The 54,816-nt window shown below is 64.0% G+C and carries 55 protein-coding genes, 1 tRNA gene and 1 pseudogene (1 of these 57 only partly in view); 24 read left to right on the top strand and 33 right to left on the bottom strand.

The genetic code is table 11. The features are described from left to right. Positions 1 to 245, bottom strand: the beginning of a protein-coding gene (locus JQ627_RS36430) for a CvpA family protein (RefSeq protein ID WP_212489155.1). 268 nt of this gene lie to the left of the window's left edge; 245 of the gene's 513 nt are visible here — the first part of the coding sequence; the start codon lies at positions 243 to 245; its stop codon lies off the left edge, out of view. Between the two features lie 136 nt (positions 246 to 381). On the opposite strand from JQ627_RS36430, the gene JQ627_RS36425 reads away from it, so the two are divergent. Beyond that, a complete protein-coding gene (locus JQ627_RS36425) occupies positions 382 to 1,143 on the top strand; it encodes an SDR family oxidoreductase (protein ID WP_212489154.1) in 762 nt (253 codons plus the stop codon). Positions 1,144 to 1,204: 61 nt separating this feature from the next. Here the strand turns inward: JQ627_RS36425 and JQ627_RS36420 are convergent, their stop codons facing one another. Together JQ627_RS36420 and JQ627_RS36415 are read right to left on the bottom strand one after the other, a co-directional pair. Continuing rightward, a complete protein-coding gene (locus tag JQ627_RS36420; protein WP_212489153.1) occupies positions 1,205 to 2,797 on the bottom strand; it encodes a GMC family oxidoreductase in 1,593 nt (530 codons plus the stop codon). Between the two features lie 129 nt (positions 2,798 to 2,926). Next, positions 2,927 to 4,372, bottom strand: a complete 1,446-nt coding sequence (locus JQ627_RS36415; RefSeq protein WP_212489152.1) for a coniferyl aldehyde dehydrogenase — start codon at positions 4,370 to 4,372, stop codon at positions 2,927 to 2,929. A 310-nt stretch (positions 4,373 to 4,682) separates the two neighbouring features. Between JQ627_RS36415 and JQ627_RS36410 the strand changes: the two genes are divergently transcribed. Both JQ627_RS36410 and JQ627_RS36405 read left to right on the top strand, forming a co-directional pair. Beyond that, a tRNA-Met gene (locus tag JQ627_RS36410) sits at positions 4,683 to 4,759 on the top strand. A 207-nt stretch (positions 4,760 to 4,966) separates the two neighbouring features. Further along, positions 4,967 to 5,875 carry a PhzF family phenazine biosynthesis protein gene (locus JQ627_RS36405; RefSeq protein ID WP_212489151.1) on the top strand — a complete coding sequence of 303 codons (909 nt, stop codon included), beginning with the start codon at positions 4,967 to 4,969 and terminating at the stop codon, positions 5,873 to 5,875. A 140-nt stretch (positions 5,876 to 6,015) separates the two neighbouring features. Here JQ627_RS36405 and JQ627_RS36400 read toward each other — a convergent pair whose 3' ends face one another. After that, positions 6,016 to 7,053 (bottom strand): thermonuclease family protein, encoded by a 1,038-nt coding sequence (locus JQ627_RS36400; RefSeq protein WP_212489150.1) that lies wholly within the window; start codon positions 7,051 to 7,053, stop codon positions 6,016 to 6,018. Between the two features lie 158 nt (positions 7,054 to 7,211). On the opposite strand from JQ627_RS36400, the gene JQ627_RS36395 reads away from it, so the two are divergent. From JQ627_RS36395 to JQ627_RS36385, 3 genes are all read left to right on the top strand, one after another. Further along, positions 7,212 to 7,373 carry a hypothetical protein gene (locus JQ627_RS36395; RefSeq protein WP_212489149.1) on the top strand — a complete coding sequence of 54 codons (162 nt, stop codon included), beginning with the start codon at positions 7,212 to 7,214 and terminating at the stop codon, positions 7,371 to 7,373. A gap of 366 nt (positions 7,374 to 7,739) precedes the next feature. Continuing rightward, complete coding sequence (locus JQ627_RS36390) at positions 7,740 to 8,960, top strand: OpgC domain-containing protein (RefSeq protein WP_212489148.1); 1,221 nt, start codon at positions 7,740 to 7,742, stop codon at positions 8,958 to 8,960. 41 nt (positions 8,961 to 9,001) lie between these two features. Continuing rightward, entirely contained in the window at positions 9,002 to 9,490 is a 489-nt protein-coding gene (locus JQ627_RS36385) for a DUF2059 domain-containing protein (RefSeq protein ID WP_212489147.1), read from the top strand. A gap of 10 nt (positions 9,491 to 9,500) precedes the next feature. Here the strand turns inward: JQ627_RS36385 and JQ627_RS36380 are convergent, their stop codons facing one another. The 6 genes from JQ627_RS36380 to JQ627_RS36355 all read right to left on the bottom strand — a co-directional run bounded on the left by JQ627_RS36380 (position 9,501) and on the right by JQ627_RS36355 (position 18,254). Beyond that, positions 9,501 to 10,997 carry a sugar ABC transporter ATP-binding protein gene (locus JQ627_RS36380; protein ID WP_212489146.1) on the bottom strand — a complete coding sequence of 499 codons (1,497 nt, stop codon included), beginning with the start codon at positions 10,995 to 10,997 and terminating at the stop codon, positions 9,501 to 9,503. Then, entirely contained in the window at positions 10,994 to 12,091 is a 1,098-nt protein-coding gene (locus JQ627_RS36375; protein ID WP_212489145.1) for a hypothetical protein, read from the bottom strand. The genes JQ627_RS36380 and JQ627_RS36375 overlap by 4 nt, the downstream gene beginning before the upstream one ends. Further along, positions 12,088 to 14,205 (bottom strand): ABC transporter permease subunit, encoded by a 2,118-nt coding sequence (locus JQ627_RS36370; protein ID WP_212489144.1) that lies wholly within the window; start codon positions 14,203 to 14,205, stop codon positions 12,088 to 12,090. The genes JQ627_RS36375 and JQ627_RS36370 overlap by 4 nt, the downstream gene beginning before the upstream one ends. 83 nt (positions 14,206 to 14,288) lie before the next feature. After that, a complete protein-coding gene (locus JQ627_RS36365; RefSeq protein ID WP_212489143.1) occupies positions 14,289 to 15,305 on the bottom strand; it encodes a sugar ABC transporter substrate-binding protein in 1,017 nt (338 codons plus the stop codon). A gap of 41 nt (positions 15,306 to 15,346) precedes the next feature. Further along, positions 15,347 to 16,318: an ABC transporter permease gene (locus tag JQ627_RS36360; protein ID WP_014498319.1), complete on the bottom strand. Its 972-nt coding sequence runs from the start codon at positions 16,316 to 16,318 to the stop codon at positions 15,347 to 15,349. A gap of 40 nt (positions 16,319 to 16,358) precedes the next feature. Further along, positions 16,359 to 18,254: an AMP-binding protein gene (locus JQ627_RS36355; RefSeq protein WP_312015852.1), complete on the bottom strand. Its 1,896-nt coding sequence runs from the start codon at positions 18,252 to 18,254 to the stop codon at positions 16,359 to 16,361. On the opposite strand from JQ627_RS36355, the gene JQ627_RS36350 reads away from it, so the two are divergent. Then, the gene (locus tag JQ627_RS36350; RefSeq protein WP_249143685.1) at positions 18,202 to 19,467 is read left to right on the top strand and encodes a helix-turn-helix domain-containing protein; all 1,266 of its coding nucleotides are present in this window, start codon (positions 18,202 to 18,204) and stop codon (positions 19,465 to 19,467) included. The two genes, JQ627_RS36355 and JQ627_RS36350, sit on opposite strands and share 53 nt — an antisense overlap. 45 nt (positions 19,468 to 19,512) lie before the next feature. Here the strand turns inward: JQ627_RS36350 and JQ627_RS36345 are convergent, their stop codons facing one another. Beyond that, positions 19,513 to 20,718, bottom strand: a complete 1,206-nt coding sequence (locus JQ627_RS36345; protein WP_085403529.1) for an ABC transporter substrate-binding protein — start codon at positions 20,716 to 20,718, stop codon at positions 19,513 to 19,515. A gap of 166 nt (positions 20,719 to 20,884) precedes the next feature. Between JQ627_RS36345 and JQ627_RS36340 the strand changes: the two genes are divergently transcribed. From JQ627_RS36340 to JQ627_RS36330, 3 genes are all read left to right on the top strand, one after another. Next, on the top strand, positions 20,885 to 21,652 hold the full coding sequence (locus tag JQ627_RS36340) for an FCD domain-containing protein (RefSeq protein ID WP_212489141.1): 768 nt from the start codon (positions 20,885 to 20,887) through the stop codon (positions 21,650 to 21,652). 68 nt (positions 21,653 to 21,720) lie between these two features. Next, complete coding sequence (locus JQ627_RS36335) at positions 21,721 to 23,334, top strand: acyl-CoA synthetase (protein ID WP_212489140.1); 1,614 nt, start codon at positions 21,721 to 21,723, stop codon at positions 23,332 to 23,334. A gap of 16 nt (positions 23,335 to 23,350) precedes the next feature. Continuing rightward, positions 23,351 to 24,358, top strand: coding sequence for an NAD(P)-dependent alcohol dehydrogenase (locus JQ627_RS36330; protein ID WP_212489139.1), 1,008 nt, complete (start codon positions 23,351 to 23,353; stop codon positions 24,356 to 24,358). Here JQ627_RS36330 and JQ627_RS36325 read toward each other — a convergent pair. After that, entirely contained in the window at positions 24,355 to 25,044 is a 690-nt protein-coding gene (locus JQ627_RS36325) for an AraC family transcriptional regulator (protein WP_249143683.1), read from the bottom strand. The two genes, JQ627_RS36330 and JQ627_RS36325, sit on opposite strands and share 4 nt — an antisense overlap. On the opposite strand from JQ627_RS36325, the gene JQ627_RS39435 reads away from it, so the two are divergent. Continuing rightward, entirely contained in the window at positions 25,043 to 25,183 is a 141-nt protein-coding gene (locus JQ627_RS39435; protein WP_249143682.1) for a hypothetical protein, read from the top strand. The genes JQ627_RS36325 and JQ627_RS39435 overlap by 2 nt on opposite strands. Before the next feature lie 317 nt (positions 25,184 to 25,500). On the opposite strand, the gene JQ627_RS36320 is transcribed toward JQ627_RS39435, so the two are convergent. Further along, the gene (locus JQ627_RS36320; protein ID WP_212489137.1) at positions 25,501 to 26,697 is read right to left on the bottom strand and encodes an MFS transporter; all 1,197 of its coding nucleotides are present in this window, start codon (positions 26,695 to 26,697) and stop codon (positions 25,501 to 25,503) included. 193 nt (positions 26,698 to 26,890) lie between these two features. On the opposite strand from JQ627_RS36320, the gene JQ627_RS36315 reads away from it, so the two are divergent. The 3 genes from JQ627_RS36315 (at position 26,891) to JQ627_RS36305 (ending at position 29,834) form a co-directional block, all read left to right on the top strand. Further along, positions 26,891 to 27,694: an MBL fold metallo-hydrolase gene (locus JQ627_RS36315; RefSeq protein WP_212489136.1), complete on the top strand. Its 804-nt coding sequence runs from the start codon at positions 26,891 to 26,893 to the stop codon at positions 27,692 to 27,694. 157 nt (positions 27,695 to 27,851) lie between these two features. Further along, positions 27,852 to 28,871: an alpha/beta fold hydrolase gene (locus tag JQ627_RS36310; RefSeq protein WP_212489135.1), complete on the top strand. Its 1,020-nt coding sequence runs from the start codon at positions 27,852 to 27,854 to the stop codon at positions 28,869 to 28,871. A gap of 15 nt (positions 28,872 to 28,886) precedes the next feature. Further along, positions 28,887 to 29,834, top strand: a complete 948-nt coding sequence (locus tag JQ627_RS36305; protein ID WP_212489134.1) for a fatty acid desaturase — start codon at positions 28,887 to 28,889, stop codon at positions 29,832 to 29,834. Between the two features lie 55 nt (positions 29,835 to 29,889). Here JQ627_RS36305 and JQ627_RS36300 read toward each other — a convergent pair whose 3' ends face one another. Continuing rightward, positions 29,890 to 30,123, bottom strand: coding sequence for a hypothetical protein (locus JQ627_RS36300; protein ID WP_014498305.1), 234 nt, complete (start codon positions 30,121 to 30,123; stop codon positions 29,890 to 29,892). 138 nt (positions 30,124 to 30,261) lie between these two features. Then, positions 30,262 to 31,245: a YafY family protein gene (locus JQ627_RS36295; protein ID WP_212489133.1), complete on the bottom strand. Its 984-nt coding sequence runs from the start codon at positions 31,243 to 31,245 to the stop codon at positions 30,262 to 30,264. Between the two features lie 84 nt (positions 31,246 to 31,329). Here JQ627_RS36295 and JQ627_RS36290 point away from each other — a divergent pair, with 84 nt between their 5' ends. After that, positions 31,330 to 31,974 (top strand): glutathione S-transferase family protein, encoded by a 645-nt coding sequence (locus JQ627_RS36290; protein WP_212489173.1) that lies wholly within the window; start codon positions 31,330 to 31,332, stop codon positions 31,972 to 31,974. Continuing rightward, a complete protein-coding gene (locus tag JQ627_RS36285) occupies positions 31,975 to 32,424 on the top strand; it encodes a DUF6157 family protein (RefSeq protein ID WP_249143681.1) in 450 nt (149 codons plus the stop codon). On the opposite strand, the gene JQ627_RS36280 is transcribed toward JQ627_RS36285, so the two are convergent. From JQ627_RS36280 to JQ627_RS36265, 4 genes are all read right to left on the bottom strand, one after another. After that, the gene (locus JQ627_RS36280) at positions 32,425 to 33,210 is read right to left on the bottom strand and encodes an enoyl-CoA hydratase/isomerase family protein (protein WP_212489132.1); all 786 of its coding nucleotides are present in this window, start codon (positions 33,208 to 33,210) and stop codon (positions 32,425 to 32,427) included. Between the two features lie 12 nt (positions 33,211 to 33,222). Then, a complete protein-coding gene (locus tag JQ627_RS36275; RefSeq protein ID WP_212489131.1) occupies positions 33,223 to 34,332 on the bottom strand; it encodes a cyclic nucleotide-gated ion channel in 1,110 nt (369 codons plus the stop codon). A 159-nt stretch (positions 34,333 to 34,491) separates the two neighbouring features. After that, positions 34,492 to 34,710: a hypothetical protein gene (locus JQ627_RS36270; RefSeq protein WP_212489130.1), complete on the bottom strand. Its 219-nt coding sequence runs from the start codon at positions 34,708 to 34,710 to the stop codon at positions 34,492 to 34,494. Positions 34,711 to 34,833: 123 nt separating this feature from the next. Next, positions 34,834 to 36,279, bottom strand: coding sequence for a TAXI family TRAP transporter solute-binding subunit (locus JQ627_RS36265; protein WP_212489129.1), 1,446 nt, complete (start codon positions 36,277 to 36,279; stop codon positions 34,834 to 34,836). 404 nt (positions 36,280 to 36,683) lie between these two features. Between JQ627_RS36265 and JQ627_RS36260 the strand changes: the two genes are divergently transcribed. Further along, a complete protein-coding gene (locus JQ627_RS36260; protein WP_212489171.1) occupies positions 36,684 to 37,031 on the top strand; it encodes a DUF3307 domain-containing protein in 348 nt (115 codons plus the stop codon). 367 nt (positions 37,032 to 37,398) lie between these two features. Next, entirely contained in the window at positions 37,399 to 37,797 is a 399-nt protein-coding gene (locus JQ627_RS36255) for a hypothetical protein (RefSeq protein ID WP_212489128.1), read from the top strand. Here the strand turns inward: JQ627_RS36255 and JQ627_RS36250 are convergent. Together JQ627_RS36250 and JQ627_RS36245 are read right to left on the bottom strand one after the other, a co-directional pair. After that, on the bottom strand, positions 37,794 to 38,117 hold the full coding sequence (locus JQ627_RS36250) for a YkgJ family cysteine cluster protein (RefSeq protein WP_212489127.1): 324 nt from the start codon (positions 38,115 to 38,117) through the stop codon (positions 37,794 to 37,796). The two genes, JQ627_RS36255 and JQ627_RS36250, sit on opposite strands and share 4 nt — an antisense overlap. A 5-nt stretch (positions 38,118 to 38,122) precedes the next feature. Further along, positions 38,123 to 38,821, bottom strand: coding sequence for a YafY family protein (locus tag JQ627_RS36245; RefSeq protein WP_212489126.1), 699 nt, complete (start codon positions 38,819 to 38,821; stop codon positions 38,123 to 38,125). Positions 38,822 to 38,934: 113 nt separating this feature from the next. On the opposite strand from JQ627_RS36245, the gene JQ627_RS36240 reads away from it, so the two are divergent. Continuing rightward, positions 38,935 to 39,195 carry a hypothetical protein gene (locus JQ627_RS36240; protein ID WP_212489125.1) on the top strand — a complete coding sequence of 87 codons (261 nt, stop codon included), beginning with the start codon at positions 38,935 to 38,937 and terminating at the stop codon, positions 39,193 to 39,195. Between the two features lie 68 nt (positions 39,196 to 39,263). Further along, complete coding sequence (locus tag JQ627_RS36235; RefSeq protein WP_212489124.1) at positions 39,264 to 39,992, top strand: glutathione S-transferase family protein; 729 nt, start codon at positions 39,264 to 39,266, stop codon at positions 39,990 to 39,992. 132 nt (positions 39,993 to 40,124) lie between these two features. On the opposite strand, the gene JQ627_RS36230 is transcribed toward JQ627_RS36235, so the two are convergent. From JQ627_RS36230 to JQ627_RS36205, 6 genes are all read right to left on the bottom strand, one after another. Beyond that, complete coding sequence (locus JQ627_RS36230; RefSeq protein WP_212489123.1) at positions 40,125 to 41,276, bottom strand: ABC transporter substrate-binding protein; 1,152 nt, start codon at positions 41,274 to 41,276, stop codon at positions 40,125 to 40,127. 90 nt (positions 41,277 to 41,366) lie between these two features. Next, positions 41,367 to 41,786, bottom strand: coding sequence for a thioesterase family protein (locus tag JQ627_RS36225; protein ID WP_212489122.1), 420 nt, complete (start codon positions 41,784 to 41,786; stop codon positions 41,367 to 41,369). Positions 41,787 to 41,811: 25 nt separating this feature from the next. Then, positions 41,812 to 42,573, bottom strand: coding sequence for an SDR family NAD(P)-dependent oxidoreductase (locus JQ627_RS36220; RefSeq protein WP_212489121.1), 762 nt, complete (start codon positions 42,571 to 42,573; stop codon positions 41,812 to 41,814). Positions 42,574 to 42,598: 25 nt separating this feature from the next. Beyond that, positions 42,599 to 44,482: a feruloyl-CoA synthase gene (locus tag JQ627_RS36215; protein WP_212489120.1), complete on the bottom strand. Its 1,884-nt coding sequence runs from the start codon at positions 44,480 to 44,482 to the stop codon at positions 42,599 to 42,601. Beyond that, positions 44,479 to 45,288, bottom strand: coding sequence for a crotonase/enoyl-CoA hydratase family protein (locus JQ627_RS36210; RefSeq protein WP_025575312.1), 810 nt, complete (start codon positions 45,286 to 45,288; stop codon positions 44,479 to 44,481). The genes JQ627_RS36215 and JQ627_RS36210 overlap by 4 nt, the downstream gene beginning before the upstream one ends. Before the next feature lie 130 nt (positions 45,289 to 45,418). Beyond that, positions 45,419 to 46,234 carry a DUF2270 domain-containing protein gene (locus JQ627_RS36205; protein ID WP_312015851.1) on the bottom strand — a complete coding sequence of 272 codons (816 nt, stop codon included), beginning with the start codon at positions 46,232 to 46,234 and terminating at the stop codon, positions 45,419 to 45,421. Positions 46,235 to 46,322: 88 nt separating this feature from the next. Between JQ627_RS36205 and JQ627_RS36200 the strand changes: the two genes are divergently transcribed. After that, positions 46,323 to 46,946 carry a histidine phosphatase family protein gene (locus JQ627_RS36200; RefSeq protein WP_212489119.1) on the top strand — a complete coding sequence of 208 codons (624 nt, stop codon included), beginning with the start codon at positions 46,323 to 46,325 and terminating at the stop codon, positions 46,944 to 46,946. Between the two features lie 38 nt (positions 46,947 to 46,984). Here the strand turns inward: JQ627_RS36200 and JQ627_RS36195 are convergent, their stop codons facing one another. The 4 genes from JQ627_RS36195 to JQ627_RS36180 all read right to left on the bottom strand — a co-directional run bounded on the left by JQ627_RS36195 (position 46,985) and on the right by JQ627_RS36180 (position 50,559). Continuing rightward, complete coding sequence (locus tag JQ627_RS36195; protein WP_212489118.1) at positions 46,985 to 47,446, bottom strand: DUF3237 domain-containing protein; 462 nt, start codon at positions 47,444 to 47,446, stop codon at positions 46,985 to 46,987. Between the two features lie 11 nt (positions 47,447 to 47,457). Then, entirely contained in the window at positions 47,458 to 48,777 is a 1,320-nt protein-coding gene (locus JQ627_RS36190; RefSeq protein WP_212489117.1) for a TRAP transporter large permease, read from the bottom strand. 2 nt (positions 48,778 to 48,779) lie between these two features. Further along, on the bottom strand, positions 48,780 to 49,289 hold the full coding sequence (locus tag JQ627_RS36185) for a TRAP transporter small permease (RefSeq protein ID WP_027565044.1): 510 nt from the start codon (positions 49,287 to 49,289) through the stop codon (positions 48,780 to 48,782). Positions 49,290 to 49,542: 253 nt separating this feature from the next. Beyond that, positions 49,543 to 50,559 carry a TRAP transporter substrate-binding protein gene (locus JQ627_RS36180; protein WP_212489116.1) on the bottom strand — a complete coding sequence of 339 codons (1,017 nt, stop codon included), beginning with the start codon at positions 50,557 to 50,559 and terminating at the stop codon, positions 49,543 to 49,545. 263 nt (positions 50,560 to 50,822) lie between these two features. Between JQ627_RS36180 and pobA the strand changes: the two genes are divergently transcribed. Both pobA and JQ627_RS36170 read left to right on the top strand, forming a co-directional pair. After that, on the top strand, positions 50,823 to 51,992 hold the full coding sequence (gene pobA, locus JQ627_RS36175; RefSeq protein WP_212489115.1) for a 4-hydroxybenzoate 3-monooxygenase: 1,170 nt from the start codon (positions 50,823 to 50,825) through the stop codon (positions 51,990 to 51,992). Between the two features lie 324 nt (positions 51,993 to 52,316). Then, the gene (locus JQ627_RS36170) at positions 52,317 to 52,736 is read left to right on the top strand and encodes a PaaI family thioesterase (RefSeq protein WP_212489114.1); all 420 of its coding nucleotides are present in this window, start codon (positions 52,317 to 52,319) and stop codon (positions 52,734 to 52,736) included. A 146-nt stretch (positions 52,737 to 52,882) separates the two neighbouring features. Here JQ627_RS36170 and JQ627_RS36165 read toward each other — a convergent pair whose 3' ends face one another. After that, positions 52,883 to 53,767: a LysR family transcriptional regulator gene (locus JQ627_RS36165; protein ID WP_212489113.1), complete on the bottom strand. Its 885-nt coding sequence runs from the start codon at positions 53,765 to 53,767 to the stop codon at positions 52,883 to 52,885. A gap of 120 nt (positions 53,768 to 53,887) precedes the next feature. Between JQ627_RS36165 and JQ627_RS36160 the strand changes: the two genes are divergently transcribed. Next, on the top strand, positions 53,888 to 54,514 hold the full coding sequence (locus JQ627_RS36160) for a pyridoxamine 5'-phosphate oxidase family protein (protein WP_212489112.1): 627 nt from the start codon (positions 53,888 to 53,890) through the stop codon (positions 54,512 to 54,514). Positions 54,515 to 54,725: 211 nt separating this feature from the next. Here the strand turns inward: JQ627_RS36160 and JQ627_RS39745 are convergent. Continuing rightward, positions 54,726 to 54,816, bottom strand: a pseudogene (locus tag JQ627_RS39745) (ABC transporter ATP-binding protein); the annotation flags it as partial.

Here is a 54,816-nt window from a genome sequence, read left to right as displayed (position 1 = left end):
CCGATATATCCAAACAGCATGCCGACCACCACGAAGATGCCGAAGAACCAGATCCAGTTCTGAAGCAGCGGCGAATTCGGATTGCCGGCGACCTGCGGGACGATCAGCGGCATCAGGGCGACGGCGATGGGCGCGGCGAGGAGATAGGCGAGGATGGTCATGGCGCTGCCGAGCAGGCCGGTTCTGAAGCCGAAGCCGATCGCAATTGCGAACGCCGCATAGACCGCGAGATCGAAACTGTTCATGAGCGTCGGGCCTGCCTCGATGGAACGCTTGCGTCGATGGAACGAATGAACGCAGAACCGATCATTCCGGTTTCAGATCGTTAAAATCGTCTGTATTGATGCTCCAAAGGCAAGGAAATCGCTCAAGGCAAGCGTCATGTCAGACCTATTCGACGTCAGTAAAGAAACCATCCTCGTGACGGGCGCGAGCCAGGGGCTGGGGCGGCAATTTGCCCGGGTTCTGGCGGCCAATGGTGCGGCCGTCGCTCTCGCCGCGCGGCAGGCCGACAAGCTGAAGAGCCTGGAAGAAGAAATCCGCGGCAAGGGCGGCCGCGCCGCCGCGGTCGCGCTCGACGTCACCGACACCGCTTCGATCGCGAAGGCCGTCGATGCCACGGAAGCCGCGCTCGGTCCGATCACGGTGCTGATCAACAATGCCGGCATCGCCATCGAGAAGCTCGCGACCGAGCAGACCGAATCCGATTGGGACGCCGTGATCGGCGCCAATCTGAAGGGCGCCTATTTCCTCGCGACCGAGGTCGCGCGCCGCATGATCGCGCGCAAGCAGGAGGGCAACATCGTCAACATCGCGTCCGTGCTCGGCACCGGTGTGCTGAAGGCGGTGTCGCCCTACGCGATCTCCAAGGCCGGCATCCTCCAGGCGACCAGGGCGATGGCGCTGGAGCTCGCAGGCCAGAATATCCGCATCAACGCGCTGGCGCCCGGCTATATCGACACCGAGATGAACCATGCGTTCTGGTCGACACCGGCGGGAGAGCGATTGGCAAAACGCATTCCGCAACGTCGTGTCGGCGCCGAGTCCGATCTCGACGGCGCGATCCTGCTGCTGGCGTCAAAGGCGTCGCGGTACATGACGGGGAGTGTCATTACTGTCGACGGCGGCTTCCTGCTGAATTGAATCTCGCTGTCGTCCCCGCGTTCGCGGGGACGACAGCTGAGTGTGGGGCGGCGGCTTCACACTACCTCACCTCCGCCCGGATCATATCCGCCGCCTTCTCTCCGATCATGATGGTCGGCGCATTGGTGTTGCCGCCGATCAGCGTCGGCATGATCGAGGCGTCGACGACGCGCAAGCCCTCGATGCCGTGGACCTTCAGCTTCGGATCGACCACCGCCATCGCATCGGTGCCCATCTTGCAGGTGCCGACGGGGTGATAGACGGTGTCGACGCGATTGCGCAGGATGGCGCGGATGTCGTCGTCCGTTCTCACGTCGGACGTGAACATGTCCTTCTTCTGCAATGCGCGCAGCGCGGGCGTCTCCATCAGCCGCCGCGTGGTCTTGAAGCCCGCGACCATCGACTCGAGATCTTCCGCCTCGCCCAGAAAGTTCGGATCGATCATGGGTGCAGCGAGCGGATCGGCGCTCTTCAGCCATACGCTGCCGCGGCTCTTCGGTCTGAGCAGGCAGACATGGCACGAGAAGCCCGCCTCCTTGTGCTTCTTGCGGCCGTGGTCGTCGAGCATCGCGATGACGAAGTGCAGCTGAATGTCCGGCACATCGAGGTCTGGGCTGGTCTTCAGAAAGCCGCCACACTCCGCGAAATTGGTGGTCATCAGGCCGCGTCGCTCCCTGCGGTACCGCTGGATCGCGCGGAGCAGGGATGGCAACCGGCCGAGCGATGAATGAACGAAGTGCGGATAGTCGGAAGCGTAGACGAAGACGAAGTCCGGATGGTCCTGCAAATTGCGCCCGACGCCCGGCAGATGATGCGTGACGCCGAGGCCGTGCGGTCGAAGCGCCTCGCCATCGCCGACGCCCGACAGCATCAATAGCTGCGGTGACTGGAATGCGCCGCCGGAGAGGATCACCTCGCGGCGGGCACGCAGCTGCTTTGTCTGATTGCCCTGCACATATTCGATGCCGACCGCGCGCCCGCCCTCGAACAGGATTTTCGTGGCCTGCGCTCCTGTCTCGACGCGCAGATTCGCGCGCTTGTCCATGTGGGGCTGCAGATAGGCGCGCGCCGCGCTCCAGCGCTCCCCATGGTGCTGCGTCACCTGGTAGCTGCCGAGCCCCTCATGGTCCTCACCATTGAAGTCCTCGCGGATGCGAAACTGCGCCTCGCGCGCGGCCTGATGGAAGATCTCATGGATCGGATTCTCCGAGCGCAGTCTGTTGACATGCAGCGGGCCGCCCTTGCCATGATGCTCGCCGTCGAAATCGGAATTGTTCTCCGAGCGCTTGAAATAGGGCAGCACGTCCGTATACGACCAGCCGGCATTGCCGAGCGCGGCCCAATGGTCGTAGTCGGCGCGATGGCCGCGGATATAGACCATGGCGTTGATCGCCGAGGACCCGCCGAGGCCCTTGCCGCGCGGTTGATAGCCGATACGGCCGTTCAATCCCTTCTGCGGCACGGTATCGAAGGCCCACTTGGCCGCGCTGTACGGCAGAGCGAGCCCGAATGGCGTGGTGATCCGCCAATTGTCGTTCCGTCCGCCGGCATCGAGCAGCGCTACGGACGTCGCCGCATCCTCCGACAGCCGCCCGGCCACCGCGCAGCCGCCGGAGCCCGCCCCCACGACGACGAAGTCGAATGTGTCAGTCACTGATGTTTCCCCCTCTGCATTTTCTTCTCATCATTGCGAGCGTAGCGAAGCAATCCAGAATCCCGTCGCGGAGACAGTCTGGATTTCTTCGCGGAGCCTGTCATCGGGCCGCGCTTCAATGACTGAAAGCTACGACATGAACCGCATCAACTTCTCCAGCCGCGCGATCTTGCCGCCATAGGGCGGATAGAGGTCGGCGAGGCGGTTGAACTTGGAGCGATAAAACACCGGCTTCAGCTTGCTGAAGGTGCGAAAACCCCATTCGCCGTGATAGGCGCCGGTGCCGGATGCGCCGACTCCACCCATTGGCTGGTTGATTTGCGTGAAGTGGAACAGGCAGTCGTTGACGGTGACGCCGCCGGAGATCGTGCGCGACAGCACCTCGTCGCGCGCGGCGCGATCCTTGCCGAACCAGTAGAGCGCGAGCGGCCGGTCCCGCCGGTTGACGAAAGCGATCGCCTCCGCCGGATCGCGATAGCCCAGCACCGGCAGAACGGGGCCGAAAATCTCCTCCTGCATCGCCGCCATCGCCTCGGTCGCGCCGACGATCAGCGTCGGCGGGAATTTGCGGTGGGCCTTCCAGTTCGGATCGTCCGCCTTCGCCGGTTGCAGGATCTTTGCGCCGCGCTGGGCGGCATCCGCGACGAGATTTTCCAGCCGCGCATAGTGCCGGTCGGAGATGACGGAGGTGTAGTCCTTGTTGGCGGGATCGGTGCCGAACATGCGCCGCATCTGCGCGCGCACTTTTTCGGCGAAGGCCTGCAGCGAGCGCTCGGGCACCAACACATAGTCCGGCGCGATGCAGGTCTGCCCGGCATTGAGCAGCTTTCCGTAGGCGATGCGTTCGGCCGCCTCCTGGAGGTCGGCGGAGGCATCGATGATCGCAGGCGACTTGCCGCCGAGCTCGAGCGTAATAGGTGTCAGATTGCGCCCCGCGGCCTCCGCGACCAGCCGGCCGACCCGGGTCGAGCCGGTGAAGACGAGATGGTCGAACGGCAGGTTTGCGAAGGCTTTTGCCACTTCGTCCTCGATGCCGGTGACGAGCACCTCGGTGGCATCGAACTTTTGTGCGATCGTCTCCCTCAGCAGCGCCGAGAAGTGCGGCGTGAGCTCGCTCGGCTTGATGATGACGCGGTTGCCGGCGGCGAGCGCGCCGATCGCGGGCGCAAGCGTGAGCTGGAGCGGATAATTCCAGGGCGCGATGATGCCGACGACGCCGAGCGGCTGCGGGATCAACCGGTTGCGCGCGGGCAGGAATTGCAGCGCGGTGGCGACGCGCTGCGGCGCCATCCAGCTAATCAGGTGCTTGGTCGCATGCCGGATCTCGGAGAACACCAGCATCGTCTCGGCGATGGTGGTTTCGACCGCCGAGCGGTGGCCGAAATCAGCCGAGATCGCCTGCCGGAAGCGCTCCTCATTGTCCGCGACCACGGCACGCAGGCGCGCCAGCCGGTCGAGCCGCATGGCGAGGTCAGGCGCCGCCTCAGTCCGCGACCGCGCGACCATGGCCTGGAAGGCATCCTTCAGCGCCGGCAGTGGTGCGCTCGCCAAGGGGCGGTCCAAGGTGTGGTCCATGGGCGGTCTCCCTGAAATGGCGTTTGCCCCTGGTTTTGTTGCCCGCAAGCTGGCCCTTTGTGGAACTTCTGGCAAGAGCGCACCAAACGGGCCGGAAATCGGCCCAACTCACTGTCATAAAGTCGAAAAAAACGTCCCCGCGGCCCTTTCCAAAGGCAGCCCGGGTTGGTACATACGCCTCGCACCCGAGGGGCTTTGCCCCGGGGTTGCCTTCCAAGGAAGCCTTTGGGACGCGAGAGCAAGCCACGCGAATAGCGCCGGCCCTCATTCATCGTCCCCGGCATTTCGGCAAAGGCGCGCAACGGTTTAACGCGGGGTGGAGCAGCCCGGTAGCTCGTCAGGCTCATAACCTGAAGGTCATAGGTTCAAATCCTATCCCCGCAACCAAATTCGGACTTTACCGGTTCCGATACGAAAATGGCCCGCATCACGCGGGCCATTTTTGTTTTGCGACCTGCGCGGGCGCCCGCCTCAGCCGCGCAGAGCCCCTCAGCCAAATCGGCTCTCTCAGATGTCACCGCAATGGCTATACCATCGTCGTTGTCACCGCCGTCGCGCCTTCACCGTCCCACCTTCCATGAAGTGAGTTATCCGATGACCGAGGTCGAGCTTGTCAACGTGTTCACCCACATGGGTGCCGGCGGCAACCCTTGTCCGATCGTCGTCGACGCTTCGAACCTGCCCGATGGGGGAATGCAGTCGGTGGCCCGGCACTTCGGGCATGAGTCGGGCTTCGTCCTTCCGGCTCCCAGCGACGACGCCGACTATGCCTTCCGGTTCTGGGTTCCGCGACACGAGATGGAGATGTGCGGTCACGCGACCATCGGCGCACTCTGGGTCCTCGCGACCAAGGGCCTCTTGTCCGGCGAGCAGGTCCGCATCGAGACACGCAGCGGATCGGTGACGGGCTATGTCGATCGTTTGGACTCGGGCGAACCGTCCGTCGAGATCAGCCAGCCTGTCGGCAAGGTCGTTGATCTCTCGCGTGCCGAAGAGGAGGACGTTCTGTCGACGCTCAAGCTGTCGCGCCGCGATCTGCTTGATATGCCGGTGCAGAACGCCGTCACGTCGCGCGTGAAGACGCTCATCCCGATCAAGGGCGTCCGCGAGCTCAACGAACTGGTGCCGGACCCGGCGCAGATCGAGGCGTGCTGCGGGCGGATCGGGTCCACCGGGCTTTACCCCTACGCAATGGACCATCAGGGCGAGCGGCGCTTCGAGGCGCGACAGTTTCCGAAGTCATCGGGCTACCCGGAAGATGCTGCCACCGGCATTGCCGCCGCGGCGCTCGCGTTCGGACTGCTCAAGAACGGCCTGGTCGAGCGCAACAGCGCGCGGATCACCATCATGCAGGGCCGGGCGATGGGGTCGTTGTCCGAGATCCGGGTGCGGCTCGGCTTCGCCGACAGCCGGCCTGTGGGTTGCCTGCTTGGAGGCTCCGTCACGCGCGCGGAGCAACATGTCTTGCAGCCTTGGCAGGTCGGCGCAGAGACGGCGCGCTAGACCCCGGCCTTCAGCGCTGTGTAGGCGGTCGTCCTTGGTCGGTGTTTGCGTAAGCCCGCAACCGGGTACGGAACTAAGCGCTCCGATGGGAAAATGGCCCGCCTTGCGCGGGTCATTTTTGCCTCGTGCCCCGCACGTCCTCAGAATTCCGTAATCGGCTTCCCATCCGCCCCGACCAGGCTCGAAGGCGCTTCCCCAAACACCAGCCCCTCGGGCTGAAACTTGATCGTCTTCCCGCCCTCGACGAACTCGGCAAAATTCCGCGGCGTGGCCGAGTGCACGCCGTTGGTGAGGAAGTCGCCGATCTCGTAGCAGGTGTCGGGCTTGCCACCGGAGCCTTCGCCCAGAAACTTCTGGAAGGTCTGGCTCGTCACCTTCGCCTTCTTGCGCGCCGACCAGTTGGTGTAGCGGCGGTAGAGCTTTGGCATGATCACCGGGCCCTTGTCGGTCGCGAGCACGTCGGTCTCGTTCCTCCTGGGTTCGCGCAGGTCGAAGTCGAAGGCGCCAACGGTCCTGGCGAGATGCTTCCAGACCAGCAGCTTGCTCGCGCGGGCGGTCTTCGTGAGCGCGAGGAAGGCCTTGATCTCGTCGTCGTTCATCGAGGAGTAGAACGTCGGATAGGCAAAGCCCTGTTCGACCAGCCAGTGGTTGATGTCGACGGTCTTGCCGCCGACCGTCACCTCGATGTCGCCGACCAGCCGGCCATAGGTATCGAACACCTCGTTCGGGGCATCAACATGGGTGAACACCCGGCAGGCCAGCGTGGCTTCGCCGGTACTGCCGAGGAAATCATGCAGCGCCTTGCTCGACGTCGCGCCGAGGAATTGCCGGTAGGAATGCGTGACCTCGTGATAGGCCTGCCGCTTGGCATCGCTCAGGCCCTTCTTCTCGGCGGCCGAGAGCGGCGAGGGTTGATAGTGCAGCTCCGGCGCGTCGATGCCCTGGAGGCGAATGGTGAGCTTGCCGTTCTTGATCGGCGCCGTCGCGGTCCGGCCCTTGACCTTGGCGTTGTCGAAGACATGAGTCGGCTGGAACGGCACCGAGTCGTTCTTGCGGAAGCGGATCGCGTCAGGGGCGATATTCACCACGACCTTGGTCGTGTCGGCGTCCGACCGGCCCTCCGGCCAGAACTGGCCGACATCGATGGTGCCTACGACCTCCAGCAGTCCAACGGGCATCGGCCGCTCCTGTCAAACCAGCGCGGCGATCGCCTCATCGAGGCAACTCGCATGCACTCCGAGGGGCAGCGAATCATTTTCGTGCGACAGGCCCATGACGAGAGATCAAGACGGGAGATGGGACAGGCGCGACAGGTTGTGGCGCGCAGCGCGCGTTCATGACCTTTTCCAGCAGGGGTTTTCCGGCCTCGAGCGCCGAGAACAAGGCAGCCGTCCTCGCCGCCCTGAACGCCGCCATCGCGATCGCCTCCGAGAGCGGCGCGCCGCCGCTCCAGCACAAGGCCGCGGCGATGTTGACTGAGATGCTGGCGATGAGCTGACGTGTCCCTTGTCCCTGTCCGGTGTGCAATCGTACCGCCGTGAGGTTTTTTTGCCACACGGGTCGTCTTGGTTTCTCTGGCAAAGCAAGGACTTAAGAGGCCCTATCTACTGTGGATGGGGTTGTCTTCGTCATTTTTAAAGGGAGGCGGTTACCTCCAGCCGGCTGCAGGGGCTCGTGACCTGCCGGGCGCCGCTTGTGCAAGAGACAGTGCGCGTGCCCTGATGACGAAGCCCCTTGCATGGACGCCAAGGTTGGTTTCCAGTCGACACCGGCCGCATGGCCAAGTGACTTTTGATTTACATTTTATAGCATCCCATTTTGCCGGCGCCGCGATGGCGCGACGCCAACCGAGAGAGGCGGGGCCATGAACATACGGGACCAGTCAGCTCTGTTGGCGCCGGTCGAGCGCGATCTGCGGCTCGATCTCTTCCGCGGCGTCGGGTTGTGGATGATCTTCCTCGATCACATCCCGCACGACGTCGTGGCCTGGCTGACCTTGCGCAACTACGGCTTCAGCGACGCCGCCGAGTTCTTCGTCTTCATCTCCGGCTACCTCGTCGGCTGGATCTACGGGCCGATCGTCGCCGGCGGCTGGTTTCTCGCCGCGCTGAAGCGGCTGTGGCGGCGCGCGGGCGAGATGTACGTTGCCCACATCATGCTGTTCCTGTTGTTCACGGCGCAGATCGCCCGCACGGTCAGGAGGTTCGACAACCCGATGTATGCGGACGAGTTCAACGTTCACAATTTTCTCGACCATCCGGACATCCTGATAGGTCAGGCGCTATCGCTGCGCTACAAGCCGGTCAATCTCGACGTGTTGCCGCTCTACATCACGCTGGTGCTCGCCGCGCCCTTCATCGTGTGGGGCCTGGTGCGTCGGCCGAACCTGACGCTGGCCGCCTCCGTCGTGCTGTATGTGTTGGCGCGCCGGTTCGACTGGAACATCGCCTCCTATCCGCCCGGCACGACCTGGTACTTCAACCCGTTCTGCTGGCAGCTGATGTTCGTGTTCGCCGCCTGGTGTGGCGTCGGCCAGATCGACAAGATCGCGACATGGGTGTGGTCGAAGGCGGTGATGGGACTGGCGGCGGCCTGGCTCGCCTTCGCGTTTCTGATCGTGATGACCTGGCACATTCCTGCGCTCGAGGCGCTGATCCCGAAATGGATGATCAAGGCGATCTACCCGATCGACAAGACCGACCTCGACATGCTGCGCTTCACGCACTTTCTGGCGCTGGCGATCTGGATGACCTATTTCATCCCGCGCCACTGGAAAGCGTTGCGTTCGAGATGGGCGCACCCGGTCATCCTCTGCGGCCAGCATTCGCTGCCGATCTTTTGCCTCAGCGTGTTCCTGTCGTTCTCGGCGCACTGGATCCTGATGCAATACACGAGGGGCGTCTGGGAGCAACTCGCCGTCTCGTTCGCCGGCTTCGTCATCATGTTCGGGGCGGCGTGGCTGCTCGACCGCGCCGAGCGGGTGCCCAGCCTCTTCGTCAAGGTGACGGATGTCGACGACGAGCGGGAGGCCGCCGCCGAAGGCGTGCCGGTAACGGTCATCGGCGCGGCTCCGGCTCGCCGCTGACAACACATCGCGTCGCCGGGACGATTTTTCGGGAGAGATGCATGTCGAGATTTTTGTTGACGATTGCCGGCGCCCTCCTGCTCCTCGTCTGCAACGCGTCGGCGCAAGGGCCGTCGCCCGAGGCGATGGATGCTGCGCGAAAACTCGTCGTCACGCTGAAGATCGCAGATCAGTATCGCGCGGCGCTCCCGCAACTCCTGCTCAAGCTGAGACCCGTGGTCGCACAGGACCGGCCTGAGATCGAGCACGATTATGATGCAATGACGGCGCCGGGCTCCGACATCTACGCGCCGTTCTTTGCCTCGATGATCGACCAGATCGCCACTCTCTATGCCAAAAACTTCACCGTCGACGAGCTGCGCCAGATCGAGGCGTTCTATGCCCAGCCTGCTGGCCGGAAGTTTATGGAAAAGTCCGACGCGCTGGCGCAGGCGAGCGCGCAGATCGGCCAGGACGTCAGCCAGAAGGCCGCCGACGAACTAAAGCTGCGTCTCATCGAGGCGCTGCGCCAGAAAGCGCGCAAGCCGTAGATCGTCATGCTCAGTGGATCGCCGCGTACATGATCTTCTCCTCCGTCGCGTCGAGCGCGGAGAATTCCTCCACGACCTTGCCCTGCCGTGAGACCAGGATCCGGTCGGAGAGCGCCATGATCTCGGGCAGGTAGGATGAGATGACCACCACCGCCTTGCCCTCGTCGGCGAGTTGGTTGATCAACTCGTGGATCTCGACGATGGCGCCGACGTCGACGCCGCGGGTCGGCTCGTCGAAGATGATCAAGTCCGGTTCCTGCACCAGCGACTTGGCGATCACGACCTTCTGCTGATTGCCGCCGGAAAGCTCGACCACCTTGCCGTCGTTGCCGATCGCGCGAACCTTGAGCCGTTCGATCCAGGTCCTGCCGATCGCCTCGTTTTCTCGCTGCGACAGCATCATGCGGCCCTTGGGAAATTTCGACAGAAGGCCGAGATAGATGTTGCGTGCGATCGAGGACGTCTCGAAGAAGCCCTCGACCTTGCGGTCCTCGGTGACATAGGCGATGCCCGCCTTGACCGCCGGCGCCGGCACCCGGTAGCGCACCGGCTTGTCGTGCAGCAGGATCTCGCCTCCGTGGAAGAAGTCGCGCTTGAGCACCCCTGAGACGATCTTGAACGTTTCGGTGCGGCCGGCACCGACGAGGCCGAATACGCCGGTGATCTGCCCGGCGAACACCGACAGCGAATTGTTCTTCACCATCGGCGCCATCTTCAGGTTCTGCACGGTGAGCACGCGCGCGCCGGGCGGCCGCACGCTGCTCTTCCGCGCGCCGTAGAGCGTGTTGGAGAGGTCGCGCCCGACCATGGCCTGCACGATCGCCGCGCGGTCGAACTTGGCGGCGTCGTCGGTCACGACATGCTTGCCGTCGCGCAGGACCGTGATGCGGTCGGCGAGCAGCAAAGCTTCTTCCAGGGCGTGCGAAATGAAGACGATCGAGACCCCGCGCTTCTTGAGATCGCGGACAAGGTCAAAGAAGTATTTCTTCTCTTCCGGCGTCAGCGACGCCGTCGGCTCGTCGAAGATGATGACCTTGGCGCGGTGCAAAACCGCGCGCGCGATCTCCACCATCTGCTTCTTGGCGGCGCCGAGGCCGCCGACGGTGGCGGTTGGCGTGACGTCGAAATTGAGCGATTGCAGGAACTGCTGCGCAGCGATGTAGATGCCGCGCAGGCGGTTATAGAATTTCTCCTGCCCGAGAAACAGATTCTGCGCGACAGTCATGGTCGGCACCAGGCTGTTTTCCTGGAACACCATGGCGATGCCGAGATTGCGCGCCTCCAGCGGTGTCCGTGGTGCGACGTCGGCGCCGTCGATCGTCATGGTCCCCGAGGTCAGTGTCACCACGCCGGCCATCACCTTGGTCAGTGTCGATTTGCCGGCGCCGTTCTCGCCGACCAGCGCGTGGATCTCGCCGCGGCGTAGATCGAAGTCGACCCCGTCGATGGCGGGCACGCCGGCGTAAAGTTTTGTGGCCTTGCGCAGCGAGAGTGCGATGTCGCTCATGAGCGGAACTCCTCGGCAAGACCGGACAGCGGCAGTCGCAGCACGCGGCCCGGTCCTTTGGCGATCAGGACGAGATCGCCGCCCATCTCGATCGCCGCAACGATACCGTGATTGGCGCCGTCGACCCGGCTGTGCAGCGAATAGAGCGGTTGGCCATCTGCATCGAGTCGGATGACGAGGCCATAGGAGCGCGGCGGCGCCCAGGGCTTGATCACGCCCATGGTCTTGATGTGCGCGCCCTGCATCGGCTCCTTGAACGAGAAGCCCGAGCGCAGCCGTGGGGCCACCCAATATGCCGGATCGATCTCTGCCATCATGCGGCGGCGGTAAGCAGGCTCGCGCAACACGAACTCGATCAGCTGGGTGCGCGCAGTGAAGGCGGTGAGCCAGTAGCCGCCGCTCGAGGCTTTTGACAGCCGCGACGGATAGACGGGTAAGTGAGCAAGGACGGTTCGCGCCGATGTACCCGGTGCCACGAGCACGAGGCGGTGACGCCAGCTCTCGCTGACCAGCACGCCGTTGCCATGCGCGCAGGCACCGAAGGCATGGCCCAGTCCCTGGGCCAGCGGTGTCACGGTCTTGCTGGCGGGATCGAGCCTGAACACCCGGCCGCTCCGGTTGAGCTCCATCAGGTCGCGTGCCCAGTCATCGACGCCGCATGTCGCCGAGCCGTCCGTCGCGATCAGCGTGTTGTCGCCCGCGAGCGTCAGTGCGTTGACGGCATTGAAGGCGCTATCTGCAAACGTAGCGTTCGGCTGCTCTGCAGAGGGATTTGCGTAGAGACGCACCTCGCGCCCCCCGAGCGCGACCGCAAGGCCGCCGCCGGGCAGGGCACACAGCGCCGAGATCGGCCGCTCGAAGCTGCGGACCTCCGATGCCGTGCCGTCATTCAGAGACATCAGCCGCTGGCCGGCCGCGATGAAGAGATTGCGGCCATCGGTGGCGAGATCCTCCGGCGCCTCGCATATCAGCAGGGTCTCGGCCGCTTCCAGCTTCTGGTTGGGCTTCAATGCGCCGTCGAAGGACGGCACGGTGATGGTGGCGTCGCCGCGCCCGAGAAAGCGGTTGGCGAACTCCCTGACGGCCGCGATCACGATTGCTTCCCCCACCGCTTGTCGTACTGGACGAAGTTCGGATCGGAGTTATCGAGCTTGTAGCGGCCGATCCGGTTGTTGAGGATGCCGCCGAGATAGAGATAGCCGCGATGCTCGCGCATCGAGGTGATCATCGGATGGTTCTCGCCGCGCAGGTCCCAGAACGATTCGACGATCTTGCCCTGCTCGTTGAACTTGACCACGCAGCCGGTGTTGATGTTGGGGAACAGCCATTCGTCCACCGGCACGCGCTTGCCCATGCGGCGGCGGAAGCCAGGCATCTTCCAGGCGAGGTCGAGCGAGGGGCTACGCATGCCGACTAGCGCCAGCCAGTAATTGCCGTCGGAGGCGAGGTTGATGTTATCGGGGTAGCCAGGCAGATTGTCCATGACGACCTCGACCTTGCCCTTCTTTGGTCCTGCGAAGTAGTAGCGCTTGATCGAGCAGCCGAAGGTTTCGGCGAATAGAATCGACTGGCCGTCGCTGGCGACGCAGATGCCGTTGGGGAATTTGAGGCCGCGCAACTCGGTGCGCGTCACGCCGGTCTTGGTGTCGTAGCAGATGATGCGGCCATTGCCGCGCGCCTCGAGGCCGTCGATCGGCCACTCGTCCATCTCGTAACGCACGGTGGCCTCGGAGAAGAAGATCAGCCCGTCGTCGGTAATGTCGAGATCGTCGGCGAGCCGCAGGCGGCTGTCGTCGTTGACCGAGCGCATGCTGCGATTGGTCTCATCGGTGGCTTTTTCCACCGTGCCGTCAGGCTTGATCCGGTAGAGCCCCATGCCGCCGATGCAGACGTAGAGATTGTCCTCGCGGTCGAAGGCCATGCCGAGCGGCTGGCCGCCGATATGGGCGAACACCTCCATCTTCTGATAGTCGGGCGCGAGGAAGCGCATGATGTCGCCGTGGCGCGATCCCGCGTAGAGATTGTCGTGGCGGTCGAGGATGACGTCCTCCGGCGCCTCGATGCGGCCGAGGCCGATCGACTCGACGTTGCGCAGCTTGTCGTTCTGCTCGAACGGGCCGCCTTGCCCGATCTCGGTCGGCGGAGGCGGAGGTAGCGCGTGATAGGTTGGCGCAACGTAGACCTTGCTGATGATGCGGGTTCGGTTCTTCTGCCAGCGGATGTCGACCATGGCAGCAACGAGCAAGATGCCGGCAAGCGCCATCCGGTTGACGCCGCCACGTGCATTCATGGTCGTCAGGCCATTGGTGATCAGGAGCACGATCAGCACCCCGACTGCCGATTTGGCGACCGAGCCCTTGCCGCCACCGAGCGTGATGCCGCCGAGCACTGTCGCCGTCAGCACGATCACCTCCAGTCCGACGCCGATGTCGCCACCGACGGTGCCGAGCCGCGACGCGAAGAACAGCGCGCCGATGCTGGTCAGCACACCGCTTGCGACGTAGCAGAGCGCGATGGTGCGGCGGACGGGAATGCCGGAATTGTACGCCGAACGACGCGAACCGCCGATCGCGGTGATGTGCCAGCCCGGGCGCAGCCGGGTCATGAAGATATGGCCGAAGATGGCGATGACGATATAGACGAGCGCCACGGTCGGAATGCCGAAGATGCTGCCGCCGCCGATGAAATCCCAGGACGGAATGTCGGGGAAGGCCGACGCGATCGCGTTGGAGTAGCGCTGGATCAGGAGATCGTAGGCCGAGCGGTAGATGATCAGGGTGATCAGCGTGGTGATGAAGGCCCGAAGTCGCAAATATCCGATCAGGATGCCGTTGACGGCGCCGAGCAGCGCACCGCAAAGCAGGGTGGCCGCCACCACCGCCGGGACCGGCCAGCCCAGCACGTCGAGAAGATAGAGGGCACAGAAATCGGTCAGTGCGAAGATCGAACCGACGGAGAGGTCGATGCCGCCGACGATGACGACCAGCGCTAGCCCGAGCGCGATGAAGCCGATCTCTCCGGCCTGGCGCGCGGTGTCGGCAAGGCTCGCCGGCGACAGGAAATTGTCGATGGACCGGCTGAGCGCGAGGCCGACGATCAGGAGGAGGATGACCGGGATAGCTGTCTCGGTCCATCGCTTGGACAGGATTTCACCGAGGAGATGATCGGGCCAGTAGCGGTAACGCAGGCTTGTCAGAGTGTCGCGCATCGGAATTCCGGGACCTTGCAAGTTTCGAGACCACGTCCCGGACGTGAGATCGTCCGGGACGCCAGGGTCTTGCGTCGCGACAATTATTTCTTGAGGTCGCTGAGATTCCAGCAGGCCATCTGGCTATCGGCGTTCTCCTTGGTGATCGGAATCAGCGTGGTGTATTCCGAGCCCTTGACGGAGCCGGGCTTGATACCCGACGACAGCAGCCATTTGATAGTGCCGGCCATCTGCGCGGCCTGGGTCGGCACGTCGTAGCTCATGTTGAGATCGAACGCGCCGGACTTGACCAGTTCGCACGCGCCCTTGCGCTCGCCGCCGCCGGAAGTTGCCACGAACACCTTGCCGATGAGGCCGGCCTCCTTGACGGCCGCTGCCGTGCCGATGTCCATGCCATCCCAGAAGCCGACGATGCCGCAGAGATCGGGATTCTGCTTCAGCACCGTTTGGGTGATCGCCTTGGCCTTGGCGGCGTCCCAATCGGCGGCCTGGCTCGACACCACCTTGATTTCAGGATGCTTGGCGAGCACGTTCTCGACGCCCTTCAGCGTATAGGCGCTCGCGGCGGCCGACAGCGCACCCTGGATGATCGCGATCTTGTTGGACTTGCCCTCGCAGGCCTTGACCACGCCTTCGGTCTGGCGTTCGCCGATCTCGACCCAATTGGCACCGACGAAGGCCGAGCTGCGATAGGCAGAGCCCATGTTGATCTGGATGACGTAGATGCCTTCGTTCTCGGCGCGCTGCAGCAGCTTGGCGTAGGTCTGCACGTCCGGATTATGAACCACCATCACTGCCGGCTTCTCCGAGATCAGCGAGGTGACGGCCTGCGCGCCGGCGTTGGTGTTCCAGTTGGCGTCGCGGATCACGAACTTGACGCCGAACGGTTCGAGCTCCTTCTTCAGTCCGGCATACCAGCCCTCGGTGAGGTCGAAATTCATGGCGACCGGCACATAGGCCACGGTCTTGCCGGCCAGTGCCTCCTTGAACGGCTTCTGGAACGGCTCGTCCAGACCCTGCTGGGCGAGGGCCGGCGCGGTCATTGCCGCAAGACCCAGTGCGGCAACAATTGCCTTTGTCGGGTTGCCGAAATGCTTCATTGCTTCCTCCTTGGTTGTGGTTGTCGTTATTGTTGGATCGCTCAGATGTCGCCCTGTTGTGCCGTTTCCTCGTTGCGCGGATTCAGGAAGGAATCCGTGATGACGGCGAGCAGCAGCACCACGCCCTTGATGAGATTCTGCCCGGCGTAGGAGATGTCCATGATGGTCATGCCGTTGAGCATCGTTCCGATAACGAGCGTGCCGATGACGACGTTGAGCACGCCGCCACGGCCGCCGGATAGCCCGATGCCGCCAAGCACGACGACTAGGATGACGTCATAGATGAGCGTCGAGTTGAAGATGCGGGTCGGCATCGAGTTGACGGATGCCGCCATCACGAGGCCGGCAAAGCAGCCGATCAGGGCGGTGATCACATATTGCAGGACGATGATCGGGCGAGAGGGAATGCCGGTGACACGCGCGGCGTAGGGGTTGTCGCCGATCGCATAGATATAGGCGCCCCAGCGGGTCTGCCGCAGCAGGAACGCGACCACGATGCAGGCGATTGCGAACATCCAGATCGACGTCGGAATGCCGAGAATGGTGCCTTGTCCGAGCCGCTCGAAGCCGTCCATGCCCGGGCTCCATTGCACGACGTCGAGCTGGAACAGCGCGGTCTGCCCGAGCCCGGCCAGCAACAGGCCCGTTGCCAGCGTCGCAAACAGCGAAGGGACTTCGGCATAGGCGATCAGCCAGCCGTTGACGAGGCCGAACGCGATCGTGAGCAGCACGGCGGTCAGCAGCGAGGCCGGCAGCGAGTGACCGTTCTGCACCATCTGGAGCACCAGTCCCGGCGGCACCGCAAGGGCTGCGATCAGCGAGATGTCGATGCCGCGTCCGATCACAACGATTGCCATGGCAAGGCCGAGGATGCCGAGCACTGCCACGTTCTGGAGCAGCGTCAGCATGTTGTCCGGCGTCAGAAAGCCGCGCAGGAAGATCGAAAACACAAGGAACAGCAGCGCGAAGACTGCGAAGACGATCTCTTGCTGATTGAAACGAAAGCGCTTCATCCCCGTCTTGCCTTTCTTCGACCCGGCTGTTGCGCGACCGTCAGGACGATCGGTTCTCAATGCGATAGGTTTGTGGAAGCGTTGCAAGGCTTTCGACGAGCATCTTTGTTCGATCCAGATCACCGGAATGGACCGAGACGCTGACGACTGTGTTGAGCTTCTCGTCTTTCTCGACGAGGATATCTGCCGCGGTGTCGGGGCCGAAGATGCGATCGATCTCGGTCCTGACCTTTTCCCGGACGGCGAGATCGCGAAGCGTGGGCTTGAAGATCTTGCCGACGGCGGTAACCGGAAGAGCGTCGAGCAGGACGACGCGCTTTGGCCTCGCAGGAGGCTCATTGACGTTGTGTTCGAGATGCTCGCGCAATTGCGCCAGATCGATTGTCTGTCCGGGGGAGGGCACCACGAAGAGAACTGGGACCTCTCCCGCGTAGGCGTCGGGCATGCCGACGGCCGAGCTCATCTGGACACCGGGGAAGGCGTTTGCGACGTCCTCGATTGCGGCAGGGTCGATGTTGTGGCCGCTTCGTACGATGAGGTCCTTCTCGCGCCCCGTCAGCACGAGGCGTTGATCCGGGGTGAGATAGCCGACGTCGCCGGTGACGATCCAGTGGTCGTCGGTGAGCACGCCCTTGTCGTGTTGGGGATCGACGTATCCGGGAAACACCTGCGGTCCCCTCACGAGGACAAGACCGCTCGTGAGAGGCGGACACTCTGTCTTCAGTTCGGCATCAGCCAGAGCGACGATTTTGGTCTTTGCGAACGGTGCCCTGAAGCCGACGCTGCCTTGCACGGGAATGCCACGGCCGGGATTGAAAGCGATCGCGGCCGCGGTTTCTGTCATCCCGTAGGTCTCGAACAAAGTAATCCCGGTCCGCGCCTGAAACCTGTCGCTGACAGCCTTGGGAGCCACGGCCCCGCCGGTGAGCGCCATGCGAACGGTGCTGACATCGGAGGACACGATCGGCACCTCGGCAAGAGCGGCAATCGAAGTCGGCACTCCGCTCACGATGGTCGCGCGAAACCGTTCCACCGTGTACCAATAGTCGCGAATAGCTTCGGGACTTCTGAGGCTGTACGGTGAGGGAATGATCACATGACCGCCGGCAGCGAGAATCGACAGGCCGAGCGTCATGGTGCCGCCGACGTGAAACAGCGGAAAACCGTTCACGGCGGCGTCCAGCTCATCCAGTCCGTGGACCTGCGCAAAGCTCCAGGCCGCATGGATCTGGTTGCCGTGTGTCAGCCGAACCAGCTTTGGCCGCCCGGTGGTCCCGCCGGTGTGGAAGAGGGCGCAGATCGCATTGCGATCGGTCGAAGGTGGGAAATCCAGCGTGCCGCGCGTGCTCCCGACCGCCTCATTGAAGTTTAGAAAACTTCCAGGCAGCGGACCGTTCGCGCCTATCACAAAAACGGTCTTCAGCGACGGCACGCGTTGCGCGACGTTGTTTGCCTTGATCCAGATCGCGGGATCGGCCGCTTCGGAGGCCACGACCAGAACAGTTGCATTCTGCGCCTGGAGCAGGTCGGCGATCGCGTCTTCGTTCAGGAGATAGTTGATCGAACTGGCCACTCCCGCGACCTGGGCACCAAGCAATGCGGGGAACAGCGACGGCAGGATCGGGCAGAGAAACGCAGCTGTTCCGCCGCTCTCGCCGATCCCGTGCGATCTGAACAGATTGGCCGCGCGCGTGATCTCCGCCAGCAATTGCCGATGCGTCAGCGTCGCGTCATCAGGCTCGCGCGAGCCCTTGGTCAGAACCGTCAGCGCGGGACGATCGGGATGCAGATGCGCCGTGGCTTCGAAGAGATGAACGAGATTGCGGGCGGGGATGAGCGAGTCGTAAGGCCGCTGCTCCAGCGCCTCGATATCGGCGATGGTCTTGACCGGCTGCGTGAACCGCGTCGTGATGGGCGATGGCAATGCGCTGCTCACGGGCACCGCCATTCGGGCGGCACGGCAGATCGTGCTGCGGCTGATCCGAGCTGATGCAAGCGAACGTTTCCCGCCTATCTCATTGACCGTTTTTTTGTTCTTCATAGGCCACATGCCGGAACGCGGCTTGCTCCGGAGCGCAAAGCTTTTGCTTCTCCGCGCAAACGGTCTTGCGTGTAGGCGGCGGCCCTCTAGAATCTCGATGCGTGGCCAGCTTGTGCGATGCACAAACGACGTTCATCATGGCGGCGCAACGGATGGGCGGACGATGAACCTGGTGTTTTCGACAGACGATCTGGAGCCGTCCAAACGCTACGCCGCGTGGCAAGGCGCGATCTGCGACGTCTACGTCCATGTCGACGTGAACGCCGAGGAGCGATCCGACTATCACGGCTTCATTCGCGAGGCACGGTTCGGCGCGGTGACGATGACCGACGTCCTGCTGTCGGAGCAGCGCATCTCGCGCCGCGAACGGCATATCGCAAAGCTCGACAAGGATTGCTACTACGTCGAATTCGTCCAGCAGGGCCGGGTCAACGTGCTTCAGGCCGGTCAGACCCTGCTGTCGAATCCCGGCGTGAGCGCGATCTTCTCGGCCTCCGAGGCCTATGATCTCGAATGCGTCGGCAAGGTACGATCGCTCTATCTCGAGATTCCGCGCGCGGAATTCTCGGCGCGCTTCAGCGAGGGGCGGCTGCCGGTGGTGACGACGATGGCGACGAGCCGCGGACTTGGCCGGATCGCCGCCGAGTTCTGCGCGACGCTCGCCGCGGAAGGCGCGCCGCTCGACGAGACCGCGCGCACGCGATTGGGCGGTGAGCTGATGGACGTGCTGGCGCTCGCGCTCGACATGGGCGAGCGGGACGAATTCTCGGAGGATGCGAGCGCGCAGCAGGCCCGCCTGCGCTCGGTCAAGGCCTGGATCGAGGCGCACCTCACCGATGCGGATCTGTCGCTGGAGAAGATCGCGAAGAGCAATGGCGTCTCGCTCAGGCATCTGCATTATCTCTTCCGGCTCACCGATGTCTCGGTGTCCGAATGGATTTTGGATCGCCGGCTGCAGCGCTGCTACGACGTGCTGACGCGCCCAGAGCTACGGTCGCTGTCGATCACCGAGGTCGCCTATCAGCTGGGCTTCAGCAGTTCGTCCTATTTCAGCACGGTGTTCCGCAGGAAGTTCGGCCACAGCCCGTCCGACCTGCGACGGCGCTAAAGAACCTGCACCGCGCGCGGCGATGCAGGCCCGTCGTTGTCGGCGTTACTTCACCAGCGGGCAGCCGCCGTCCTTCAGCGGCCGGAAGGCCTGGTCGGCCGGCACTTCGGCGAGCAGCTTGTAATAGTCCCACGGGCCCTTGGATTCCTCGGGCTTCTTCACCTGGAACAGGAACATGCTGTGCACCATGCGGCCGTCCTCGCGCAGGATGCCGTTGTCGGTGAAGGCATCCTTCACCGGCAGCTCGCGCATCTTGGCCATCACGGTCTTGGTGTCCTTGGTGCCGGCGGCCTGCACGGCCTTGAGGTAGTGCAGCGTGGCGCTGTAGGTCGCGGCCTGGTTCATGGTCGGCATGCGCTTGATGCGCTCCTGGAAACGCTTGCCGAAGGCGCGGGTCTTGTCGTTGAGGTCCCAGTAATAGGCCTCGGTGATGATCAGGCCCTGCGCGAGCTTGAGCCCCAGGCTGTGCACGTCGGAGATGAACATCACGATCGCAGCCAGGTTCTGGCCGCCGGCGACGATGCCGAACTCGCCGGCCTGCTTGATCGCGTTGATGGTGTCGCCGCCGCCATTGGCGAGTCCGATGATCTTGGCCTTGGAGGCCTGGGCCTGAAGCAGGAATGACGAGAAGTCCGCCGTATTGAGCGGATGCTTGACGCTGCCGAGCACCTTGCCGCCGGCTGCCTTTACCACGTCGCCGGTGTCGCGCTCGATCGAATGACCGAACACGTAGTCGGCGGTGAGGAAGAACCAGCTGTCGCCGCCGTTCTTGACGATGGCGCTGCCGACGGTGTGGGCGTTGGAATAGGTGTCATAGGTCCAGTGCGCCGTGTAGGGCGAGCAGGATTTTCCGGTGATGTCGGAGCTTGCCGCATCGGTCACGATCATCACCTTCTCGTACTGCTTCGACAGCTCCATCACCGCGAGCGCGGTGGCCGAGGTCGGCAGGTCGATGATCATGTCGACGCCTTCGGTCTCCCACCACTTTCGCGCGATGGTGGAGGCGACGTCGGGCTTGTTCAGCACGTCGGCTGCGACCATCTCGATTGGCTTGCCGAACATCTGGCCGCCAAAATCCTCGATCGCCATCTTGGTGGCTTCGACATTCCCCTGGCCGCCGATGTCGGAATAGACCGAGGAGAAGTCGGAGAGCACCCCGATCTTGAGCGGGGTCTGCTGGGCGGAGGCGGGGACGATCAGGGCAGCCGACAGCAAGCCGGCCGCAGACACGAGTGCTGCGATAGGTCTCATGGACACGTTTCCTCTTGTGCGGGACTATTCTGTCCCTTTGTCCGACAAAGTTAGAGTGAGGTTTCTCAGGAGTCAATTTGCTGCATCTGCGACATGAATGACGCAGTTTGACGCGTCTTCGGGGTGATCCTATAGTTTGTCGGACAATCGCCATTGGGGAGCTATCGTGCCGATTTCGCCGCTCTTCCGTCCGATCGATGTCGCGCCGGCCTATCAGAAAGTCGCCGACGCCATCGAGCGCGAGATCGTCAATGGGCGCATCAAGCCCGGCGATCCCATCGGCACCGAGCATGATCTGGTGCGCCAGTTCGGTGTCAACCGCTCGACCATTCGCGAAGGCATCCGCGTGCTGGAGGAGGGCGGCTTGATCAGCCGCGATTCCTCGCGCCGTCTGCACGCCTGCCTGCCGCGCTACACCAAGCTCGCAAGCCGCCTCAGCCGCGCACTGGTGCTGCATGAGGTGACGTTCCGGGAGCTCTACGAGGCCTCGATGACGCTGGAGGTGGCGAGCATCGAAGGCGCGGTGGAGCGCGCGACCGAAGAGAACCTCGCCGAGCTCACCAACAATCTCGTGCGGAGCGAGGCCGTGGTCGGCGATCCCGCCGCGCTTGCCGAATGCGATGCCGAATTCCACGTGCTGGTCGCCAAGGCCTCGCAGAACCGCGTGCTCCAGCTCGCACGCGAGCCGGCGGCGCAGCTGTTCTATCCGACCACCGAGATGATCGTGACCGGCGTTGCCGAAGGCGGCCCACGCCTCGTCGCCGCGCACGGTCATCTGATCGACGCGATCCGCCGTCGCGACCGCGAGGCGGGCGTGCTCTGGACGCGCCGGCACTTGCAGGACTGGCGGCGCGGTTTCGAGAAAATCGCCTCGCTCGATCGGTCGGTCGAGCACATGTACATGGAGCACGCCCAGGCGGCCCGGCGCAGATAGGCGCCTGATGAAGACGCAAGATTTCAGCCAAGAAATCCAACAAATAAAGACATCACACGGAGGAACACATGACCGGCGATATCGCGGCCACCATCTCGAAAGCGCGCGAGCACTCCATCGGCGATCTCTTGCGCCGCGCAGGCAGCCGCGAACCGCACAAGCTTGCGGTGAGCTGCGGCCATGTCAGCTGGACGTTTGCCGAGATGGACGCGATCTGCAACCGGCTCGGCCGCGGTCTGCTCGGGCTCGGCGTCAACAAGGGCGATCGCGTCGCCGTGCTCTCGCGCAATTCGCACGCGTTTGCGGCATTGCGCTTCGCGCTGGCGCGGATCGGTGCGGTGCTGGTGCCGATCAACTTCATGCTCAATCCGGACGAGATCAATTTCATCCTGAAGAGTTCCGGCGCAAAGCTGCTCGCAGCCGGCCCCGATTTCGTCGAACCCGCGCGTGCCGCCAGCGCAAAGGATTGCGCGGTCGAGAAGATGATCTGGCTGCCGGGCGAAGATCCGGCCACGGCGCCCGCGGGCCTGACTACCTTCGACGATCTCCTCCATGCCGACAGCTCGTTCCTGGAGGCGTCCGTCGACAGTCGTGATCTCGCCCAGATCGTCTATACCAGCGGCACGGAATCGCTGCCCAAGGGCGCGATGCTGACCCATGAAGCGGTGATGTGGCAGTATGTCAGCTGCATCATCGACGGCGGCATGAGCGTGGGCGACAAGTTCCTGCACGCGCTGCCGCTCTATCACTGCGCCCAGCTCGACGTCTTCCTCGGGCCGCAGATCTATCTTGGCGCCTCCGGCGTGATCACGGGCAAGCCGACCGCTGACAACATCCTGGCGCTGATCCAGGCACACAAGATCACGTCCTTCTTCGCGCCGCCGACGATCTGGATCGCGATGCTGCGCTCGCTGAATTTCGACAAGACCGATTTGTCCACGCTTCAGAAGGGCTATTACGGCGCCTCGATCATGCCGGTGGAGGTGCTGCTTGAGCTGCAGCGCCGCCTGCCCAACGTCAAGTTCTGGAATTTCTACGGCCAGACCGAGATCGCGCCGCTCGCGACCGTGCTGCGGCCCGAGGATCAGCTGCGCAAGGCCGGCTCGGCCGGCAAGCCCGTGCTCAATGTCGAAACGCGCGTCGTCAACACGGCGATGGAAGATGTGAAAGTCGGCGAAGTCGGCGAGATCGTGCACCGCTCGCCGCATCTTCTTTCCGGCTACTACAACGATCCCGTCAAGACGGCAGCGGCGTTCACCGGCGGCTGGTTTCACTCCGGCGATCTCGCCACCGTCGATGACGAGGGCCACATCACCGTGGTCGATCGCGTCAAGGACATGATCAAGACCGGCGGCGAGAACGTTGCCAGCCGCGAAGTCGAGGAGATGGTCTACCGCATTCCTGCGGTCTCCGAGGTCGCAGTCGTCGGCCTGCCCGATCCGCGCTGGATCGAGGCGGTGACCGCGATCGTCGTGGTCAAGAGCGGCGAGACGCTCGACGAGGACGCCGTGGTGAAACATTGCGCCGGCCAGATGGCGCATTTCAAGGTGCCGAAGCGCGTGATCTTCGTCGACAGCCTGCCGAAGAACCCGAGCGGCAAGCTGCTCAAGCGCGAATTGCGCCAACGCTTCGTCGGCGGCGAGACGCTCGACAAGGCGATCCAGAAGAATTTTGGGACGTAAGCACGGAGCGGTCGCCATGAAAGCCTGGCAAGTCGTGCGCGACTGGTCGATCGAGGGGTTGGAGCTGGTCGATCTGCCGGAACCGACGCCTGGCCCCGGCCACGTCGCGGTGCGGATGAAGGCGGCATCGCTCAACTACCGTGATCTGCTCACGGTGCAGGGCAAGGGCGGCGTCTCCCGATTGCCGCTGATCCCGTTCTCGGACGGTGCCGGCGAAGTCATCGCGGTCGGCGACGGCGTTGTCCGCGTCGCGGTCGGCGATCGCGTCTGTCCGATGTTCTTCCAGTCCTGGATCGACGGGAAGGTGTCGGCGACCAGCCGCCGCTATGCGCTCGGCGGCACGCGGCCGGGCGTGTTGCAGGAGGTGATGCTGCTCGATGCCGAGGGCGTCAGCCGTATTCCATCGCACCTTTCATTCCTGGAAGCGGCGACGCTGCCCTGCGCCGGCCTCACGGCGTGGCGTGCGCTGTTCGAAGAGGCCAGGGTGAAACCCGGTGACACCGTGCTGGTGCAGGGCACCGGCGGTGTCTCGATCTTTGCGCTGCAATTCGCAAAGCTCGCCGGCGCGAGCGTGATCGTGACGTCGTCGAGCGACGAAAAGCTTGAACGTGCCAAGGCGCTTGGAGCCGACCACACCTTCAATTATCGTTCGGTGCCGGAATGGGGCAAGGCCGCGGCCGGTTGGACCGGCGGCGGCGTCGATCACGTCGTTGAGGTCGGCGGCAAGGATACCTTTGCACAGTCGCTCGAGGCTATCAGGATCGGTGGCAACATTCTGGTGATCGGCGTGCTCACCGGCTTCTCGCAGCAGATCGCGATTCCGAGCCTGTTCTCCAAGAACCTGCACGTCATCGGCTTGTCGGTGGGTAGCCGTCGGATGTTCGAGGACCTCACGGCCGCGATAGGCCGCAACGGCATGCGGCCGGTCATCGACCGTGCGTTTGGCTTCGATGCCGTGCCGGACGCGTTACGGCTGATGCAGGAGGGCGGTCACTTCGGCAAGATCGTGGTTGAGTTTGCCTAGTCCATCTCGCCGGAAAGCTTTCTGACATCATCGGGCGTCCGTCCGAAGCGGCGGCGGAACGCGCGATGGAAGTAGGAGACGTCGTGAAATCCGGCGCGATGCGCGATCTCGATGATCTTGCGCGTACGCAGGTTCGGATTTCGAAGCAGCCGCTCGGCGCGCAGCAACCGCTGCTCCAGCACAAAGCCGCTATAGGTAATTCCGGCCTGCTCGAACATCAACTGAATCGTGCGCGGGCTGACCCGGTGTGCGGCCGAAAGGACAGCGAGCGACAGCCCGGGGCTATCCAGTTGCGCCATGATGTCGGATTTGAGGGTTTCGAGACGCGCCGCCGCAAGGCCGCGCATGCGAGCTTCCTCGGCAACATCGCCGCGCGCTCCGATCATCAGCACGGAGAGGTCGAACAGATGCTGCGAGACCGCATCGAGCTCCGCGGGTGCGAGCTTGTCGGCATAGGTATGCGCGAGGTCATAATATCGCAGGAACATCGACGTGATCGGATTGGTGCCGGGGATCGATTGCGCAATCAGGTCCTCGGCATTCGGGCACGCTCGCAGCAGCGCCTTGCGCGGCAGCAGCGCGGTCTGGAAGTTGCCGTGCGTCGTCTGCGTGATGTGGGCGCCCTTGATCGAGGGATCGCCGATCGTGACGTCGCCTGCGGCGACCTCCAGCGGACGTCGTCCCATGGCCCCGCTCAGCGCCGAATTCGGCGACATCGTGATCACCAATTCGTCGTTCGTCCCCAGGGACACGAAGGACATCGGCGTGCCGAACGAGGCCGAGAGTCTGAGGCGCGGAAGAATGGCCGGCGAAATGGTCCGGTGAACGTGCCCTTCTCCGATCGGCACGAAATCGACGTCCGCGACCTGACGGCAAAACTGCTCGCGCCATCTTTCATAGGCCTGGCCATTCGGGTCGCCATCGAATGAGAGTTGAGGCTGGATCATCGATCGTGAGGGAAACGTTCGTTGGCCATTTGCTGCAGGTTGTATCCGCGGGTTGGTGCGCCGCAACGGCAGAAGCGCAGAGTTGCGCGATAAGTCACTCGCAATGACGCGCTGAGACCGCGACCAGGTGCCGCAGCCCGGTGCGCCCGGATCGCAAAACCCATTCGCGCCGTGACGTTCGCGCGGCGGCTCGCTTCAGTACTTCTTCACCGCGGCGCCGAAGGCGAGCCACAGCGCCATCGAGGCGAGGCCGAAGCCGCCGAGCAGCAGGAAGGTCGGGCCGTAGCCGATCCATTGCGCGATCCAGCCGCCAAGCGCCGGGCTCAGGCTCGCGCCGACGCCTTGCACCGTGATCACGGCGCCCTGGCCGAGATTGATGCGGCCTGTGCCGTTGAGCGAGCGCGCGACCATGCCGGGGACGGCAACGGTCTGGAGCCCGGTGCCGATGCCGTCGAGCACCTGCATCGGCACGACGCCCCACCATCCCGTGACGAAGAAGGCGAGCACGCCGCGGATGGGCAGGAACATGAAGGAGACCAGGATCACCGGCCAGTAGTTGCGCTTGCTTGCCGCCTTCATCGCGATCAGCGAGGTCACGATCATCACGCCTTGCGCGATCACGACGGTGGTCGCGACGAAGGTCGGGCCGTTGGCCTGGCCTTCGGCCACCGCCGCAAGTCCATAGAGCGGCACGATTGCGGCGTTGCCGAGATGAAACAGCGCGAGCGCCAGCGCCAGCACGAGCAGCGCCCGGTGCTTGAGCAGCATGGTGAACGCATCCGGCGCGCTGTCGGGATCATCCTCCTTGGAGCCGCGCGCGGCGCGATCGTCGATCGCCTTTGCGGGGATCATCAGCACGCAGGCGATCGCGATGGCGCCGAACGCGGCCGCCAGCACGAACACGGCGACATAGCCGAACTTGTAGCCGAGATAGCCCGACAGCGCTGCGCCGACCATGTTGCCGGCATGGTTGAAGGCCTGGTTGCGGCCGTTCAGCGCATTGAAGCCCTTCTGCCTGGCGATGCCGAGGGTAATGCCTGTGACCGCCGGCACGATCGCGGCGCTCGCCAGCGATTGCGCGACTTGCGACAACGTGACCGCCCAGAAATTCTGCGAGATCAGGATGATTGCGGACGCGAGCACCACGCAGATGCCGGGAATGACGACCCACAGGCGCTTGTTGCGGCTGGAATCGATGAAACCGCCGATCGGCGTCGTGGCGAGCATGCCGGCGACATTGCCGATCGTCAGCGCGGTGCCGATCAATCCGGTCGCCCAGCCGCGCTCCTGGAGAAACACGCCGACGAACGGCCCGATGCCCGACTGCATGTCGGCCATGAAGAAGTTGACTGCGTACAGGGGCCAGATTCGGGAAGGGGAGCGCGATGTCATCGAGACGCTGAACGACTGCCGACTGAAAGTGGTCTCGTGCAAGCAGGGCTGACACGACGGGCTGACATGACCGGCGAACTGGCGCCGGGGCGGACTGCAAAGTAACATGTGCTGATCGTGTTGGTTCCTCCGCATTTGCGACGGGAGGGCGCTCACCCCATGGGTGTTCTGCTCTTCCTTCTGGATCACTGCCATGCCCCTCTGGACCTGCGAAACCTGCGGCGCTCAATTTCCGCATGCCGAAAGGCCGCCCGCGTCGTGTCCGATCTGCGAGGACGAACGACAGTTTGTGAACTGGAGGGGGCAAACCTTCCTCACGCGGGAAACGCTCGCGGAACGCCACCGCCTTGTCTGGCGAGATGATCTCGGTCTGACAGGCATAGGGCTCGAGCCGAGCTTTGCGATCGGCCAACGCGCGCTGCTGGTGCCGTTCAGCGATGGCTGCTTGATGTGGGATTGCGTACCGCTGGCAACGCCGGATGCGATCGCGCATGTGCGCTCGCTTGGCGGGCTGAAGGCGATCGCGATCTCGCATCCGCATTACTACGGCGCGCTCGCCGACTGGACCGAGGCGTTCGGAGGCATTCCGGTCTATCTGCATGCGGACGACCGCCAATGGGTGACGCGACCGCACGCGTCGATCGTGCACTGGACCGGCGATAGCCATGCTCTCGGGGATGACCTGGTACTGCTGCGCACCGGCGGCCATTTCGCCGGTGCCACCATGCTGCACTGGCGGCAGGGTGCGGATGGCAAGGGCGCGCTGCTCACCGGCGACATCGCGCAGGTGACGATGGACCGCCGTTTCGTCAGCTTCATGTACTCCTACCCCAACTACATGCCGCTCAATGCTGCAGCCGTGCGGCGGATCGCGGCTGCGGTCGAGCCGCTCGCTTTCGACCGCATCTACGGCGCCTGGTGGGATCGCGATATCGCTACCGGGGCCAAGGCCGCGTTCTCCGCGTCGGTGCAGCGATATATTGCTGCCATCGCCTGACGCGTCACGATCAAAATCCCCGTTGCCGCGATCTAATAATTGTACTATACGTACACTATTAGATGTGGCGGAATGATGCGTTTGCTGGTCCGGCACGAACGATGCATCGTTGTCTCGGCGGCCGCATTCCGCGGCCGCATGAGCTGGAGTACGACGCATGACCGGGCAGCGCGACTACGAGATATTCGAGGCCGGCGACGTCACGCTTCAGGCCGGCGCCGTCTTCCCCGCGATGAAGCTCGCCTACAAGACCTACGGCACCCTCAGTCCCGCCAGGGACAACGTTATCCTCTACCCAACCTCGTTCAGCGCGCAGCATTTCGATACCGAGTGGCTGATCGGGCCAGATGGCGTGCTCGACCCTACGCGTTACTTCATCATCATCCCGAACCTGTTCGGCAACGGCCTGTCGTCCTCGCCGTCAAACTCCGGCGACGCGCCATTTCCCGAGATCACTTATCATGACGCCATCGCGATCCAGCATCGGCTCCTTACCGAACGCTTCGGCATTACAAAGTTGGCGCTGGTCTATGGCTGGTCGATGGGCGGCATGCAGACCTATCACTGGGCGGCGCTGCATCCTGACATGGTCACGCGTGCCGCAGTCGTATGCGGCAGTGCGCGCTGCGCACCCTACAATCATGTCTTCCTCGAAAGCGTGAAGGCCGCGCTGACCGGCGATCCCGCCTTCCGCGACGGTCGCTTCGTCGAGAAGCCCGTTGCCGGCTATCGCGCCATGGGACGCGTCTATGCCGGCTGGGCGATGTCGCACGGTTTCTATCGCGACGAGCTCTGGCGGGAGGCGGGCTTCACCTCGCTCGAGGATTATCTCGTCCGGAACTGGGACACGACCTTTGCCCGGCGCGACGCCAATGATTTGCTGGCACAGGCCGGCATCTGGCAGCGCGGCGACATCAGCCGATGCGATGCCTTCGGCGGTGACCTCAATCGCGCGCTCGCGGCGATCAAGGCGCATGTGCTGCTGATGCCGGGCGCGACCGATCGCTATTTCGACGTTCGCGACAACGAGGACGAGCTCGGCCTGCTCGTCAACGCGAAATCGGCGGTGCTGCATCCGATCCCGTCGCTGCACGGCCATCGCGCCGGCAATCCCGTCAACAACCCGCGCGACCAGGCCTTCCTCAAGGCCGAAGTCGCGGCGCTTCTCAGCAAGTAGAACAGGCATCCGATCATGACTGACGCGATCGTTTCAGAGCCCGGCCATCGCCTGAAGCCGTTGAGCCCGGCCATGCTGCGCGAATTGTCGGTGCGCTCGAACCTCAGGGGCGCGGCGCAGAGTTTTGGCCATTACGGCATGATCTTGCTGGTCGGCGCGCTGATCTGGATGGTTGCCTCGCGCCATGGCGTGCTCTGGGCGCTGCCGCTGATGGCGGTGCAGGGTTATCTCGTGGCTTTCCTGTTCATGGCGGTGCACGAAACGGCGCACAAGACGGCTTTCAAGAGCCGTGGCCTCAACCTCGCGGTCGGATATCTCTCGGCCTTCATCATCGGATTGCCGTACGAATATTATTGCCTGTTCCACTGGGATCATCACCGCTACACCCAGGATCCCGACAAGGACCCCGAGCTGATCGTCGGCGTGAAGCCGATATCCGACACGCAGCTTGCGATCGCCTATAGCGGCTTGCTTCAAGTCGCCGGCCGTCTCTGGCTGATGCTCGGCCATGCCGTCACCGGCAAGGTCGTCGTGCCCTGGATCCCCGAGGCCAAGCGCGCCACCATCGTGACCGAGGCGCGCGCCTATGTCGCGCTTTATGTGCTGCTGCTCGCACTCTCGCTGTGGTTCGCCTCAGCGCTGCTGCTCTGGGTCTGGATCGTCCCGCTTGTGATCGGGCAGTTCTTCCTGCGGCCCTATCTCTATGCCGAGCACACCGGGTGCGATCGCACCCGCAGCGCTTTCGAGAATACCCGCACGACTTACACCGGTGCGATCGTCAAATGGTTCGCGTGGAACATGCCCTACCATGTCGAGCACCACGCCTATCCCTCGATCCCCTTTCACGCGTTGCCGAAGCTGAACGGGATCGTCGATGGCGAGATCGTTTATCGCGGTCGTGGCTACATCAGGACGACGCGCGAGACCTGGGCCTGGTTTCGCCGACATCGGCAGATTGGTTAACCCAACGCAAAGCTCCGGTCGCGGCGCGACCGGAGCTTTGTCGTGGATGCGGATATCAGTAGATCCCGTAGGCGCAGACATTCACGACGCGAACGCGCAAGCCGTGGCGGGTCCGAACGACGCGCTCCTGGTAGCAATTGCTGACGCCGGTGTTGACGTAGACGCCGCCAAAGCCCCAGCCAGGACCCCAGTGATGATGGAAGCCGTGGGCCGAAGCCGCGGTGGGCGCGAGAGCGGCAGCGCCGAGCGAACCAGCGGCGATCAGACCAAGAGCAAGCTTACGAAACATTTTCATTCTCCAGTGTGGCGCTAAGGCCGTTGTTGTGTCCCTGCTTCTCCGTCGAGCTGAGATGCGAACGCGTTCATGGCGCGCGGCAGGAATCGTGTTTCAGGAATGTTTCGTGGGCTCCGGCGATGTGCGCCGTCTTCAGGCTTTCCGCGCCGCTACGCGATAGCGCGCGGCCATCGCTCGCGTCATCTCCGCCATCTTCTCGCGGAGATCGGCGGGCTCCAGCACTTCGGCTTCGGGCCCCAGCCGCAACAACTCGGCGGCGGCATGCCATGACGTCTTGCCGGTTGGCACCCTTGCGATGCGCCAGCCATCTGCATCGATGGTCTCTTCAAGTTGCGTGCGTGCCTTGACGTAAGGCTGGCTCAGCGCGTCGAGCAGTTTGACGCCGAACGGCGACAGCCGCACGATCGCGACATTGGGGTGCATCTCCGCTTCGAGACGAAGCGTCGCAGCCTGCCAATAGGCGGCGAGATCGAACGCGGCGGGACGATCGAAGCGGTCGTCGAGCGCGGTGCAGTCGAGCACGCGCGCGACACGATAGGTGCGCACGCTGCCGTCGACCTGGCCTGCGAGATACCAGCTGCCGCCCTTCAGCACGAGTCCGAGCGGGGCGACGCGGCGCTGCTTCTCCGCGCGCCAGCTCTGGTAGCGGATCTTGATCAGCGTTCCGCGCAAGGCCGCGCCGGCAATGATGCGCAGATGTTTTGGTTCTTCCGTCTCGCCGAACCAGCCGGGCGCGTCCAGGTGAAACCGCTCCTGCATCCGCCCGGCGTCTTCGCGAAGGTTGGCAGGGAGTGCCGCCATCAGCTTGTTCTGCGCGGCGATCATCGCCGCGTCCAATCCGAGCGCCGCGGCCGGTCCCGGCAGTCCCGCAAGGAACAGGGCCTCCGCCTCGTTCTGCGACAGGCCGTTCAAACGCACGCGATAACCGTCGAGCAGGCGATAGCCGCCCTCCGCGCCGCGGTCGGCGTAAACAGGAACGCCGGATGCCGCGAGCGCGTCGATGTCGCGATAGATCGTGCGCACCGAGACCTCGCAGGCCTCGGCGAGTTCGGGCGCAGTGACCTGCCCCCTGGCCTGGAGGGTGGTGAGGATCGACAGCATCCGGCTCGCGCGCATGGTCCCTTAAATCATACCTGACACAAGATGTCAGGTATGATCCGCTACAAGGCGCCATCGCCAGCCGGCCAGATGGAGACCACCATGACCGATCCGAACCGCATCACGCTGTATTATTCGCCGCAGAGCCGCGCCACCGGCACGCGGGTGCTGCTGGAGGAGCTTGGCGCGCCCTGCGATCTCCATGCGCTCAACATGAAGGCCGGCGAGCAGCGCCGGCCGTCCTATCTCGCCATCAATCCGCTCGGCAAGGTGCCGGCGATTCGCCACGGCGAGGCGCTGGTGACCGAGCAGGTCGCGATCACCATCTATCTCGCCGATCTGTTCCCGCAAGCCGGGCTGACGCCCGCGCTGAACGATCCGCTGCGCGGTCCGTACCTGCGCTGGATCGCCTATTACGGCTCGTCGTTCGAGCCGGCCCTGATCGACAAGTTCATGCAGCGCGAGCCGGCGCCGATCACGCAGTCGCCCTACGCCGATTACGACACCATGCTGGGCGCACTCGAGACGCAATTGTCGAAGGGGCCGTATCTGCTCGGCGAGCGCATGACGGCGGCGGATGTGCTGTGGGGCGTCGCGTTCAGCTGGACGATGATGTTCGGCATCGTGCCGAAGAAGGATGTCTTCGTCCGCTATGCCGAACGCATGACCTCGCGGCCAGCGTTTCAGCGCATCAATGCGGCGGATGACGAGATGGCGGCGCAGCATGCCAAGGCTGCTGGTGGTTGAATGATCGAGGTGCAGATGACGAAGCCAATGCACACGACCAACTGCTTCAACACCTTCATCCGGGTTGCTGAAGACTGTCCCGCCCGTACTGGCGAGGAACCGCCGCTGCGCGCGGGAAAGCCGACGGTGGCGTGCCTGCAATACGGGATGATCGCCAAGGCACCCTACAAATACACGTCCGATGACGTGATCTTCGCGACGTCTGCCGCGGGACGCGCGCTCGATCTGAAGGCGACGAAAACGGAGAAGCATGCGGCCCGAGAGGCGTTCTTCTCCCGGGGGCAGGCGTGCATGAGGGCGTCGAGCCTGGGCAAGCGCTTCGGCTGGGGCGTTCATGCCGACAGTGAGGGCCGGATCGCGATCTACGCCGTCGACAGCAAGCGCTACCAGGCGCTCGTCCGCGATTCCATGCTCACGCAGGTGCGCGCGATGCGGTCGAAGCGGGCGTGATCAGAATTTTGGCGGACGCTTCTCCGCGAACGCCTTGATGCCTTCCTTGATCTCGTCGCCGCGCATGCTGTCACGGTGGCGCTGGTCGGCGGCCGCTTCGTCGAGCTCGCCGCGGGCGAATTCGTTGATGGCGCGCTTCATGCCGCACATCGCCTGCGGCGCGTTGCCGGCGAGGACGCCGGCGAGCCTGTCGACCTCCTCGTCCAGGAATTCCACCGGCACCATGGCTGTGAGATAACCGATCCGCAGCATCTCCGGTGCGCTGATCTTCTGCGCGGTGAGGAATAGCCTCTTCGCATTGTCGACGCCGAGCCGCGTCACGTAACGCTTGATGCCGCTTCTGTAGTAGTGCAGCCCGAGCCGCGCCGCCGGCATGAACATCTCGGCGGTGTCGACGCCGATGCGGAAATCGCAGGCGAGCGCGAGGTCGGTCGAGCCGCCATAGACGCCGCCATTGAGCCGGCAGATCGTCGGCACGCCGAGATCCTCCAGCCGGTTGACGACGACCTCGAACGCCGAGCCCGCGCTCTGCTGCTCGTTGGCGCTGACCGCGCGCTCGGCGACCGAGTTGAGGTCATAGCCGGCTGAGAAGGCCCGCCCCGTGCCGGTGAGCACCAGCACGCGGATATCAGGATCGGCCTCGATCCGGTCGAACAGTCTGACCAGCTCGCCGAGATCCTCGGCCTGGAGCCGGTTGAGATGCTTGGGCCGGTTGAGGCGGATGGTGGCGCGTGCGCCGTCGAGTTCGAGCACGGGGCCAGAGGCTGCGTCGGCGGTGTCCGACATTCTTGTCTCCCTTTATTTGTTTTCGAGCGTGCGGCGCTTGGCTTCCGCATCGATGGTCTCGGCGAGATCCGGATGCCGCGCCATCAGCACGCGGAAGTCGACGAGGTCGAGCACCAGAAGCCGCGATACCTTCGTGGTCGAGACATTGGCGCCGCGCAAATTGTTCCCGAGCAGCGCCATCTCGCCGAAGAACGCGCCCTCGCCGAGCTGGACCTTCTTGCCGGGCAGGTCGACCTCGACCTCGCCGGCGGCGATGAAATACATGCAATCGCCCTGCGCCCCCTTCCGGATGATCATGGTGCGCGCCGGCAGTTCCATGGTGCGCAGCATGTGGGTGACGTCGGCGATGGCCGAAGGCCCGAGTGCTGCGAAGAACGGCACCTTGCTGACGGATTCCCAGGTCTTGAGGAAATTGTCGCGCCGGGTCTCGGCGGCAAAGCCGGTGGCCAGGATACCGGTCCAGAGCCCGAACACGCCGAGGCCGGAGATCATCACCATGGCCGCCACCAGGCGCCCGAGCGGCGTGACCGGCACGACGTCGCCATAGCCCGTCGTCGTCAAGGTCACCACCGCCCACCACAGCGCGGCCGGCACGCTGCCGAAGGTTTGGGGCTGCACGTCCCGCTCCAGGAAATATTCGGCGACCGAGGCCAGGAAGACCACCATCAGGAAGATCACGAGCACGCTCACCAGCGGCCCCGATTCCAGCACCAGCACGCGGCGGAGCTGCCGCAGGCCGGGAATGCCCGGCACCACCTTCAACACCCAGAGCACGCTGAGCAGCCACGCCGTCTTCGGCTCGATGCCGAGAAGGAGGGCAACAGGTACGGCCAGTGCGCCGACGGCGTCGACCAGCCCGGCGGAGGAGGACATGTAGAGCGACAGGCGCCCCGTGCGCGCCATGTGGCGCAGCCGGACCACCCATTCGAACACGAAATAGACGAGGCAGGCCCACAGCAGGGCATCGACCCAGCGGTGCGCCGTTTCATAAGCCGGGTTGACCGTCAGCAGCGCCATGCTGAGCACGCCGACCCCGACCGCCGCATAGGCCGCCTTGGTCATGTTGCGGCCGGCCGTGGCGGCCACGAACTGGGCCAGTGCGGGGATCAGCGGCTTGGACATGCGGGAAGGCGGGCTCGGTCGTGTCTCTCTGGGTCCCGGCTGGGACGCCTCCGCCAAAGTGCCCGCCCGGGCAGGAGCCGTCAACGACGGGCAGGGGACTGCCTGCAGCATCGTCGGACAGGAGTGCAGAAAGCCCGGTGCCGCGGTGGATCGGGGGCGTTACCTGAAATGTGGCGGCTCGTCGTAGCCGCGGCGGCTGCTGAAAAAAAGCAACATCATCAGGCCGATGCCGACGACGATTGCGAAACCCGCCCCCAGCGCCAATGCCACATAGCCTTCTGTCGGAATCGGCTCGCCATCGATCGCCATTGCGGAATAGGCGAAATATCCAGCCGCCACCAGCATTCCCAGAAGGATCATGACGAGGAGTGTACGCATGGCGCGTGCTCCGGTTGTATCCGGGAGCAAACGGTTGTGGGTGGGGGACGGTTCCTGAATTCGGCCCCGGGATCCGTGGGAAATGTCGGCAAGGCCCGCTGTAAGAGCCGTCAAATCGATAGGTCAGGCACTCTGAGCTGTCTTCACCACGACGATATTGCTCTCGTCCTGCTGGGGAGGGGCCGTATCCTGGGCGACCTTGTCGGCCTCGCCGCAGTGGCGTTTGAGATAGTCACGGCGCATGCCGATTTCGTCGCGGACGAACTCGTAGCCGAGCTTGAAGGTGTCGAGCCCGTCGGTACTGATCGTGCCGTCTCTGAGACCTATGACGGCGCCGCGCAGAATGCCCTCCAACTCATCCTGGAGACATTCGAGCTGGTCCAGCGAATGGGCGTGCTCGATACGCTCGCCGACGTCGAGGACGGCGGTGGAGAGCTCGCCAGCCTTCTCAGGCGCGATGCGGGTGATCTTGGCGTAGATCGCGGCGAAGATCGACCCGATCACGCTGAGCGCGGCGGCGCCCAGATACATCAGGTCGCTGTACTTATCCATGAACGACTTGGTGTCGTCGTTGATGTAGTCGGCCGCCCCCTGATGCGCCATCACGTAGGCATCCTTCTCGACGGAGGCCGGCTCGATTCGGCTGGCGAAGCCGTTGTCGAGCCCGAGCGCGGATTTGTTCTCATAGACGACGCGCGCGAGCTCGCCCGCCGTGCCCGCCGACATCCTGGATTGCGCGACCAGCAGCCATTCGAGCCCGATCGTGTCGAGGTCGTCGTCGGGAATTTCCGGCGACGCAGACAGCGTGCCCGCGGTCAGCGTCTCGCTGGAAATGCCGGGAATCTTGCGCGCCAGCGCCTTGGCCTCGTCGATCGCGTTCAGCGTGAAGCCGCCGCGCCTGGCGACCTGCGCATAGGCCTTGTCCCGCACCGCCCTGGACGCATGGACGATGGCGATCACCGCGCCAAACCCGCTCGCTGGCGCAAACAGCTTGTCGAGCGTTGCACCCTGCGGCGCCATCTGGATCTTCGCGGCGTCCGGACCGTCGGGGATGTCGAGGATGCTGCGGGCGAAGGCGAGCGAGGATTCGTTCTCGGCGAGGACGGCAACCTTCTTCTTCTTCAACTCGGCGAGCGATTTGATCTTCTTGTTGCCGGGACCGAGCAGGAGCACCAGATCGTGCTCGAGGATCGCGAGCGTGCGCGCCCGCAGCGGCACCTTGGTGTCGGTGCGAAGGACGGCGAGGTCGGCTTGCCTGCGGTCGAATTGTGCGAGCGCCTTGGTGTTATCTGCGTTGTTGACGATCTTGATCCGGAAGCGCGAGGCGTTGTTCTTCAGCAGAGTGGCGAGCTTTGCGGCGAACACCGCTTCGTCGCTGTTGGGGGGACCGACGGCAAAGGTCAGCGTCTCCGAATTGTGCAACATGGCGCGGCCGCCCCAGACGGTGGCGAGCGACAGCAGCAGGGTCAGCACGACGTAGAGAAAGACCTGCTGCTGATTGGTCTTGATGACCTTGGGGCGCCGCTGCGGCGGCTCGATCGGTGACGAGGTCGGGCCTTCAGTACTCATGTCAGCACTCTGGCCTTATTCCTGAGTGGCGGGCGGCTCGCGGATGCGATCGCGGCGGGCGCCCTGCAATTGCTAAACGTCTGAAAAAAGAACGATATTCTCTGCCGACAATGATAGCGTGCCGATACCGGAAGGCAAATTTCGAGCCGTAGGTAACCTTACTCGATCCGGCCGCGGCGATTGGTCATCCTATCACCAGTTAGCCACAGTTGGCGATTTTCCGGTTCCCCCCGGCTGCATTCCGCCGCGGGAGATGTCATAAATCACGCGTCCCGGCGATTTGACCGGTCCAAGAAGAAGTTGCGCTGAACGCTCCAATTTCTCTTGTCACGTCAATGAGGGCGTCAGCTTTGTCGTTTCCACCCATGTCATCGGCGGTTCCGGTCGAAGCGCTCATTGGCTGGATGTTGCTGCTCACCTTCAAGCACATCATCGCCGATTTCGTCCTCCAGACCGCCTGGATGGCGCACGGCAAGGACCAGAAGCACGGCTGGGCCTTGCCGCTTCTGGTGCATTGCCTGGTTCACCTCGCGGTTGCGCTGCCGCTGATCCTGTTGGTGGCGCCGCGATTCTGGTTCGTTGCGTTCATCGACTTCGTGATCCATATCACCATCGACCGCGCCAAGGGGTTCGTCTCCGCCAATTTCGGTGTCGACCTGGCGCATCCCTGGTTCTGGACCCTGATCGGCGTCGACCAGGCCCTGCATCATTTGACCGGTTTCGGCCTCTCGATCTTCATGGCGGCGAACTGAGTCCGGCGGTCTGCGCGTAGTCGTTGATCGGCATTCGTCATGCCCGGGCTTGTCCCGCCTGCGCGGCCGAAGCCGCTTCGGCGAGGCGAAGGCCCGGGCCTCCACGTTCTTCGTGCCGCGTGGCCAGTCGTTGATGGCCGGGACAAAGGCGAGCGGAAGTGACGCCGTCCTTCGGACGGCTATGCCCGGCCATGACGCCGTGGAGGCACTGGCGCCCGACTTCTCGGCTCAAATGCGATGGCTACGGCCCCAGACGGCGCCTCCGATTCGCGGCCAGGGCGCAAGCACCCCGGGTGACTACCGGGCAGCGTGGTTAACCTTTCATTAGAGAATTGCGCTGCATCTTCGGCATCGAGGGAGAACTGCAATGTTTTCAAGCCGCGACGCCTATGAAAGCGATTTCTGCCCGGTCCGCGACGAACTCCTTGGCGAGATGTATCGCGCCAGCGAGAGTGGCCTGCCGAGGCTGGTTGAGAGTGTTTCCCCTGACGCGCGCGCCAGGCTGGCGCTGTTCTGCTATCGCCGCAGCCATCTGCACTCGCTGGCGGTCGCGATCGCAGCCAGCTGCAACGAGCGTGACCTGATCGACAACGGCGGCCGCGTCGGCTCGACGCTCTACGCGCTGTCGCGCGAAAGCACGGTCAAGTCGTCGCCGTCACTGTCGGGGGGCCGCAAGCCGATCACGCTGTCGACCAAGCCGCTCTCGGTGCTTGCACCGCTCGAGGACGAGTTCGACGACGAGATCAACGAAGCCGTTCCGGCTTAAGAGCTTGTGATAGTCGGCAGTCCAAACTTCCGCCGCGCCATCGCGCATTCGGCGTCTCCCGGCATGCAGGTGCGGCACACGTCCGGCCGGAGCTCATAGATGCCGCAGGCCGTCTGCTCTCCGATCTTCCCCTGCAACGCCGAACAGCGATCGCCCTCGCAGCGCATGCCGGATTGGCGCGCGTTGACGAGCGTCTCAGGGATCGCGGCAAGCTCCTCGTCGCTCTCAATCGAGAAGCGCGGCCAGTTCTCCGAATAGCCACAGCAGGCGCCGCAGCTCTGGCAATAGCTCGACAGATCGACGGGGGAGGTCTCTTCCATTGCGCTCATGTGTCCTTTGGCGGGCCCCAGACCAGGCTCTGCCGCCATCTTGCGCGTAGCACGTCGCGCCGCTCCGGGTATTTCTCGTCGAGATAGTTCGCGTCCACCACCCGGTCGGTGCGGAAGCTGCGGAAGTCGCCGCGCAGCTCGCACCAGGCCGCGAGCAGGCGCACCGCTTCGAGATAGCCGACCGAGATCGGCCAGATCATTCGCTCGCTGGGGCGACCCTGCTCGTCGCGATAGCGCAGCATCATCTTCTTGCCTTCGTGGATCTGGGTGCGCGTGCGGACCATGTCCAGACGGTCCGGCTCCCTGTTCCAGCTCGGCCGCGCGCGGCTCGCCGGCTCCAGCACGAAGGGACGCAGCCGCTCAGGCACGGTGTCTGCGATCTTGGCCATCAAATCTTCGGCCGCGCGCGCCAGCGCGGAGTCGGCATGGCCCGCGACCCATTGCGCGCCCAGCACCGCCGCCTCGATCTCGTCGGGCGTCAGCATCAAGGGCGGCAGGTCGAACCCCTTCTCCAGGATGTAGCCCATGCCGGCTTCGCCGCGGATCGGCACGCGCTGGCCGATCAGCGTGGCGACGTCGCGATAGATGGTGCGCTTCGAGGTCTCGAGCTCGGCCGCAATCGCGTCCGCCGTCAGCGGTTTACGCGTTCGCCTCAGCACCTGGATGATTTGAAACAGCCGGTCGGCGCGTCTCATGACGATTCTCTTATCGGGGGACGGATCAGAAAATGGCGCGCTGCTGCTGACAGGATGTTGGCAGCAGGGGGTGTCTATACCGGGACAACACATCGACTGAAGGGATTTTGTCCATGATCATTCCAACCGATTTCGGCCCGGCGATTCCGATGTTGCGGGCACAGGTCTGGTCCGCCTGGGCGCTCGGCCGCCTCGTTTCGCTCGATCTCATGGCCGTCGACCTCCGATTTGCTCTCGCAAGCGTGATGGCACGCTTGCTGACCCAGGCTGCGGACGCGCTGGCCCGCCATGTCATGGCCCGCGCCTGGCGGGGGGCCCGTTTCGCAGAAGATATCACGGCTGCTGCCACCATGGTGGCAGCAGCCGGTCACTAGGTTCCCTCAAAGTTTCGCAAGTCCAGATTTCGCAAGCCCAAATTTCGCAGGTCCAGGAGAGAGTTCGCATGATCACGCTTTATGGCTTTGGCGCTGGCTTCGGCCTGCCTGAAATCAGCCCCTTCGTCACCAAGACGGAGGTGCAGCTCAAGATGGCGGGACTGCCCTACCGGAAGGAGCGCGCGATGCCGCCAGCCTCGCCCAAGGGGCAGCTGCCGTTCATCGACGATGGCGGCGAGGCGGTGGCCGATTCCACCTTCATCCGCGCCCACATCGAGCGCCGCTATGGTTTCGATTTCGACGCCGGGCTGTCGCTGGCCGAGCGTGCGCAGGCCTGGGCGTTCGAGCGCATGATCGAGCATCACGTCTATTGGGCACTGGTCGGCGCGCGCTGGGTTGATCCGGTCAACTTCGCCAAGGGTCCTGCGCATTTCTTCGACGGCGCGCCGGAGCACAATCGCGAAAAGTTGCGTGAGGATGCGCAATTCCGTGTCGCCGAGAACTATCTGCTCTCCGGCCTCGGCCGTCACGGGCCCGATGACGACGTCGATCTCGCGGTGCGTTCGCTGTTCGCGTTGTCGGTGCAGCTCGGCGACAAATCGTTCCTGATGGGCAACAAGCCCTGCGGCGTCGATGCCACCACCTTCGGTGCGCTCGCCGGAATTCTGACCCCCTTCTTCGAATCCGGACTGCGTCAGCGTGCTGAGGGATTTGCGAATCTCACCGCCTATGTCGATCGCATGATGGACAATTATTATCCTGAGTTCGCCTGGACCCCGCTGCGGCAGGCGGCCTGAGGCGCTGCCATAGAGCCCGCGTTTGTGGGGCACTGAAGCTTCGACGGCCTCAACTGCAATTTGAATCTGGCAGCCAAAACAAAAGAGCCGGCCCGATGGGCCGGCTCTCGTCGTCTCGAAATTGGCGCCGTGCTACTTCACCAGCGTGTACTTGCCGTTCTTCACCGTGAGCAGGATGCGCGAGCGCTCGTCGAGGCCGTAGCGGTCCTTCTCAGTGAAGTTGTAGACGCCCTGGCTCGCTGCCAGCTCCTTCTCCGACAGCAGCGCCTGACGGATCGCTTCGCGGAATTCCGGCGTGCCGGGCTTCGCGGTTTTCAGTGCCGTCGGAATGATGCGCTTGAGGATCTCGAACGCATCATAGGAATGACCGGCGAACTGGCTGCGGCTGTTCGGGCCGTACTTGGCCTCATAGGCGGTGTTGAGCGCGAGGCCCGGCTTCTTGGTGGCGGCCTCGTCCGGCTGGTCCTCGGGGTCCATGACGGGACCGGAGGCCATCAGCACGCCTTCCGCTGCTTTGCCGGCGATGCGGATGAAGTCCATGCTGGCGGCACCATGGGTCTGGTAGATCAGGCCCTGATAGCCGCGCTCGCGCAGCTCGGTCTGCGGCAGCGCGGCCGCGGTGCCGGACGCGCCGACCAGGATCGCGTCGGGGTTGGCGGCGACGAGCTTCAGCACCTGTCCGGTCACCGACGTATCCGGGCGGGCGAAGCGCTCCTCATCGGCGATGGTCATGCCCATCGGCACCGCCTGGGCCTTCAGGTCGTTGAACCAGAGGTCACCATAGGAGTCGGAATATCCGATATAGCCGACGGTCTTCACGCCCTTCGACTTCATGTGGTCGTACAGCACCTTGCCCACGATCGGGATCGGCTGCGGCATCGCGACCGACCACTTCATGCGTTCGGGCGTGATCGGGAACGGCGCCAGGCCGAAATGCGGAATGCCGGCCTCGTTGGCGACGTTGGAGACCGCGATGGTCGGCGGCGTCAGCGCCGAGCCCATGATGATGTCGGCCTTGGATTCGGTGACGAAGCGGCGCGCGTTGGTGGTCGCCGTGGTGGGATCGCCGCCGTCGTCGAGCACGATCACCTTCAGCGGCACGCCGCCGATCTCCTTCGGCACGAATTCCAGCGCGTTGCGCTCGGGAATGCCGAGCGCTGCGCCCGGGCCGGTCGTGGTGGTGGTGATGCCGATGGTGATTTCGCTGGTCTGGGCCAGTGCAGGCAGCGCCGGCAGAGCAAGCGTTGCCGCGGTGATGGCGGCGGTCAGGTAAAAGCGTTTCATCTATTCCTCCCTTGACGTGTTTCTTTGAAAGCAGAAATCGGGGGGTAATTCAGCCCCCTCTTTTGGTGATGCGGCGATTTAGCTCCGGACCTAGCTCCCCGTGAATTTGGCTACCATTTCCGCAGGAAACGGTGCCGATTTCAGCTTCTCGGGGTTAACGGGATCGCGGCCGACCAGGACGCGGGTCTCAAAACCCTCGATCGCCAGCGCCTCGCCCTTGTAGACGTTGTGCTTCACCTCGAAGCTCGAGCGCTTGATGCTCTCGATCTTCGTCTCGATGGTGATCCAGTCGCCATAGGTCGAGGGGATGTAGAACTTGGACCTCGTATCGACCATGGGGATGCCCACCAGGCCGTATTTGCGGACCAGATCCTGCTTGGAGAACCCGGCGACCTCGAACAGGGTGGAGGTCGAATCGTCGAACATCGCGAAATAACGCGGGTAGTAGACGATGTTGGCGGGGTCGCAGTCGCCCCACTGGATCTGGACGTCGCGCCGGTTCACGAACATGCGTTGCGCGCCTCGCTTTACGAAGTTACTTCGGCGCCATGCGCAGCGAGCCGTCGAGGCGCACCACTTCGCCGTTCAGGTACGAATTCTCGACCATGTGCAGCGCGAGCGCTGCGAACTCGTCGGCGTGGCCGAGCCGGCGCGGGAACGGGATCGCGGCGGCGAGCGAGTCCTGGGCTTCCTGCGGCAGGTTGGCGAGCAGCGGCGTCAGGAACAGGCCGGGCGCGATGGTCAGCACACGGACGCCGAACTGCGCGAGCTCGCGCGCGATCGGTAGCGTCATGCCGACGATGCCGCCCTTGGAGGCCGAATAGGCCGACTGGCCGATCTGGCCGTCATAGGCGGCAACGGACGCGGTGTTGATGATGACGCCGCGCTCGCCGGTCGGCTGCGGCTCGAGCTTGGACATCTCGGTCGCGGCGAGGCGCAGCATGTTGAAGGTGCCGATGAGGTTGACCTTGATCACCTTGTCGAAATCGGCGAGCGCCATCGGACCATCGCGGCCGACCACGCGCTTGGCGACGCCGATGCCGGCGCAATTGACCAGCACGCGCGCAGGGCCATGCGCCTTGCTTGCCTGCGCGATCGCAGCCTCAGCCGAGGCGGCATCGGAGACGTCGCAGGTCACGGCGACGCCCTTGATCTCGGCGGCAACGCTCTCCGCGAGCTTGGCATTGAGGTCGCACACCGCGACCTTGGCGCCCTGCGCCGCCAGTTTTCGTGCGGTCGCAGCGCCCAGTCCCGATGCGCCGCCGGTGACGATGACTGCCTGATCCTTCAACAACATGGCGTTCTCCTGTAGCGATGGTTTCTTAACCGACCGATATCACACGGTCCGATGGATTGGCAGCATAGAGCTCTTCGATCAGCGCGCCGCGATGCTCCAGCACCGCGCGCTGGTTGATCGAGCCCTTGTCGGTGACTTCGCCCTTGTCGATCGAGAGCGGCGTATCCAGCAGGATCGCGCGCGTGATCCGCGTCGAGGAACCGGTGGCCTGGCTGAGGAAGCGCGTCAGGCGCTCGCGGAAGGCTTCACGTACCAGCCGGTCGCGGGCGGTGACGGTGAGATCGTCGGCCGGCAGCGTCGGGTTGATCAGCCGGCAGCCGTCGAGATCGAGCAGCACCAGCGCGGAGATCTCGTCGCGGTTGATGCCGGCGATGACGACGTCGCGCACCAGCGGCGCGCAGGCCGCGACGAAGCGCGCACGCAGCGGGCCGACGCTGACCCAGGTGCCGCTGCCGAGCTTGAAGTCCTCGCTGACGCGGCCGTCGAAATCGAAGCCGGCGTTGAGATCGTCGGGATCGACGGGCTTGAGCGCGTCGCCCATCTTGTAAAATCCTTCCTCGTCGAAGGATTTTGCGGTGATGTCGGGCTGGCGCCAATAGCCGGGCATCACGTTCGGCCCCTTGGCGCGCACTTCCATCTTGCCGTTGTTCGGCACCAGCTTGGCGTCATTGCCCGACACGGGCAACCCGACATGGCCGGAGCGGCTGGTGCGCGGATTGACCGACATGAAGAACGGCGCGGTCTCGGTCGCGCCAAGGCCGGTCAGCATCGGCACGCGGTAGCCTTTTTCCTTCACCGCGAGCTCGTCGAGGCTGTTCCAGACGAACGGCGACAGCGCGGCGCCCGAGAAGAACATCGCGTGCAGCCGGTCGAAGAACTTTGCGCGCAGGCCCTGGTCGTCGCGCAAATACGGCAGCAGCGACTCATAGCCCTTGGGGACGTTGAAATAGACCGTCGGCGAAATCTCCTGGAGATTGCGCACGGTCTCCTCGATGCCTCCAGGCACCGGCTTGCCGGCGTCCAGATACATCGAGCCGCCATTGTAGAGCGTCAGCCCGATATTGTGGTTGCCGCCAAAGGTGTGATTCCAGGGCAACCAGTCGATGATGACCGGGGGCTCGTCCTTGAGGAACGCGAGCGTCTCGCGCAGCATCACCTGGTTGGCGCAGATCATGCGCTGGGTGTTGATGACGGCCTTGGGATTGCCGGTCGAGCCCGACGTCAGCAAAAACTTTGCGATCGTGTCGGGGCCGATTTTTTCATGCAGCGCGTCGAGATCGCTGCGGAGCGGCGTCGCCATGAGGTCGGCGAGCAGGGTGACGTCGCGGCCCGGCACGCTGCCCCAGGACGCGGCGATCTCGGTGCCATCAGAGACATTGGCGGCGAGCGCGTCCGCGAACTTGCCGGCGTCCTCGGCGAAGACGAGGCCCGGCGTCAGCAGCTTCATCAGGTAAGAGAGCTTGCCGTAATCCTTCGACACCAGCGAATAGGCCGGCGACACCGGGCAGAACGGAATTCCGGCATAGAACGCGCCGAACGCCAGCAGCGCGTGGTCGATCGAATTGCCTGACAGGATGACGACCGGCCGCTCCGCCGACAGGCCGCGCGCAATCAGGCCGGAAGCAATGTGCCGGCTTGCGGCGAGCAGCTCGGCGTAAGTGATCTTGCGCCAGCCGCGGCCGCCTTCGCGCTCGGCCATGAAGACGCGATCCGGCGTCGTATTCGCCCAATGATGCAGGCGGTCGGTGAGGCGGACCGGATAGTCGCCGAGCGGCTGCCTGGGCCGCAGGTAAATCGTGCCGTCGTCGCGCCGCTCGATGTTGACGACGGGATCGCCGAACGAAATGGGCCGCAGCGGGGAAGTGCTCGCGCCGCGCTCCATGCTGGAAGAGGACGGCTGCGCGCTCATGACTTCGGCTTCACCTTGGCGGTCTTGTGCTCGAGGAATTCGCGGATCCTGCGTTTTGCCTCTTTGTCGCTCTGCGCCACCGTCGCCATCAGCGATTCCATCAACAGGCCGGCCTGCGGATTGGCCTCCGCGATCATCGGCAGCGCCTGGAGCACGGCGAAGTTCGTCAGCGGCGCGTTGGAGGCAACCTTGGTCGCAAGCTCCAGCGCCTTGCCGAGCCCGTTGCCGGCCTCCGTCACATATTGCGCAAAGCCGTAGGAGGCGCCTTCGGTCGCGCTATAGACGCGGCCGGTCAGCATCATGTCCATCATCCTGGCGACGCCGATCAGCCGCGGCAGCCGCACCGAGCCGCCGCCGCCGACGAAGATGCCGCGCTGCCCTTCCGGCAGCGCGAAATAGGTCGAGGGCTCGGCGACGCGGATATGGGCGGCGCAGGCAAGCTCGAGCCCGCCGCCGATCACGGCGCCCTTCAGCGCCGCGATGACGGGCACGCGGCTGTACTGGATGCGGTCGAACACCCGGTGCCACATCTGGGAATGGAGAAGGCCGCCGGTCGCGTCGTGGTCCTGGAGCTCGGAGAGGTCGAGACCGCTGGAGAAATGATCGCCGATGCCGTGGATGACGACAGCGCCGATATCCTCGGGCAGGGACGCAAAGCACTCGCCGATTTCGAGGATAATGCCGTCATTGAGCGCATTGCGCTTGGCCGGCCGGTTCAGGCCCACGGTCAGAACCCGGTCCGCCCGCTCGATCCTCAAAAGCCCGGAGGCGCCCGCGTCAGCGGTCTCGGCGTTTCCCTGTGTCATTTGCGTCCTTGTTAGAATAGTTATGTTGTATAACGAATTTTGGGGGAGTCAAGACGGAGCAGTCCTCCCTGACGGCGGGGCCGCTACACTCGTCTCGGCTCCCCCAGGAACGGGTAACCGCTCCGCGTCATCAACCCATCGCTACCTGGTCGCCCTTGGTCCCGTGCTCGCGTTGGTCGAGCCACATCGTGCCGAGCGCGAACGCCAGCCACCCGAAATTGTAGGCAAAGCCCATGATCAGAACGATCCAGCCGGGAATCGGTCCGACGGCGGCGCGATCAATAAGTTCCGTCAAGGTCAACGCAGGCGTCGGATGGATTGCAATCTTGCCGTAATAGGCGGTTGCCTGGATGGCGAGGATCCAGACGTAATTGCGACGCAACCGCCGTCCGGCCGCGCGGACAAACGAAATGTGATGGCGGGGCGCAGTATAGTCGCGCGCGAGAACATCCTTCCAGCTGTCATCGTGCGCTTCACCGGTGAAGATTGGCGCATAGAAATTCCTCTCCAGCCAACGAGCCCGGGCACGCCAGACATTGAAATAGCGATAACGCCGCGCCTCCATACCAAGGAATACGGCAAGGAGCAGTCCGACGAGTACGAGCGGCAGAGGCGAAGCCTCCGGGCTCGAAAAGGTCGTCGACAGTGCGATGCCCATCGTGACGATCGCCCAATTGGTCGTGTTGTCGAGCCGCGTTCGCCAGATCGTCGATCGATAGACCTCGCCGCGGTAGAGATGAGCGATGGCGCCCATTTCGGCGGAGTCGAAGGTGTGTCGGGGAGCTGGTTCGCTGGAAGCCATAAGAGACATGGTGGGACTCCCGTGGTCTGCACAACCTTGCGCCGGACCATCCTGAAACCAGCCGAGCTTTGCGTCAAAGGCGGATTCAGGGTTGCTGACCGCGGGCCTCGCCGCCGAAAAGGGCGAATCTGGAGCAACAATCAAGGAAACCGCAAGCGCCCGGCAAAGCTTTTCGGCGCCGCCGCGGGCATTTGGGTGCGTGGATTGATGGCCGGCTCATCGGAGGTGTGCAATGAGGAAGATTGCCTGCATCGCTCTCCTGGTCTTTCTGGTCCCTTTGCATCCGGCAGGAGCGGTCGATACCGATGCGCTGGTGAGCGAGCTCCGGGGCGGTGGCTATGTCATCATGTTCCGCCACGGCGCAACGGACGACAGTCAAAAGGACGTCTATCCCCTCAACTTCACCGACATGACGGCGCAGCGTCAGCTCAGCGCGAACGGGCGCGAGATGGCTGCGGACGTCGGCCGGGCCGTCAGGAAGCTCGGCATTCCCATCGGTCTTGTGCTCACCAGCAAGCTCAACCGCGCCGTCGAGACGGGAAAACTGTTGTCCAGCCGGGACGTTCAGGCGGTCGATGCATTGACCGACAGTGGGGGCGGCGCATCGGCGATGGCGAACCCGGGCGGCGCCAATCGCAAGGCGGGCGCCGCGGTGCGCGACCTCGTCAACACGCCTCCGTCCGGGGCAACCGATACCCTCCTGGTCACCCACAAGACCAACTTTGCCGACGCCTTCGGCAAGGACGCCGGCGATGTGCAGGAAGGCGAGGCGTTCGTCTACAGGCCCGATCCGTCAGGACAGCCAAAACTGGTCGCGCGGGTGAAGGCCACCGACTGGATCGCTGCGGCGAAGTAGTGCGCTCGGCACCGCTACAATCGCAGCATGCGTGACCCTCACACCACCTGATGCACGTCGATCACCACGCGATCCGCATGGCGTGCGGCTGAGCCGACAAAAATGTGCTCCATCAGCCAGCGATACTTCTCGTGCCCGGTCTCGAACTTTGGGACCGTGCGGAAATAGATCAGCTTCGGATCTACCGGCTCGCCGCGCTTGAGCTTTTGCAGCAGTTCGACCGGGCCGAAGCGCATGCCCTTGTTCTCGACATAGACGACGGCCCCGTCATCGGTCTCGAAGGCGTATTTCGCTTCGAGATCGATCAACTCGTTGGGCCGGATGGTCTGGAAGTCGGCGCCGAACGGCAGCACCTTGCCGGTGATTGCGCCCTTCACCTCGCCGCCGATGATCGGAATGATGCGGCGAACGCCGATGCCGGTCTCGCCGGCGGTGACGACGTCGCCGATGCGGGCGGTGATGGTGAAGACATATTTGGTTTCGAGCGTCGGCGTGGTCATCGTTTCACCCCTCAATGCGCCATCATCCGCGTCGGCAGCCAGGTCGCCAGCAACGGGAACGCAATCAGGATCACCAGCCGCACAAGGTCCGTCGCCACGAAGGGAATCACGCCCTTGAAGATGGTGGAGAACGAGACATCCTTCACCACGCTTTTGATGACGAAGACGTTCATGCCGACCGGTGGATGGATCAGGCCGAGTTCGACCGTCATGACGATAATGACGCCGAACCAGATCGGATCAAACCCGAGATGCGTGATGACAGGAAAAATGATCGGCACCGTGAGGATGATCATCGCCATGGCGTCCATCAGGCAGCCGAGCACGAGATACATCACCATGATCAGCGCCAGCACGCCGTAGGGGCCGAGGCCGAGACCCGTGAGGAATTCGGTGACCTTCTGCGGCGTCTGCGTCACCGTGAGGAAATAGCCGAAGATCAGCGCACCGATCAGCACGGTGAACACGGCGGCCGCGGTGCGCGTCGCCTGGAGCAGCGACGCCAGGATCTTCTCGCGGTCGAGCCGCCCGGTGACCACGCCGATGATGAAGGCGCCGGCCGCGCCGACGCCGCCGGCTTCGGTCGGCGTGAAACGCGGCAGGAAGGGCAGGCCGTAGAGGCCGCCGATGACGAAGACGAACAGCAGCACCGGTGCCCAGATCTCTTTCAGGCCGGCAAAGCGCTCGCGCCACGGCATCACCTTGCCCTTGGGCAGGAAGTCGGGGCGGAAATAGCCGATCAGGAAGATCGTGATCATGTACATGGTCATCGCCAGCAGGCCCGGAATGATGCCGGCGATGAAGAGCTTTCCGATGTCCTGCTCGGTGATGATGCCGTAGACCGCGAGCACGGTGGAGGGCGGCAGCATCGCGCCCAGCGTGCCGCCCGCCGCGATCACGCCGGTGGCGAACGACTGCGGGTAGCCGAAGCGGCGCATCTCGGGGTAGGCGACCGCGGAGAAGGTCGCGGCGGTCGCGACGGAGGAGCCGCAGATCGCGGCAAAGCCGCCGCAGGCGCCGACGGTGGCAATGCCGAGCCCGCCGCGCAAATGCCCGACAAACCCGTTGGCGGCGCGGAACAGCTCGCGGCTCATGCCGGAATTGCTGACGAAGGACCCCATCAGCAGGAACATCGGGATGACGCCGAAGGTGTAGTCGGTGACTGTGCGCATCGAGGTCTGGCCGACCAGTTTCAGCGCCGCCGTTCCGTTGACGAGGTAAGCGAAGCCGGACACGCCGACGAGGCCCATGGCCATGCCGACGGGCACGCGCAGCAGCATCAGGACGAACAGGGAAACGAAGCCGATTAAGGCGACGGCATCGGTGCTCATGGTTACTCCGTCGCCTTCAATTTGGGATCGTGCATCTCTTCGGGATGGAAAATCAGGCGGTAGGTGCGGATCGCGATCAGCAGCACCGCGGAGACGTCGCCGATCCAGGCGATGGCGAAGAACGGCCAGGTCGGCATGTGCATATCAAAAGTCTGGACGTTGTCGTTGTAGGTGCCGCGCACCTTGTCGAACAGCGTCCAGGTCTGCACCGTGACGACGAACAGCAGCACCAGCGTTGCGAACACGTCGATCCAGCGCTGGTAGCGCGGCCCGACATTGCCCCAGACGAGATCCACGGTGATATGGGTGCCGCGATAGGACGTCGCGGCGATGCCCCAGAAGATGAGGATGCCGAGCAGCATGCGGCCGATGTCGAAGGAGTCGGGGATCGAATAGTTCAGCGTGTTGCGCAGCAGTACCGACAGGAAGATGTCGAGCGCGACGATGCCGACGAAGCCGGCCGCGATCCATTCGATCGTATCGATGATGCGGTCCATCCAGGAGCGCTTCATGGGAGAGTCCTATCGCGTGAGGTCATTCTCTTGATCCAGATGTCGCCGCGCACTTTGATCTCCCCGCGTGCGGGTGAGGGGACTTTCCGCGCGTCCAACTGCCGCCGTCCCGGCGGAGACTCCCCCGCACCCCAACCCTCTCCCCGCAGGCGGGGAGAGGGGGAGAAGCATCGTGCGCCCCTCACCGTTCAACCCGCTTGCAGGACAACGGCGGCGAGATGTCTCGCGCCGCCGTGTTCCGAGTGACGAAGCGTCACTCCGCCAGCGCGTTGTACTTCTTCAGCGAGGCCTTCAGATCCGCGAGCGCGGCATCGGGATCGGTGCCGGCCTTCTTGGCGCCTTCGCCCCAGGTCTTGACCAGCGGCTCGGCTGCCTTCTTCCAGGCGGCGGTCTGCTCGGGGGTCAGCTTGTAGACCTCGTGATTGGATTCCGCCTTGATCTTGTCGATGCCCGCATCCTCGAACTTGCCCCAGTGCTCGCCGACCGCGCCCGCCATCTCGACCGTGCAGTTCTTGTCGATCGCGGCCTTCTGCTTGTCGGACATCGAATTGTACTTGTCCTTGTTGATCACGAACACGAAGGTCGTGGTGTAGAGCGGCGCCTCCATGTCGTACTTGGTCACCTTGTCGATGCCGAACAGCACGAGGGAGCCCCAGGGGAAAGTGACGCCGTCGGCGACGCCGCGCTCGATGATGTCGCGGACCTCAGGTGCCGAGGATTGCACGTTGGTGCCGCCGAGCGAGGTGACGAAATTCGCCATGGTGGCATGCGCCGGGCGGATCTTCAGGCCCTTCACGTCCTCAGGCGCCACGATCTTCTTGGTGCGGGAGTGGAAGGAGGAGGGCGAGTGGACGAAGGCGAGGCAGTACTTGACGTCCTTCATCTCCTTCTCGGCATATTTGCGATACCAGGCGTCCAGCCCCATCGAGCCGCCCTTGGCATCCGAGATCAGGAACGGCAATTCGCCGGCGCCGATGATCGGGAAGCGGCCGGGCTGGTAGCCGGGATTGACGTAGGTGACGTCGGCGATGCCGTCGCGCGCCATGTCGTAATGGTCGAAGGCCTTGCCGAGCTGCTGGGCCGGAAACACCTTGCCCTTGATGGTGCCGCCGGAATCCTTCTCGACCGCGGCCGCCCAGTCTTCCAGCGATTTCTGCAGCGGATGCGAGGCCGGCACCCAGTGCGAGATCTTCAAATCGAAGGTCTTGTCCTGCGCGAACGCAGGCGTCACGCTTGCTGCCAGCAGCAACGCCAGACAGGCTTTTCTCATCACGCGTCTCTCCCTTTTTTCGACGGCGGGCTTCGATGGCCCGGTCTCGTTAGTTAACATGTTATCTAATTTGCCCGTGCGTTCAAGCCGGAACTGGCGCGGCGTGCCGCCGCGTCGTCTATGTCAGCCATGTTGCATGGATTTGTCGCTGCCCGGACGACCGCTCCCCTTTTGCCTAACCGTTATATGATATAATTATCGTGCGCGGCGTGACGCGACAAGCGAGACGCGACGAAAACCTACAGGATCGGGAGGAGCAAGTATTGCGGACAAAAGTCGCAATCATCGGAGCCGGGCCGGCTGGATTGTTGCTTGGGCAACTGCTGCATCAATACGGCATCGACAATGTCATTCTGGAGCGGCAGAGCCCGGACTACGTGCTCGGCCGCATCCGTGCGGGCCTCCTGGAGGAGGGAACCGTCGCGCTGCTCGACCAGATCGGGGCCAGCGCGCGGGCGCATGCCGAAGGTCTGGTGCATGAAGGCATCGAGCTCGCCTTTGCCGGCCGCCGTCACCGCATCGACATGAAGGGCGCCACCGGCAAGACGGTCACGATCTACGGCCAGACCGAGGTCACGCTGGACTTGATGAATGCGCGGAAAGCCGCCGGCCTCACCACGGTCTATGAAGCCAAGGACGCGCAGCCGCTTGATTTCGACGGCAGTCACCCGCGCGTAACCTGGGTTAAGGACGGCGTCACCCACACGCTCGATTGCGACTTCATCGCCGGCTGCGACGGCTTTCACGGCGTCAGCCGCGCCAGCGTCCCGTCCACGGCGATCGAGGAGTTCGAGCGGGTCTATCCGTTCGGCTGGCTCGGCATCCTCTCCGATACGCCGCCGGTCAGCCACGAGCTGATCTACTCCAACCATGCCCGCGGCTTTGCGCTCTGCACAATGCGCTCGACCAAGCGCAGTCGTTACTATCTGCAGTGCGCACTCGACGACCATGTCGACCAATGGCCGGACGACCGCTTCTGGGACGAATTGAAGCGCCGGCTGGACCAGGAGGCGGTCGACAGTCTCGTCACGGGCCCCTCGATCGAGAAGAGCATTGCGCCGCTACGCAGCTTCGTCGCCGAGCCGATGCGCTTCGGCACAATGTTCCTGTGCGGCGACGCGGCCCATATCGTGCCGCCGACCGGCGCCAAGGGCCTGAACCTCGCGGCCAGCGATGCGCATTATCTGTCCAACGCACTCCGCGAGTTCTACGACGAGAAATCGAACGCCGGCATCGACGCCTATTCCGCCACAGCGCTGGCGCGGGTCTGGAAAGCGGTGCGCTTCTCCTGGTGGATGACCTCGATGCTGCACAAATTCCCCGACACCGGCACCATCGGCGCGCGCATCCAGCTCGCCGAACTCGACTACGTCACGCAGTCGCAGGCCGCGATGACGTCGCTGTCGGAGAACTATGTGGGGTTGCCGTTCTAGAGCGGTACCATCGGTGCCGTAGGGTGGGCAAAGCGCAGCATGCCCACCGCTTCTTCTCTATTCCGGGCGAGACGGTGGGCACGGCGCGATGCGCCTTTGCCCACCCTACAGCATCGCGTGCTCTCCACATCGTCATTGCGAGCGAAGCGAAGCAATCCAGACTGTTTCCGCGGAGAAAGTCTGGATTGCTTCGTCGCTGCGCTCCTCGCAATGACGGGAGCGCCCATTTCAAACACCCACGCAAATCCCGTTTAAAACTTTGTAGGCGGTGAAACTGTCATCCACATCGCGTTCAATGGCGCCAACCAGCAACGCGAGACAGACATGACCAGCACTGACATCCCTGACGGCTTCGAGCCGCTTTCCCGCAAGAGTCCGCTCACCGAGCCGTGGGAGCCGCTCTACGCGAAGAAAACCGACAAGGCCGTGATCATCGGCCTGCGTCTCGCCAAGCCGCACACCAACGGCCGCGGCCTGATCCATGGCGGCCTCATCGCCGCACTCGCGGACAACGCCATGGGCTATAGCTGCGCGCAGATGACGAACTGGACCACCTCGTTCGTCACGATCTCGCTCACGGTCGATTTCGTCGGCTCCGCCGAGATCGGCCAGTGGCTCGCGATCGAGAGCGACGTGATCAGGACCGGCAAGACGATCTGCTTCGCGCAGTGCCTGGTGAAGGCCGACGATTCCGTGATCGCGCGCGCGAGCGGGACATTCCGGGTGGTGCCGAAGAAGGGGTAAGGCTCTCGTGCCCCGGACGCGGTGCGGCGCGAAGTGCCGCTCCGCAGAGCCGGGGCTCATCCATCCGCAGCCCATGCTCTGGCCTTCTGGGTCCCGGCTCTGCGCCGTAACGTTTCACGTTGCAGCGCGTCCGGGACACGAGGCCATCACCCAAACCTCCACTCCGCGGTCTCCACCACGAGATCGATGAATGCGCGGACCTTGGCCGAGAGCAGGCGCGATGTCGGATAGACGATGTGGATCGGCAGCGCCGGCTGCTCGTATTTCGCCAGCACGATCTTGAGCCGCCCGCGCTTCAGGCCCTCCGCGGCCTGATAGGCCAGCACGCGCGTCACGCCGCCGCCGGCTTCGGCATATTGCAAGGCGGCATCGGCGCTGTTGCTGGTGAAGCGCGGGTTCGTTGCTACCTCGATGTCGCGGCCGTCCTGCACGAAGCGCCAGCTCGCGGATGGGCCGAACGCGATGGTCTGGTGCGCGAGCAGCGCCTCCGGCGTCTTCGGCTCACCGTGGCGCTTCAGATAGCCCGGCGTCGCCACCACGATCCGCCGCATTTCGCCGACCTGGCGCGCGACGAGGGAGGAGTCGGCGAGATGGCCGATGCGGACGGCGGCGTCGACGGCATCCTCGACGAGGTTGACGAGGTGGTCCGATAGCCTGAGTTCGCAGGCGACCTCGGGATAGCGTTTGAGATAGTCGGTCATGACGGGCCCGACATGGAGCCGGCCGAAGCCGACCGGCGCCGACACCACGAGGCGTCCACTCGGTCGGTTGCGCTCCTCCCGCGCCGAGCCGTCGGCCTCCTCGACATCGGCGAGGATCCGCCGCGCGCGTTCCAGATAGCGCGTGCCGACGTCGGTCAATCTTACCTGCCGGGTGGTCCGTTGCAGCAGCCGCGCGCCGAGATGCTCCTCCAGCGCCGCGATCAGCCGCGTCACGGCCGAAGGCGACAGCCGCAGCTTGCGCGCCGCCGGCGCAAAGCCGCGCAGATCGGCGACGGTGACGAAGACGTGCATGGCTTCAAGGCGGTCCATCTCATTATTGCATATAGTGCAATGATGAAGTGTCAAGCGGCCAGATTGTTTTGGCCGCCGGAAGGTCCACTTTAGACGGCGAAAGACGCAGGAATGCGCCGGGATTCAGGAGATATTCCGATGACGGCAACTCACACCTACGCCAGCGACGTGGCGTTCACGCCGGCGGTGAAATCGATTCAGACCCGAAAGGGATCGCGCGAAGGCTATGCTCTTGCCGAGCAGCGCGGCTGGCGCACCGAGGTCGATGAGAACCTCGCGGCATTCCTGGCCGACGCCAGCAGCTTTTATTTCGCCACCGCCTCGGGCGATGGCCAGCCCTACATCCAGCACCGCGGCGGCCCGAAGGGGTTTTTGAAGGTTCTGGACAAGCAGACGCTGGCTTTCACGGACTACGCCGGCAACCGGCAATACGTCACGCAGGGAAACCTGTCCGAAAATCCCAAGGCCTATATCTTCGTGATGGACTACGCCCATCGCCGCCGGGTGAAGATCTGGGGCGAGGCGCGCGTGGTCGAGGACGACGATGCGCTGACCACGTCGCTGATGCCGAAAGGTTATCGCGCACGCCCGGAGCAGGTGATCCTGTTCAAGATCGCAGCCTGGGATACGAACTGCCCACAGCACATTCCGCAGAAGTTCGACGCGGCGGATGTGGCGGCAGCGCTGGCGGCGAGGGATCAGCGGATCGCGGAGCTGGAAGCGGAGGTCGCGGCGTTGAAGGGGGCGGCGGCGAAAGCAACCTGATTGATGCCGAATCCAGCACAGGAAAGACGAAGCTTCACCCTCTCCCCTTGCGGGAGAGGGTGGTTCGCGGCGTAGCCGCGAGACGGGTGGGGGGTGTCTCTCCGCAGGCGATGGTCCCACGTCGTCATTCGTGGAGAGAACCCCTCATCCAGCGCGCTTACGCGCGCTTGCTTTTCCAACGAGGGAGAAGGAAGAGGAGCCAGCCAGGAAATCAGATCACACTCTCGCCTTCGTGCTGGAAGCCGAGATAGCTGGCCGCCACGCGCTCGTTCGCCGCGATATCGCTGGCCTTGCCGCTGAGC

The sequence above is a fragment of the Bradyrhizobium liaoningense genome (assembly GCF_018130785.1).
GTDB lineage: Bacteria > Pseudomonadota > Alphaproteobacteria > Rhizobiales > Xanthobacteraceae > Bradyrhizobium > Bradyrhizobium liaoningense_A.
The sequence above is the reverse complement of the archived record's forward strand: the minus strand, read 5'-3'. Positions and strand labels throughout refer to the sequence as shown.

What these genes read in the sequence shown, in the direction of transcription:
- JQ627_RS36425 (WP_212489154.1), top strand. Translation starts at nt 382, where the DNA reads ATGTCAGACCTATTCGACGTCAGTAAAGAAACCATCCTCGTGACGGGC.
- JQ627_RS36415 (WP_212489152.1), bottom strand. Translation starts at nt 4,372, where the DNA reads ATGGACCACACCTTGGACCGCCCCTTGGCGAGCGCACCACTGCCGGCG.
- JQ627_RS36405 (WP_212489151.1), top strand. Translation starts at nt 4,967, where the DNA reads ATGACCGAGGTCGAGCTTGTCAACGTGTTCACCCACATGGGTGCCGGC.
- JQ627_RS36400 (WP_212489150.1), bottom strand. Translation starts at nt 7,053, where the DNA reads ATGCCCGTTGGACTGCTGGAGGTCGTAGGCACCATCGATGTCGGCCAG.
- JQ627_RS36395 (WP_212489149.1), top strand. Translation starts at nt 7,212, where the DNA reads ATGACCTTTTCCAGCAGGGGTTTTCCGGCCTCGAGCGCCGAGAACAAG.
- JQ627_RS36390 (WP_212489148.1), top strand. Translation starts at nt 7,740, where the DNA reads ATGAACATACGGGACCAGTCAGCTCTGTTGGCGCCGGTCGAGCGCGAT.
- JQ627_RS36385 (WP_212489147.1), top strand. Translation starts at nt 9,002, where the DNA reads ATGTCGAGATTTTTGTTGACGATTGCCGGCGCCCTCCTGCTCCTCGTC.
- JQ627_RS36380 (WP_212489146.1), bottom strand. Translation starts at nt 10,997, where the DNA reads ATGAGCGACATCGCACTCTCGCTGCGCAAGGCCACAAAACTTTACGCC.
- JQ627_RS36370 (WP_212489144.1), bottom strand. Translation starts at nt 14,205, where the DNA reads ATGCGCGACACTCTGACAAGCCTGCGTTACCGCTACTGGCCCGATCAT.
- JQ627_RS36365 (WP_212489143.1), bottom strand. Translation starts at nt 15,305, where the DNA reads ATGAAGCATTTCGGCAACCCGACAAAGGCAATTGTTGCCGCACTGGGT.
- JQ627_RS36360 (WP_014498319.1), bottom strand. Translation starts at nt 16,318, where the DNA reads ATGAAGCGCTTTCGTTTCAATCAGCAAGAGATCGTCTTCGCAGTCTTC.
- JQ627_RS36345 (WP_085403529.1), bottom strand. Translation starts at nt 20,718, where the DNA reads ATGAGACCTATCGCAGCACTCGTGTCTGCGGCCGGCTTGCTGTCGGCT.
- JQ627_RS36335 (WP_212489140.1), top strand. Translation starts at nt 21,721, where the DNA reads ATGACCGGCGATATCGCGGCCACCATCTCGAAAGCGCGCGAGCACTCC.
- JQ627_RS36330 (WP_212489139.1), top strand. Translation starts at nt 23,351, where the DNA reads ATGAAAGCCTGGCAAGTCGTGCGCGACTGGTCGATCGAGGGGTTGGAG.
- JQ627_RS39435 (WP_249143682.1), top strand. Translation starts at nt 25,043, where the DNA reads ATGGCCCCGCTCAGCGCCGAATTCGGCGACATCGTGATCACCAATTCG.
- JQ627_RS36325 (WP_249143683.1), bottom strand. Translation starts at nt 25,044, where the DNA reads ATGGGACGACGTCCGCTGGAGGTCGCCGCAGGCGACGTCACGATCGGC.
- JQ627_RS36320 (WP_212489137.1), bottom strand. Translation starts at nt 26,697, where the DNA reads ATGACATCGCGCTCCCCTTCCCGAATCTGGCCCCTGTACGCAGTCAAC.
- JQ627_RS36315 (WP_212489136.1), top strand. Translation starts at nt 26,891, where the DNA reads ATGCCCCTCTGGACCTGCGAAACCTGCGGCGCTCAATTTCCGCATGCC.
- JQ627_RS36310 (WP_212489135.1), top strand. Translation starts at nt 27,852, where the DNA reads ATGACCGGGCAGCGCGACTACGAGATATTCGAGGCCGGCGACGTCACG.
- JQ627_RS36305 (WP_212489134.1), top strand. Translation starts at nt 28,887, where the DNA reads ATGACTGACGCGATCGTTTCAGAGCCCGGCCATCGCCTGAAGCCGTTG.
- JQ627_RS36300 (WP_014498305.1), bottom strand. Translation starts at nt 30,123, where the DNA reads ATGTTTCGTAAGCTTGCTCTTGGTCTGATCGCCGCTGGTTCGCTCGGC.
- JQ627_RS36295 (WP_212489133.1), bottom strand. Translation starts at nt 31,245, where the DNA reads ATGCGCGCGAGCCGGATGCTGTCGATCCTCACCACCCTCCAGGCCAGG.
- JQ627_RS36290 (WP_212489173.1), top strand. Translation starts at nt 31,330, where the DNA reads ATGACCGATCCGAACCGCATCACGCTGTATTATTCGCCGCAGAGCCGC.
- JQ627_RS36285 (WP_249143681.1), top strand. Translation starts at nt 31,975, where the DNA reads ATGATCGAGGTGCAGATGACGAAGCCAATGCACACGACCAACTGCTTC.
- JQ627_RS36280 (WP_212489132.1), bottom strand. Translation starts at nt 33,210, where the DNA reads ATGTCGGACACCGCCGACGCAGCCTCTGGCCCCGTGCTCGAACTCGAC.
- JQ627_RS36275 (WP_212489131.1), bottom strand. Translation starts at nt 34,332, where the DNA reads ATGTCCAAGCCGCTGATCCCCGCACTGGCCCAGTTCGTGGCCGCCACG.
- JQ627_RS36270 (WP_212489130.1), bottom strand. Translation starts at nt 34,710, where the DNA reads ATGCGTACACTCCTCGTCATGATCCTTCTGGGAATGCTGGTGGCGGCT.
- JQ627_RS36265 (WP_212489129.1), bottom strand. Translation starts at nt 36,279, where the DNA reads ATGAGTACTGAAGGCCCGACCTCGTCACCGATCGAGCCGCCGCAGCGG.
- JQ627_RS36260 (WP_212489171.1), top strand. Translation starts at nt 36,684, where the DNA reads ATGTTGCTGCTCACCTTCAAGCACATCATCGCCGATTTCGTCCTCCAG.
- JQ627_RS36255 (WP_212489128.1), top strand. Translation starts at nt 37,399, where the DNA reads ATGTTTTCAAGCCGCGACGCCTATGAAAGCGATTTCTGCCCGGTCCGC.
- JQ627_RS36250 (WP_212489127.1), bottom strand. Translation starts at nt 38,117, where the DNA reads ATGGAAGAGACCTCCCCCGTCGATCTGTCGAGCTATTGCCAGAGCTGC.
- JQ627_RS36245 (WP_212489126.1), bottom strand. Translation starts at nt 38,821, where the DNA reads ATGAGACGCGCCGACCGGCTGTTTCAAATCATCCAGGTGCTGAGGCGA.
- JQ627_RS36240 (WP_212489125.1), top strand. Translation starts at nt 38,935, where the DNA reads ATGATCATTCCAACCGATTTCGGCCCGGCGATTCCGATGTTGCGGGCA.
- JQ627_RS36235 (WP_212489124.1), top strand. Translation starts at nt 39,264, where the DNA reads ATGATCACGCTTTATGGCTTTGGCGCTGGCTTCGGCCTGCCTGAAATC.
- JQ627_RS36230 (WP_212489123.1), bottom strand. Translation starts at nt 41,276, where the DNA reads ATGAAACGCTTTTACCTGACCGCCGCCATCACCGCGGCAACGCTTGCT.
- JQ627_RS36225 (WP_212489122.1), bottom strand. Translation starts at nt 41,786, where the DNA reads ATGTTCGTGAACCGGCGCGACGTCCAGATCCAGTGGGGCGACTGCGAC.
- JQ627_RS36220 (WP_212489121.1), bottom strand. Translation starts at nt 42,573, where the DNA reads ATGTTGTTGAAGGATCAGGCAGTCATCGTCACCGGCGGCGCATCGGGA.
- JQ627_RS36215 (WP_212489120.1), bottom strand. Translation starts at nt 44,482, where the DNA reads ATGAGCGCGCAGCCGTCCTCTTCCAGCATGGAGCGCGGCGCGAGCACT.
- JQ627_RS36210 (WP_025575312.1), bottom strand. Translation starts at nt 45,288, where the DNA reads ATGACACAGGGAAACGCCGAGACCGCTGACGCGGGCGCCTCCGGGCTT.
- JQ627_RS36200 (WP_212489119.1), top strand. Translation starts at nt 46,323, where the DNA reads ATGAGGAAGATTGCCTGCATCGCTCTCCTGGTCTTTCTGGTCCCTTTG.
- JQ627_RS36195 (WP_212489118.1), bottom strand. Translation starts at nt 47,446, where the DNA reads ATGACCACGCCGACGCTCGAAACCAAATATGTCTTCACCATCACCGCC.
- JQ627_RS36190 (WP_212489117.1), bottom strand. Translation starts at nt 48,777, where the DNA reads ATGAGCACCGATGCCGTCGCCTTAATCGGCTTCGTTTCCCTGTTCGTC.
- JQ627_RS36185 (WP_027565044.1), bottom strand. Translation starts at nt 49,289, where the DNA reads ATGAAGCGCTCCTGGATGGACCGCATCATCGATACGATCGAATGGATC.
- JQ627_RS36180 (WP_212489116.1), bottom strand. Translation starts at nt 50,559, where the DNA reads ATGAGAAAAGCCTGTCTGGCGTTGCTGCTGGCAGCAAGCGTGACGCCT.
- JQ627_RS36170 (WP_212489114.1), top strand. Translation starts at nt 52,317, where the DNA reads ATGACCAGCACTGACATCCCTGACGGCTTCGAGCCGCTTTCCCGCAAG.
- JQ627_RS36165 (WP_212489113.1), bottom strand. Translation starts at nt 53,767, where the DNA reads ATGGACCGCCTTGAAGCCATGCACGTCTTCGTCACCGTCGCCGATCTG.
- JQ627_RS36160 (WP_212489112.1), top strand. Translation starts at nt 53,888, where the DNA reads ATGACGGCAACTCACACCTACGCCAGCGACGTGGCGTTCACGCCGGCG.